A 57,671-nucleotide genomic window follows, 5' to 3' on the forward strand; every position below is an offset into this window, starting at 1 on the left:
TACTCCTACACGCTATAAAGTTAAAAAATATTATCGGGATTTCCAACACTTAACGATAATTGTAGATAAGTTATTAATAAGTTATAGATAAGTTATTAATAAGTAAGGGGGTGGGAATACCGTTGGACGTGGCAAGCGCGCGGTGGTAATTCGTTGATTATTATCGTGTATTGTTAATTCTTTCGTCGGGAGCCGCGGGATGCCCCGGTTATTGTTAAAAAATACAAAACATTAACATCCGGTGTCTTTTTCGCCGGGTATTAATGTCGTAACTTGTGTTGGAGAAACCTACCTTGTTGGCAGGCGTTTGAATATTATTAACGAAAAAGAAGGATTATGAAAGAGAAATTTTACGGTTGTGCCTCCATGCGAGGCACGCACGGGGACAAGGTGTACTACCCCCACCAGTTCGAGGTGCGGACCATCGTGTCGCGCTCGCTCTCCGATAAAAAGAAGAAACTGGACGAGAACGTGGCGATGAACGACGTCGCTTTCGGTGGCCTGGGAAGCGAGGGCGGCTACCTGTTGCCCGCCACGCGGCTGGGATTTCCCCCCACGGGGAAGGCGGAAGCCTTCGGGCATTCCCGCTTCGTGGGGGTCAACGCCCTTGCCAAGGTGGCCACGGCGGTGAAGATCGACCCGACGAAGACGTACGATCCCAAGGTGAAACTCGAGTTGCAGTTCACGTGCCTGATCGATTACCCGAGCTTGATCCTCGCCCAAGGCAAAGTGCCGGCTATCCCGGTGACCGCCACGCTGAACGAGGAGACGCGCAAGGTGATTTGCGAGCAGGAGGGGGAGGAGCTGACCGGCTCGGACCGCCTCGCGGATGATTACGCGCAGGCAGTGGTGTATGACCCCATGAGTAAAACGTGTATCGTGACGCGGCTGCGCGACCGCTCGGAATCCGGCTCGACCTCCATCGCGCTGCCCGCGGGTGTGGACCTCGGCGCGGTGGTCGTTTACGCGTTCACGTGCCGTGCTGGCGGTAAGCCGACTTCCAACTCGGCGTGCTTGCTACACGACCCCACGAATAAAGTGGCCGTCGCCCGTATCGCCAAGGACATGGAGCTGGAGGTCGATCTCGACAAGTCGGTTGACAAATTCAATATCCTCGTCGACAAGGAAATCGGGCGGAGGAATGCCGCGTGGGAGAAGAAGCAACAAGAGGAGCTGGAAGCCCGGCAGAAAATGTTGGCGGAGAATCCAGCCGCGGAAGATGATGCCGATGACGAGGAAAAATTACTCGACGAGTTGTTCGCCGATTCCGTCGAAACGGCTTCTGCCCGGGAAGCCCGTGCCGCCATGTTCGCCGAGCGCATGGAAATCCTCGGGAAGAAAATCCACGCCCTCAAGCGGCGCCACGACAAGCGGAAGGAAGAAACGAAAAAGAAAAAGTAAAAGTAAAGCGGATGAAAAGAGATTGATGATTCAATCTCTTTTTAATTTTAAATCACAGGAACAGCCGGCACCATTCATCGAAACGGTCGGCGGAGTCCTTGCCGTGGAAGAGCATTTCCGCCCGGATCTTGCTGATTTTCTTTTCCCGGGTGAGATTGCTTTTCGAGTAGAATTTATCGGCAAAGGCAATTAATTTCTCTTCCAGCGTGACGGGTTGCATATCCCGGAGGGGCAGGGGCAGGTGTTTCTCTTCGATCATATCAATGGTAAGACCGGTGCCCGTGTGGCGTTCGCACACGAGGGCATGGCGGGGCAAGCCTTTCTCCCGGAGCAGGTCGGCACCGAGGTAGCCGTGGCAGATATAGGGATGTTCGCCAAAGCACCCGATGTCGGGAGCATTCGTGAGAAATATCCCGATGTCATGCAGCATGGCGGCTTCCTTGATAAAGGTGATGTCCAAGTCCATTTCCGGGTGGCGTATGGCAATGGCGAGCGCCTTATCCCTGACGAGTTGGCTGTGTATCAGAAGGCTTTGACCCGCTAGGGAGTTTAAAGTGTAATATTCGCGTATAATGTCTAACGGTTGTATCATTTGTTCATTTTTTTAAGGGGACAAATATAGATGTTTATAAGATTCATTCAGTTGGTAAAGTTCATAAAGTTTCTTTACTTTATAAACTGATCCTTTTATTTTGTTTTCTTTTAGAGTCATGTACGAATAAAAGTTCTTTTTGGTTGTGTAATAGTCGGTGAACTTTTATAACTTTGTCTGTTTTTTGACGCGGGAGCGTGCGGGGGGGGAGAATGTTGAATTTCCAAGTGAACAAGATATGATCAGAATTAATGTTAATCTATTGGTTGATGCCGGGGTACGTGCCGAGGTCACGAGTTTATTGACCGAGATGGCGGAGCTTTCAAGGGGAGAGCGAGGCTGTATCGGGTACGAGATATTGCAAAATTGCCGTCTGGACGACACGTTGATGATCGTGGAAACGTGGGAGAACGAGGCGGTGCTGGCGGTGCACAAGGAGAGCGCGCATTTCACGCGGATTATCCCCCGGGTGCGGGAACTGGCAAGGGAGATGACGAGCCGGAAGTTCACGACGATGGCTGCCGTGGACGAGGCGGTGACGGGACGCCGCACGGCACGGGAGTACACGCCGGACAAGGTGTGCACGGAAGTGGTCGAGCGGGTCGCGAGAGCCGGGATGTACGCGCCCTCGGTGAAGGATCGCCGCCCGTGGGAATTTTTCGTGATGGAGGACGGGAAGCACTTGCACGAGCTGGCGGAGATGTTGCCGGGAGCCGGGGCGTTGCGGACCGCGCCGGTGGCGATACTCGTCTGTTGCAACACCCGGTTGGCGGGGTTGGACGGCGGCAACTGGCCACAGGAGCTGGGGGCTTGCGTGCAGAATATGCTGTTGCAGGCTTACGGCGAGGGGTTGGGCACGACGTGGATCGGGGTGTACCCGAGGATGCATCTCGTGCACGAGGTGAAGAAAGCATTGCACTTGTCGTCGGAGTTCGTGCCTTTTGCCGTGGTGGCACTCGGGAAAGCAGCCGGGGAAACGGATTCTGTCGCGGAGCGTTATGACCCGTTGAAAATACATTTTATAAGTCGTTAAAATTATTCTTGAAAATAACAGAAAAAGGCAAACTTTTTGTAGTTTCTATCCGTTAAAAGGGTATATATATTAAAAATTAGACGAACATGAAACACGAAACTACAAATTTACTGCTGGGTCTGGGTATAGGCGCCGTAGTTGGAGTGGCTGTCGGGTACCTGATGGTTGCCGACAACCGGAAGAAATTGGCTGAAGAGTTTGATCACGCCGTTTCCAAAGTGAAGGACGAGGTGAAGAGTGCTTATTCAAAAGCAAAATCAAAAGCGGAGGAAGCACGTGAACACGTGACTGAAAATGTACACGAGGTGGCTGAAAAAGTAGCGGGGAAGGCTGAAAGAGCGGCTGCCGAAACGAAGTAAGGCGTATGGAGAACTTTGCCGAGAAGACTTTCTCCGGGTTGAAAAACGATGTTTCAACTTACGTGGAAACGAGGCTTGAGCTACTAAAACTGAACACGTACGAGAGGGTTGCCAAGACTGTGGCGGTCTTCTCGTACGGTATTGTTTTGGTGTTGCTGGGTTTCTTCGCTATTCTTTTCTTGTTCCTCGCCCTTGGATTTTTCCTCGGTGAGATGTTAAACAGTATGGCGCTTGGATTTTTACTGGTGGTGGGGATGTACCTGTTGTTGTTTTGTGCCATCCTGTGGTTCCGGGAGAAGATCAGCGCGAAGGTGATGAACGAGATTATAACCGCAATGATGAGTAAAGATGAAAAAGAGGACGAACAAACCGCCGACCCCACTGGAGATGCTGAAGGCGGAACAGAAACGGGTGCGTGAGAGTTGCCGTTTGCAGGAAGAACGACTGAACGAGGATTTTCGGTTTATCCACCGCCATTCCGGGAAATTACTATTTTCCGGTATATCATCATTGTTTTTTTCCAACAAGAAGGACGATACCCCGAACGAGGACACGGAAGGGCGCGGGGCACCCATGCTGGGTGCCATGTTCAAAGACCTTTCGCCCATATTGATGGAAGTGGCTGTGCCCATCGTGTTGCGCTGGGGCGTGGGGCGGATCGGCAGGTTATTTGGAAAGCGGGGGTAGTTTCAGCCTGAATATATCGGAAACCTGCCGGAACCCGTGGTGCTCGAAGAAGCGATGGGCGGAATGGTTGTTGACGCCCGATTCGAGGTAACAATCCCGGATGCCTTTTGCCTTGAAGCTTTCGGTGGCTTGTTGCAGGAGTTGTTGCCCGATACGTTTGCCCCGGTAGGCGGGATCGACGCTGAGGTCGAAGATCACGCCGTAGGGGAGAGCCCCGTCGTCCGTGATGCCGAACAGGACGAAACCGACGATGTCGTCGCCCTCGAGGTAAAGTAGCAGGGTGTTGTTCGGGTCTGCCACTTGGCGGTCGAGGTATTGCAACCACATTTCCTTGTAGTTCGGGGCTAGTTCATCGCTGTCGAGGGCAATGCCCATTTGTAGCTCCCCGTGCGAGATGTAAGCCTTGTGGCTCTCGATGACGCGGGAGAAAAACTCGCAAAGGAGTGTTCTATACTCTGTTGTGTATGTTTTTATCATATTGGGTTTATTAAATTACACGTGATTTTTTTCTTGTACGTTTTTTCTTCAAATAATGTATGATTACCCGGAAGAGTACTTTCATGCTGAAATAGATGCCGACGGAGGTGATGATAACGAGCAGGACGGCGGTGAACACGCCTAATTCCCTGGAGATCATCGAAAAGACGGGCGCTTCCCCGTTGCCTTCCAGCAGTACCCCGAAGAGGGAGGCGATGGAGATGAACAGAAGAATGTTCTTCGTGCTGTTCGCTTCTTTCAGGTCGGCGATGTTGTTGGCATTGGTAAGGGATTTGTCCACCCGTTCGGTGATTTCCTTCAATTGCCGTTCGTCGTCCTCGATGCGCAGGCGGCGGCTGGTTTCGTGGTACATGTGTTTGTGCGACATATACCGGAGGTAGCGTACCGAATCGAGTTGCAGGATAATGTCCGAGAGGGCGATGCTCAACCGGGCGTTCTGCTCGATCATATCCAGTATCTTGTCGTTTATGATGGTGAAACCGGGTTGCCCGTCCCTCGAGTCCGCTTTGCTGTTTTCCTTGATCGCCCGGCGGGAGTTGAAGATATATTTGTTGAGCACGTAGTTGATGGTGTGCTTTTTCGCCAGCAGGATTTCGACTAGCACGAGGTATTCAGGCCAGCTGACGTGGTAGCGGTCCCGGCGCGCGAGGTGCTTTTTCCAGTCGGTGGGAGCTTCTTTGCCCCGGTTGCCGTAGGTGCCGACCACGAGGCTCATGTTCTCGTTCGCCAGCACGAGGTCGTCCGTGTCGATGGCGATGTTCTTGCCGCAGATGTCCTCGAAGCTGGAATCCATGCGGTAAGGCCATTCCTCGGGGTAGAGCGTCATCAGCCCCACGAGTTCTGCCTTGTGGCATTGCTCGATGTGCTCGATCACCTTGTCCTCGCTCAGTTCGTCGAAACGGACACGACCGGCATGACTGACCGATTCCCAGATGTCGAGGAAGATGTAATTGTGGTCGCCGTATTCAAATTCTTTCTCTTCTTGTGGTTTCGGGTAATCCCGGAGGGGCTGCCTGTCGAAGAAGTAACGGTAGCGTTTCTGCACTTCCTCGAAGGTGATGCCTTTGGTTTTTACCTCGGTGGGGTGGAACGTGGATCGCTCGTCAAGGTGCAGGTCGCCGATGGTGACTATTTTCAGGGAACCGTCTATCTCTTGTCCTTTCAGTTTCCTGTTGTACACCCAATGCTCCACGTGCTGCACGATGCCTGCCACGGCAATCAGTTGATCCGTGTTGAAGGGAACATCCGTCTGGCAGAACCGGGTGTTGTTGATCTTGCCTGTTTTTGTCACGATGATACGGTAGGATATTTCTACCGTTTTGTTGAAAAAGACGGTAGCCCGCACGTGTACCCGCCCCCACAGGCGGGCAGGGGTTAGTCCCCCGATGTCGATGCAGATGTCAAAACCTTTCAGGCGGTAGCGTTCAATGCGGGGACCCGTGTGGGGTTCCTTGCGCTCGTGCTTGTGCCGGAAAGCCGACTCGTCCCAAGGATGTTCGGGGCAAGTGTTGGTAAACAGTTGATCGTCGAAGTTCCCGTCACAATCCCTCTTGATGAAGGGCTTGAATTCAGGCTTCTCCAAGTCGGGAATCTCTATCCCGGGGGAGGTAAAAGTCTGTATCAATATAATGGAAAATTCATTGTATACCAGACCACATTCACACTGGTTATAGTTTTTCATAGGCTACAGGTTTCGTGCAAATGTAACGATTTTCTATTAAAAAATACAACTTTGTACCAGTTCCTTCACGAACGGGGTTGCCGGGGAATTCCGGATACGGTCGGGTGTGTCGAGTTGTTCGACGTGCCCTTTGTTCATGACCATAACCCGTGTCCCGAGTTTTAGCGCTTCTTTGATGTCATGGGTGATAAACACGATGGTTACCTCCAGTTGCTCGTGTATGCGGATGATCTCGTTTTGCAGCATCTTGCGGGTGATTTCATCGACGGCGCCAAAAGGTTCGTCCATTAGCAGGATGTCCGGGTTGGCGGCAAGGGCTCGGGCGATGCCTATGCGTTGGCGTTGCCCGCCGGAGAGTTCCGCCGGATAACGGTCGAGCATATCGGGTTCAAGTCCCACGACCCCGATCAGGCGCTCCACGGCGCGGCGGGTTCTTTCCTTATCCCGGTGGTTGAGCAGGCTGGGGACGTAGGCAATATTCTTGCGGACGGTCATGTGGGGGAAAAGCCCGATGCCTTGTATGACGTAACCGATGTTGCGGCGCAGCAGGGTTTGGTTCTCTCTCGAGATGTCTTTCCCGTCCACGTATATCATCCCGAAAGTGGGGGCGATGAGCCCGTTGATAAGTTTCAGTACCGTGGTCTTGCCGGAACCGGAACTCCCGATGATGGTGAGGAACTCGCCCCGGCGGATTTCAAGATTGAAGTCATTGAGTATTTCCCGTTCGCCGTACGATTTCGTGACGTGTTCAAAACGGATAGCTATATCATTTCCCATGGTCGTATTCTTGTTTTAAAAGACCTTTCTTTTGCAGGAATTCGGCAGCCACTTCACGCTCGAGGCGGTGTTTCACGTCCACCTCGTGGTTGAGGTTTACCATTTCCGAGTCGGTCAATATACCTTGCATCTTCGCGAGTATCGCTTCCAGTTCGGGGTGTGCCGCGAGGGTTTCTTCCCGCACCACCGTGGCACAGTAGTAGGAGGGGAAGAAGTGTTTGTCGTCGTCGAGCACGGTGAGGTCAGCTCCACTGAGTTGACCGTCGGTCGTGAAGATGTTCATCACGTCGATGTTGCCCGACTTGATCGCCTCGTATTTCAAGCCGATGTCCATGTCTAGGTTTTTCTTGAACTTGAAGTCATAGAACGCGCAGAGGTCGGAGTAACCGTCGTTGATCTCGTAGAAGTCGTATTCTGCACCGAAAATAAACCGGTCGGGATAGCGTGCCAGATCGGAGAAGGTCTTCAAGTGATATTTCTCCGCCGCGGCGTTGCTGACCGCGAGGCTGTAAGCGTTGTTGAAACCGTAGGGAGCCACCCACTTGAGCCCGTACTCCCGAGAGTATTCTTTTTGCAGTTCGGCGTAAAGCTCGTCGGGCGGTAGTAAGGTGTCTTTTTTCAAGATCACGAGCCAGCCCGTGCCCGTGTATTCCGGGTAGAGGTCGAAGTCGCCCTTGACCATTGCCGGGTGTATGTTGCTCGTGCCTCCACCCACGCCCTTGGTGATCTTCACGTGGAGGTCGGAGTTCTCTTCGATGAGCAAGGAGAGCATTTCTCCTAGAATAAATTGTTCGGTCATGGGCTTGGTGGCGATATGGATGGTGTCCTTTCCGGAATTGCACCCCCACAGCAACACGAGCCCGATGAGCGCTGTAAGTGAATAATATTTCATGCATTTTCTCATATTAGTTTACGTTTTCTTTTTATGTATTTCTCGTAGCGTCCCACGCCCCAGTCCGCCAGTAAGGCGAGCACGGCGATGAGCAAGCTGCCGGCAATGGTCATTGCCGAATTGTTGGTGGTGATTCCCCGGTAGATGGCAACACCCAGTCCTCCCGCGCCGATAAAGGCGGCGATACCGGTGAGGGCAATGGTCATGACTACCATGTTGCGGATGCCCGACAGGATCACCGGAAATGCCAGCGGTATTTGTATCTTGTAAAGGATCTGGAAGGTGGTGCTTCCCATGCCTCGTGCCGCCTCGATGATCTCCCGGTCGATACCCGCGATGCCCGTGTAGGTGTTGTGCACCATGGGCAGGAGGGCGTATATCGAGAGGGCAATGATGGCGGTCGTGTTGCCGATGCCCGAGAAGGGGATCAGGAAGCCGAAGAGGGCGATGGACGGTATCGTGTAGATAAAGTTCGTGAGCCCGAGCACCGTGGAGGAGCTTTTCCGGTAGAGGCTGATCAGGATACCTAATCCCAAACCGATAACGGCGGCAACCACGATGGATATTAACGATATCTGGAGATGTTCCCCCGTGAGGTTCAGGAAGAAACTCCAGCGATCGACGTATAGCGAGTAAATTTCTTTTATCATCTTGTACGGTTTTAGTTAAAAATAATAACCCACGTTCACGTTAAAACGGGCGTGCCATGAATTGCTCTCGCCACCGGTACCGAAGCCGTTCCAGTCGGGACCCAGCCAACCGTGGTTTTTCCCCATGGCATAGTCGACGTACACGAGGACGGGACTGCAATCGAGCATACAGCCGGTGACGTTTTGGTAGCTGTTCTTGAAGTCGTTGTTTTGCTTGTCAAGGCACCCGAAGTCATTGTACACTTGTACGCTCTTTAGTAACTTGCGGTTCACGGGGAAAGTATACCCGGCACTCAGCATATAGAGATTCGCCTTGGCTGACACGAGATAGGGGGCTCCCTAGGCGGTCATGGACACCACCTCGTCGTCATCATCCGCGGCATTTTTAGGATGCATGGCATAGGTGGCTGCCTGTGCTTTCAGGCTCACGCGGTTCCACAGGAGTTCGTAGTGCAGGGCAAAGGCGTAACGCGTGCCGTTATTCCGGGTATCGAGGTTGTAGAGTTGCCCGAACTCTGCCGAGGCTCCCAACCGTTGCCGGGAGCGTTCACCGAACTTATAGAAAGCCTGCCCGTTGAATTGGTTGATTTCCTTGTTGCGCCCGGCAACGTCGTAACCATAACGGTCATCGGAAGTTTCGTCGTCCGACCCGAAGAGTAACTCGTCCGCGTTCTTGAAGAAGGCGAAGGCGTAATCCCAGCGGTCACCCGTGTGGAGGTACTTGATTCCCATGTCGGAGTCGTCTTCCAAGCCGACGTAATAGGCTATCTGTAAAAAGAAATTGTGAGAAGCCACGGGTTGTATCCCGAAAGGTACGCCTGTCAGACCGACTTGCAGTTGGTTTTTCTCGTTGAACTGGTAGCCTATCCACCCGTATTTCAGCATGGGACCGCCGAAGTCCTTGCTATAAAAACGATAGTCCGCGCTCAATATGATGTTGCGGTATGATCCCGTCAGTTTGAAATACAAGACGTCGAACCCGAAGTCACCGCCCCGGTCACGATGTCCCGCTTTCCAGTCACAGAAGTTATAATTGAAACGAAGCGCTCCGCCTAGCCTGAATTTCGGGAGTTCCCTCTCTCTTTCCTGAGCGGGAAGGGATGCCGTGATAAATAGCATCCATATGGCTAATAATAGTTGTTTATTTTTCATACACCAATCTTTTGTTTTCTATGTATAACGGAAGTTAAGAGATTTGGGTTTGCCTAAAATTATATTTTGTTTGCAGAATCCGTGTGGATATAACTAAATAGCTAAAAAGTAAAACTATTTTAAGGGTCTTCCCGTTAAAGGAATAACACGAGGAGAGATTTTTCACTCGTGACATGAATTTGAAATAGGATATTATGGATAAGAAATTTTTGAACTATACGGATTGGCAACAGACTGCCGACACGATGCATATGTATTTGCAGATGCTGGGGAAGGTGAAGCTCGTGCGTTGCCACCAGCGTCCGGAGTGGGCGCATGTGCGTTTGTACCTCACGATAGAAGGGCTTTCCACGGGTATCATTCCCGGTGACGATTCGCCTTTCGAGATACAGGCTAATTTTATGAAACACATGATTATCTTCCGCAACGGCAACGGGAAAGAGGTGAGTTTTGCACTGCATGACGGGCTTTCCGTGGCAGAGTTTTACGGGCACTTTATGAAGTCGCTGGAAGAGATCGGTTCCCCGACCACCATTAACGTGAGGGCGCAGGAGTTCTACGACCCGATAGATTTCGACAAGGACACGAAGCATCGTCATTACGATAAGGAGGCGGTGCAGTTGTGGCACCGGAACCACCTTTTCGCTCACGAGGCTTTACGGGGATTCCTTTCCCGCTTCCGGGGGAAAGTGGATGGTCCGGCATATTATTTCGGGACGATGGATCTCACGGGTATCGTGTACAGCGGAGAATCTGCACCTTTCGGGATGAAAAAGGCGATTTCCGATCCCGCTTTCGACGAGCGTTATTTCGAGTGCGGCTTTTGGCCTGGTGACCCGAATTATCCCCGTCCCGCTTTTTACGGTTTACCTTACCCGTTTATCAGTGACCTGAAAGGTAATGACCATTTGATTCGTCCGACCATGGCAATATTCAAGCCGGAAAAGAAGGAATTCTTCCTGACGCTTGAAGATGCCTTTGCTTATGACGATCCTTTTGATGCCGTCCGGCAATTCCTGCAATCGAGTTTCGATATTATGCAGAAAGTGCGCCCGTGGCAGCATTTGGACTGGATAACTACACCACTAACATACGCTAATTAGCAAACGAGGAGAGGCTGCTTTAGGGCAGCCTTTCTATTTTATGATTTTAGTATAGGATGAAATTATTTTTCTTCAGCATCTCGATTGCCTGTTTCTCGTGGGCGAGGAGAGGGGCTAACTCCGACGGGGTCAAGCTTGATTTGGCAGGCACGAAAACGGTAGAAGGGTATTTCATAATGATGTCGTGCAACACCTTCGCCCGCCTCATGTGGAAGTCGGAAGTCACTACCAACAAGATGTCTGGTTGTTCCCTCTCGATTATCGCTTTCGATATCCTGAAGTCCTCTACCGTGTTGGTAGATAACGTGAATTGCAGGAAGTCTTCTTCTTTCACGCCTCTTTGCATGAGGTATTGTTTCGCGTAATAGGCGTGCGGGTGAGGGGTTCGGTTAAAACTGTCCCCGAAACCACCCGTGCAGAGGATGCGGGTGTTGTTATTGTTCGTGTAGAGGGAATAGGTACATTCCAGGCGGTCTAAAGCAATTCGGCTTAAATGTCCCCGGTCATCGTTCGGTCCCCCGAGTGTCATTATTATGTGGTTCATCGTTTTATCATTTAAAGTTCAAAAATAGTTCTTTTCCCGTGGGAATTGTTTCTTGTAACGAGAAAAGATAGATTTTGTTTGTTCCGGATTAAAAGTTTACCTTTGCGGAAAAGGTACGTTTATGATAGATCAATCCGTGATATGTGCAATCGCAACCGCTCCCGGCATGGGGGCATTAGCCGTGATCCGGCTCTCCGGGAAAGGCTGTGTCGAACTTTGTGACCGGCTGTTTGTTTCTCCCTCGGGAAAACGATTGGCAACGGTGTGCCCGAACACGGTGCATTTCGGAAAGATCATGGACGGGGAGGAGATGGTTGACGAAGTACTGGTGACCGTTTTCCACGCCCCGCACTCTTTCACGGGAGAGGACTCTGTCGAGGTGTCCTGCCACGGTTCCGTCTATATCCAGCAACGTTTGTTGCAATTATTGATTGCTTCCGGTGCCCGTTTGGCTACCCCTGGGGAATTCACGCAACGGGCTTTCCTGAACGGCAAAATGGATCTTTCTCAGGCGGAAGCCGTTGCCGACCTGATTGCCTCATCCTCATCTGCTGCCCATAAAATGGCATTGAGCCAAATGCGGGGAGGTTTCTCCGAGGAGTTGATGAAGTTGCGCATGGAACTTTTGCGTATCACCTCGTTACTCGAGTTGGAACTCGATTTCTCGGAAGAGGATGTCGAGTTTGCCGATCGTTCCGAACTGCGTTCCATTGCCGTGGGGATTGATACCCTGATCTCCCGGTTGTGTGATTCTTTTTCTTTGGGCAACGTGATTAAAAACGGTCTCCCGGTTGCTATTGTCGGGAATACTAACGTGGGAAAAAGTACCCTGCTGAACGCTCTTCTCCGGGAAGACCGTGCTATCGTTTCCGACATAGAGGGTACTACCCGTGACGTCATCGAGGATACCATCAACCTGCAAGGCATCACCTTCCGCTTTATTGACACCGCCGGCATCCGCCACACCGATGACAAAGTGGAAAGCATGGGAATCGAACGTACTTTCTCCAAGATCGAACAAGCCCGTATCGTCTTGCTCTTGGTCGATACAACCAGAGATATTTCAAACTTTACCCCATACTATACCCGTGTCAAAGAACGCCTAGCCCCGGATGCCCGCCTGATTATCCTGCCCAACAAGATCGATCAATCCGAAAGCCCGGACTCCCTTGTTTCAGAAATTGCCACTCTCTCCCTCGGTGAAATTATCCTCCCGATCTCCGCGAAGACGGGGCATAACATCCCTAACCTAGTGGAGCATCTCATCTCCACCGTCAACCTTTCCGCCCTTTCTTCCAGTGACGTCATCGTCAGCAACGCCCGCCACTACGAAGCCTTATCCCACGCCCGCTCTGCCATCGAACGTGTCATCTCCGGTCTGGACACCCACCTCAGCGGTGAATTCATCTCCCAGGATATCCGCGAATGCCTCCACTATCTTGGCGAAATCACCGGGCAGATCACTACGGATGAAGTACTGGGGAATATATTCAAGAATTTTTGCATCGGGAAATGATATATCGCAATTAACCGCAACGAATTAGAACCAATTATAATGAAGTCGCTGAAATTCAGCGGCTTTTTTATTTATTCCAAATCCAGTTCATAGCGATTGGATAGTGTTGTTCACCATATTTTTCTACCGTATTTCTACCGCGAAACAAATCGGGGTTTGTCCCCGATGTCACAGTGACGCATTTGGCGACATGGGTGAACAATGGTTTACGTAGAGAGACAAAAAGGGAAATTAAATCTTTATGGTTTCACTAAAAATATGGAGAAAACAACATGGAAGTAAAAAGAATTTGTCAATGGTGTGGTAAACCTTTTATAGCTCAGAAAACCACCACCAATTATTGTAGTCCCCAATGTTCTAAACGAGGCTACAAACATCGAATGAAAGAGCGAAGAATGGAGCTCATTCAGAGTCAAGAACTGTTGGAGGTAAAGAAGATGCTGGAAAATCAAGAGTACTTTACCTTTTCACAAGCAGCTAAATTGATGGGAGTTTCTCGTCAGTACATCTACAAATTAGTCAAAGAGAATAAGTTGAGAGCAAGTCGGATTAGTTCACGAATGTCTTTTATTCGAAGAGCTGATATAGAACTTTTGCTTAAATCCAAACCTTATGAACGTGTGATGTCAAAAGTCGAATTTGATATTGCTGAATATTACACTGCTGAAGAAATTGCCAAAAAATACAAGGTCAACACCAAATGGGTATGGACTTATACACGGGAGCATAATGTGCCAAAAGTAAAAATCCGTCAGTTCAACTATTACAGCAAAAAGCATATTGATGCTGCTTTTGCCAAATACAAGACAGATAATGATCTGACCGCATGGTACACTCCCGAAGAGATAGAACAAAAGTATGGTATGAGTCGGGTTGCCATCCGCTCCCATGTCTATCGCAACAACATCCCGTCCAAGAAAGAACACGGTCAGATATTCTACTCGAAGCTACATTTTGACCTATCCAAGCAGACTGCCGAAGATAATGCTTCGGAGTACTACACCGTGCAGGAAGCCATGAAGAAATACAATCTCACACGGGATTCTGTCTATGGCATTCTGCAGTTCCACGAAATCAAACGTGAGAAGAAAGGTCGTTTCGTGAGATTCCTGAAAGTGGAATTTGATCATGTAATGGGTGTCAGAAAATAAGCCTAAGTCTGAATTTAGGCAGACCAGAAAATGATTCTAAAAATGAGCATTGTCTGTGTCAAGCCATTACGGACATTTGCAGCAAATCAAGTATAAACTAATAATAATTGTAACTATGTTAGAATGTAAAACAGTAACATTGAGAACACGTCCTTTGAAACATGGGATGCTTTCTTTCTATCTGGATTATTATCCGGGGTATCGTGACCAGGAAACAATGAAAACCATCCGTCACGAAGGATTGAACATTTATATTTATGCCAATCCTAAGAATGAACGTGAACGCAACTTCAATGCAACTATGTCGGAAAAGGCGGAAGCCATCCGATGCCGACGCTTTGAATCTATCGTTAATGACAGGTATGATTTCTTTGACAGGCACAAACTCAAAGCGGATTTTCTCGAATACTACCGCAAGCAGCTTCGCAAGCATGACCAAAAGTGGGAATTTGTGTACCACCATTTCTACAACTTCGTTCATGGCAAATGTACTTTTGAAGAAATTGACATTGACCTTTGTAATAAGTTTCGTGAGTATCTGCTAAATGCCAAGCAACTCAGGCGTGACGGTCGCATTTCAAAGAACTCTGCTTCCGGCTATTGGTCAACATTCAGGGGACTTTTGAAAATCCTTTATCGCAATCAGCTAATCAAGACCAACATCAATGACTTTTTGGATAAAATCGAAACGGAAGATACTCCAAAAGACTATCTAAGTGTGGAAGAACTTTACAAATTGGCTGAGACACCTTGCAAAAAGCCGATTCTGAAGACAGCGGCATTGTTTTCATGTCTGACTAGTCTTAGAATCAGCGACATACTATCGTTGCAATGGCATGAAATTGTTGACTTTGCAGCCGGAGGAAAATGTGTCCATACAATTACCCAAAAGACCAAGACGGAGGACATCATTCCAATCAGTGACGAAGCCCTGCAATTGATCGGCTATTCTCCGGAAAAAAACGGATTAGTATTTAAAGGATTGAAACGAAGTTGGACACAGCAACCCATGAAAGAGTGGATTCGCAAAGCCGGTATTACCAAAAATATCACTTTCCACTCCTACCGAAGAACATACGCAACACTTCAAGGAGCAGCCGGCACAGACATACGTACCATTCAAAGTAATATGGCACATAAAAGTATCACCACGACACAACGGTACATGAAAGTCGTAGACAGTAACAAGCGTGAAGCCAGCAACAGAATCTCTTTAATCCGCAAGTAAGAATTAAGGTTCAAATAATCCCGTTTTTATAGCTCAGAGTATGATATTTTGCATCAAATCATACTCTGAGCGTATTTTTTCTTAAATCCTGAACGATTATCTATTACAAACAGCAACTATTTGGAAATCTGCATATACATTTGTCTTATTGTAAAACTCAAACAGTATCAGTTTATGACGAATAGTATTAAAATCTCTCCTCAAAGAACCAGTTTCATACTTTCAGTAAGTGTCATCCTTTACTGGGCAACAGACTCCTATTTATATCTCAGTTGCCATATCAACCTGATGGAATATTCCACTCCAGTTATTTTATATATCACGGCAATGATACTTGTCTGTGGAGTACTTCAGCGTTTCTTTTTCCGATTCATTACAAAGAATGAATTGAGTTTGTCTTTTGGCAAGCAAGTAAGACCTCTACCCGAACAAATTAAGGAGATTGATCCGGAGTGCCCAAAGGACAAGGATATAAATCCGGAAAACTTAGTTGTAAAACATGATTATATGGATAATTATGAAGTGCGTGTAGCCGAAATTGAACGTGAAAAAGCAGAAAGGCAGGCAGACATTAAGCGTGTCATTCATGAATATACCACATTTGTAATGACGGAATTTCTTTCAAAAGAAGATCTTGAAATTCTACATGAAAACATAGAGTATTTTGTGCACGGACAGTCTGATTTATACAAGCCAATCCGTTCAAAAGTAGATAATTCCCTCCGTTCTATTGATCTGATGCATTTCGTATGGAACATCGGGGAGAGATTGGGCATTTCTCTTATAGATAGAGCAACATTCATACATACTATATTCCCACATGAACTAAAAGATGCTTCGATTAAATATCTGGCTAAAAATCTCCGAACATGCGGAGTTTGCAAAATAGCCCTTGATATTCCTAAAGCCGGAGATTATCACTTCAAGTGTATGAAAGAAGCCCAAGAATAAAAAGCAAATTCAACCGATTAGGGTTATTCAACACAGACTGAAATATTATTGCCTTCTGATAGTTGTCAGCATTACATCATTGTGTTGGTTTGCAGCATGTTTAACAAAAACAATGTTATATATGCAAAAAGACAAACTGACCTTCAATGACCTGCCTGAAGTGGTAGGCGAACTCTGCGAGAGAATCTCAAGTATGGAAAATCTGTTGACAGAAAAACTTCATCAGCAGCATAACGAGGTAAAAAAAGACACCCATGTTCCAATGACCGTTGATGAAGTCTGCGAATATTTAGGTATCTCGAAATCATCCTTTTATTACAAAGCCAAGCATGGTGGTATTCCAATCATCAAACAAGGAAAACACTTGTTTGTCTATCGTGATGAATTGGACAAATGGTTGGAAAGCGGCAGAAAAGGAGAATCGCCTATAAACATAGAGGAAGAACACGCTCGAATGCTTGCAGCTACACGTCACAAAGCCAACCCTAAAGACTGGTAGGCTATGGGAACGCCAACATCCATTGAGAATCTTGCTCAGGTCGCTACAAGATGGCAAGATACCATGCTCAGTTTGGGAAAAGAGTACGAGCAGGAGCCGGAAGTTCTGAAAATAGGCGGAGTACCTATCGGGACATTGGGAAATTTCAGTGCATCCATAGGCAAGGCTAAAAGCAAAAAGACTTTCAATGTGTCAGCTATGGTGGCAGCAGCTTTGTCAGGGAAGGAAGTTCTTAACTACACAACGGACTTCCCTGAAGGAAAGAACCGCATCCTTTACATCGACACAGAACAAAGTCAAAACCATTGTATGATTGTGATGCATCGTATCATGAAACTGGCAGAGTTGCCGGCTAATGAGGATTGCGACCGTTTCTATTTTCTCGCACTACGCAAGTTCAACCCCAAGGAGCGTTTGGCTATCATAGATGATGCAATCAGTCAGATTGAAGGTCTCGGTTTCGTGGTGATTGACGGAATCCGCGACTTGGTCTATGACATTAATTCTCCGAGCGAAGCCACATGCGTAATCTCCAAACTCATGCAGTGGACTGACGAATACCAGATTCATCTTCACACCATCCTTCATCAGAACAAAAGCGATGAAAATGCCCGTGGACACATTGGCACGGAAATCAACAACAAGGCTGAGACTGTCATCCAAATCGAAAAAGACAAGGACGACAACAACATCAGCAAAGTGGAAAGTGTGCATACCCGTTCCAAAGACTTTCTGCCATTTGCCTTCTGCATCAATGACCAATCACTTCCCGAACTTCTGCCAGACTATGTGCCGACAAAAAAGAGCGTAGGTCGTCCCAAACAGGAACCCTTCTCCCCTTATAGGGACATCCACGAAACAATCCATCGCAAGGCTCTCGAACTGGCTTTTGAGGGAAGAGAAACTATTTCGGGATATAAGGCTTTGGAAGAAGAACTGACCATTGCCTACGAACTGGCAGGAACGAAATTTAATCACAACAAGATTGTGAAGATAATTCAGTTTCTCACGAACAAACGGATGGTGGTTCAGGAAAGCCGTGGCATTTATCGGTTCATGCCGGATTATCACTATTGACTCTCCACTTGACTTTATTCTAAAAGTGTCCATTCGTATATAAGTCAAAGTCTAAGTGCAACGACTGGTTTCATGATAATCCACGGAACTGGTCGCTGCCATTGATTGGGCTTGCCCGTTATACAAACATTATCTTGTATGGGGAGCCTAATACCCCAAGCGACCAATAGGTCGTTTGAGAGTGCCAAATCTCTCAGCAAGCTGATTGGTGAGAAAAAGGCGTTATTTGAGCCTTTTATCTTTTCGCCAGCCATCGGTATGCCTTTCTCGACAAAAACGAAATTTGTATACTTAATTGCTCACAGGGCTTGCCCATTATACAAACCTTATTGAGTTAGGGTAACTCAATACCCCAAGCGATAAATCGCTCGTGAGACTTTGCCAATCCTCTGCAAGCTGAATTTGGCATTATTGCGGTTTTGGAGTGTATTTCAGTTGTGCTTTTATGAACCTACTGGTTCTTTTATGAACTCTTATGTGAACTCTTTTCTTGCTTTTAAGTGGTATACTGGAGTAACATCGGTCACCATAAATGCAGATACTAGATGATGAACACAGAACTATTGTCCGAACACTTGCCAATTTAACGACATGAATCTGCCATATCCCAAAGGCGATTTTGCCAACCTCAAAATGACATTATAATTATTCAATATCCAATACAGGAGGACTATTATCTTCAAATCTATCAAAGTCAGATTGAAAAAGACGGTCTTGAATGATCCTGTACTTTTCAAACTCTGATTCAGCAAACTCTTTGGCATATTCGGTAGAAACCTTTCCGCTATCCTGTAATATCGGACTCTCAAATAAATTAATGAATTTGTCTATTCGCTTTGCCCAATCTTCCATTGTCATAGGTATATGACGCATAGCCATACTTTCTGCCATATCAAGGGACGCATTGACTATCCTACCCATTTCTTCTAATTCTTTTTCTCGCAAATAGTTCTTTGCTACAGACACATCTGTTTTGACAATTTTTCCATTCGGAGCGTTTTCCCAAGTGGTCAATCCCATGTGTTCCTTATTCGCATCGGCTCGTTCGACTATCAACTCCGCAGCAGTATGCCCATGCACAGCATAGTGCATTTTGTTCTGTATCTTTTTGAAGAAAAGACGAGTTGTCGGAGCATCTTTGTTATAGTCTATAGCCGTAGCATAAATATCGGTCAGTTTCTGATAAAAACGACGCTCACTCAGCCTTATCTCCCTTATTTCGGCAAGCAAATGTTCAAAGTAATCTACACCTAAGAAAGCCCCGTTCTCCATTCGCTTATGATCAAGCACATATCCACGGATGGCAAACTGACGAAGTACAAACGTACACCACTGGCGGAACTGAGTTGCTCGAACAGAATTAACTCTATATCCAACACTGATAATGGCATCAAGATTATAGAACATTGTTTGATAATTCTTCCCGTCTGCGGCAGTTGCCGAGTTTTTCTCGGTAACTGAATCTTTGACAAGTTCCCCAGATGCAAATATATTTTTTAAGTGCAGTCCAATATTGTCAGTTGAGCAATCAAAAAGTTGCGCCATAGCCTTTTGTGTTGCCCAAATGCTCTCTTCCTTATACATCACCTGAATCCCATCCTCTTTGCCTTCAAGCATGAAGATGAGAAACTCTGCTGTACTATTTCGTATCACTATATTTTGCGCCATATATAATAGTCTATAAGTCCTATTTTAACAGTTGTTCGGAAATCCCGAACAACTTCTTTTTGTGGTTCTCTCTTCAAATATACGTTTCAAATACCTGCTAATACATATTTAGCATGATAAGAATCATGCTTTTGCAACCAAATCCAAGAAATCGCCTTTGGCTTTATTAAAACTACGCCAATCTGGTGTTATTTCATAAAACTCACACAATTCTTGATACAATTCATCTAATTTATTTCCGTCAGTAATAGACGCACCCTGTTTAACAACATTAAGAAATCCCATTTGCTCAAAAGTTATTTTGGGAAGAGTAAAAGGTAAAATCCTCTTGTTTTCCAAAGCCCAGGCAGCTCCCATTTCATTTTTACAAACATCACTCTGATTATAGTTTTCAGAAATGAAAAGAAAAATAAAATCACAATCTCTCATGTTCTCAATAATCTTTTCACGGAAATCATCTCCTGTTCTAATAGTAGAAGTATCCAAAGTACAGAATAAATCACTATCCTTAAAGCCACAACCAACTTTCAATATTTCTTTGACAAAGCCATCGACAATTGTTTTATCAGAATGAGAGTGACTGATAAAGATTTTTCTTTTACCCTTTTTAGCATCAATATACTTATTCTTTAATATGTTTGTTATAGCATTTATCGCTCCAAATTGATAGGGCTGAACACATTGATTATAAGGGCTCTTTATATTTTGCAACTCCAACATTAAACGTTGAAAGCATTCTGGTTCCGTATCTTTAATCTCTACCATTAATTGATTTATAGTATTTATTAAAGCATCTCTTCCCGGACAACAAGGATTACAAGGTCTTCCTGGCTGCATTCCATTTATGGCTATAGCAACATTGTCACATGCTATAGCCGCATTTTCTATTATTTTTTTATTCATATTGGCCTCTTTTAATGTTATGTTGTATTATAATATAAATTGAATATCGCCAGAGATAATTTTAGGAAATATTGTTAACCAAAAACTCTTTATCTGATTCTTGCAACTCAGATTCTGAAATTAGCTCTAACTTAAACTTTAAAATTCTTCTCAGCTTAGTCTTGCCTCCTCCAGATAAAGCAAAATAATGACTAGAATAATTAACATCCCTAATCTTGTTGATGTATGAATCATATGATTCTTGGATACCATCCACTTCAAGAATATTTTTCAATATATCAAATAAGACAGATATTCCTATAGTTTTCAAAATTACACTATCATTTGTTGCATTATCCCATAAAATAGTTTTAACAGAACAAAAATATTTCTCTAATATTGAATACAACTCATCGTCCTTTGAGCCTAAATATAAGTACCTAAGTACTGGTTTCCCATTATTAGTAAGCACACTACGTGTTTTATCGCTCCATATACTAGTTTTCTTCATTGCTAACATATCACGATCTTTCTGAGGATTGCTAGATATTAAGCTCATAATGCCATCAACCATAGCAGCCGTTGAAAGTAGCCACTTATCCTTATTTACCAAATCTTCTAACTCAGAGAATAATGGAGCTAACTTAATCTTTTGATATAATGGAGACCCTTTAGTAAAATTAAATTTTCGTGTGAAATATACCGCCAATTTTTCTGGCGACCAAGTATTTTGAGGCTCATTTTCCACATCAAATCCAAATAGTTCTAGTGCCAAACTTTTATCTACACGCTTTTGATTACCATTAATTGTGGCAAATAAATATGCTTGATAAGGATTAGGCAAGTCAATAAAGATAGAACAAACAAGTTCTATATCTTTACAACTTTCCTCTGCAAAATTGAAAGCATTCAAACGATGTTGACCATCAATTACTAATGATGTGACTTTATCTGGTATGATAAGATTATAAATATCAGTGGAACCTGTTTGCTTAACATCCCATCTGTCCTCTATATCTTCAATAATTTTCCCGTCTCTATCAATATTTGCAGCTATCAATATTGATGTTGGAAAACTCATTTCATCAGACATTATAAAATTAGCAATTGCTTTTAACCGCTTTGGGTCTAGAGGTCTTTGATTCCCTTTTAAATTGCCATCTTTATCATATCTAGCAACAGATGATGTTGAAATTTTCAACAATTCCCTAGCTTTTATTTTTGCTATATAAAACTCCCCTAATGGTTGAACCACTTTTATTGCTTTTACTTCCATAGCTCTAATTACTTAAATTGTTCTATCCCTCCACCAAGTGCATTTGAACTATTGTCAAAAGTCTTATTATCACGGTTCTGATACCACCATAGTCTACAATATAATAAATAAGTTATACTTGCTAAAATAGCAGAAGCAACTATGCATTTCTCAAGAAGACCTATTACAATGCATGAGATAATAATGGGAACTGAAACAGCTATTAGCTCAACAATATCTTCATTATTTTCTATTCTTTTCGTCCTCATAAATGTCAAAATTCGCTCTGCTGAAGTATATACAGCCGCAATCGAAATCGTCAAAATTCCAACGACAATATCCTTGCAATCTATGTCCAAAAACAAAGCAGACATCCATATACTACTTGTACCAAACCCCATGAAAAAGACAACGAAAAATATCAATTTTCTCATATGGCATTTTAACCAATTTATTATCATATTCATCTCATAAATATTTCTTGTTTGACCCATTCCAAATCATTTGCTATTGATTGGTCTTGCATCATTTTCATTATGTAATAGAAACCTCCATTAGCATACTCATTTATCAAGTCTATTGCTTTTGTTGGTTCTTTCATAATGTCAAGAGAACCGACCTTAGCGATACACATACACAATAACGCTTCAGCATCTTTTTCGCCTCCACCATTACACATTGTATTCAAACTAAATGGCCTATCAGCTATTGGCGATTGTAAAGGTCTACGTTCGTTGTGTATAAAGCCAACAACGGCAGCCCAAACAAAACATTGCCAATGATAAGAAAATACATTGTAAGCACCGCCTTGTTTATTGGAAAATTTAAGGATTACATTATCCTTAACATTTTGCTCAAATGAAAACTTAATTTCAAATATATTTTCCATATAAGCTTTATTTTAAGATTGTTATTTGCGTTGAGACCTCGTGCTGACCACGATTAGAATCTCCACTATATATTTTACTCTCTAAATTGTAAATTCTTGACACGTTTCTTTGGCTTCGTAAATCAAGGTATTTATCGCTTTCCAAATCAACATCTTTGGTCAATATTATAGACTGTCCAAATATATCCTTGATACCAAGTAAATACTTATGAGTAGTTTCTAAGTCAAAACTTGATGTTGGAGCATCACTTATAAATGGATAATAGATACCCATTGCCTCTTGATTCAAAGATAATAATGCATTTATAATGCTCATCTTTTTTCTATCCTCATGGCTAGTGTTAAGACCAGCATCAAATTCAATAGAATAATCCTCACCAATCCTTACATTACCTTTATAACCATTATCATGTTCTGTAAACTTTGCATAAAAGATATTTGCCCTTTCTTCAATTTTATGAAGCAAATCTTTTCTAGCACTTTCCTGAACTCTCTTACATATATCTTCAAGGAATGTTGAAATATGTTTCCATTCTGTCTCTGGAACTTTTGCAACAGTTGTATCTTTTATACCTAACTTTTCCAGTTCTCGTTCTGCAACGCGCAATTCGCTCCGATAATTATTAAGAGTCTGCTTGGAAACTTCTAATTTCTTCTGTTGAGTTTCTAGGTTACTTCTACTTGCTCGTATTGTAGAGTTGATAATTCCAGCTGTTTCTGCTTGGGTTACTGGATCCACTCCATGCTTCTTCTTTATCTCTTCTATTTGCTCGTCTAACTTGCGTTTCTCCTCTTGCTTTCTTCTTCGTTGAGCCATAAATTTTTCCAGTTCATCTTCACTGTCTTTCCATTGCTTATCAATTTTTGATAAGGATATTAGTAAGGAATCTGGATAATCCTGAATCTTACCAACAAACATATTAAACTGTTTAGACAGTTGCATATTGCTGGTATATTCTTCCATCTCCTTTAAATACTCTTCTTGCAACCTTAATCTTTCTGTTATATAATGATATGGAGCATCTACTTCTGTAAATTCAGTACCACACACAAAACATTTTTTATCCTTAAGTATCTCTTCTAACTTTGAGCGACTAGGATTATCTAAATACTTCTTTTCGGGTACAGTGTATTCTTCCTCTTTATGCTTCTCAATAATGTCTTTACATTGTTGAATCATCGGTTCTATCCCACGAAGGATCCACAAAGATGGAAGCTTTTCTCTCTGAAATTCATCAATACGAGTCGTTTCTGACAAGTATTTGCTTATTTCATTTTCGCAATCCTTATACTTCTTTACCAACATCGAATAGCTCGCTAATCCTGAAATTTTTGTTTCTCCATCAGCTAAAGCTATTTTGATAGTTTCAATATTAGCCTCAAGTTGCTTCTTATTTTCTTCTTCTTTAGCAATCTTGTAGTTCAAAGTATCAATGGTAGACAATAATTCTCTAACACTTGAATTATGCTTGTTTACTTCTTTCAATTTGCGGCTTTCAATTCCAGTAATCTTCAATTTGGACTTGCTGATTATTTCTGAAAGTTTCTCATAGTAAGGAAAATAAGAAATATGTTTTACGGCTGCTTTTAATGTCTCTTTATTTCTAAAATTAATAAGGCTCTCAAGTGATTCACCCTGAAACCAAATGTAGTTTCTTATACCATCAGGGAATAATTCGTTAATTTTATCCTCTGCAATCATATCGTTAAGTACCTTTGTCCCTGTATTGGAATCAAAAGATACTTTCAACATATTAGGTCTTACTTGCCATGCATTATCAGAATCCCACTCATTTTCATCAAGTCTTAATGCACTGACAGAACGTTCTATTATATAATTTACACCTCTATCATCTTCAATCTCTATCTGTACAGATGCAATAATTTCATCATTTATTTGTGCTTTAAATAAAGCTCTTTTATTGATGAACTCATAACGCTGCATTGCAAATTTTGCTGATTGTGGCAGACTGTCAGTTGTACACCAACCAATCCCAGTGATATATATCTTACCGAATAACACCCAATAAAAGGCATTAAATAATTTGGATTTTCCTTTTCCACCATTACCTATAATAAGATTCAAACCATTAGAAAAATCCATAGTCTGACTTTCATGGTAAGATTGGAAATTTTCGATAGTAATATTTTTGATAATCATAATTTTACGTATTATGAGTTACATATATTTTTAATATTGGCAATATACTGATTGGTTAATGCATCTGCATCTCCAACACTAGTTGATAGATCTGTCAGCATTTTGGCAACCTCTTTTGCTTTTTCAAAGTTCACAGAAACTTTCTCAGTACCCGATTCAACTGTCTGATCAATTTCCTTCTCAATTGCCTTATACATTTCGTCTTGTATAGCCATAGTATCATTATTTATAGTTATTATTTTCTTCTTCAAGCATTGCAAACAAGTCAATTCTCAACATTTCACAATACGCTTTTAATTCTCCATATAATATATCTATTTGATTATCCGCCAATGCAGCAAAATTCACAATACGCTTAACTTCACTTATAAACATATTGCGTTCTATCCCTTCTGCATCTTCAACCACATTAGGGGGAGTGACTATCAAATCCCAAATTTTTGCTTTCTCCTTATCTTTACTTTTTCTCAAAACACGTCCACGCCTTTGAACAAATTGACGAGGATTACCAGTACTTGAACAAAAGATTGCATGTTCTGCACGTGGTATATCAACACCTTCATCCAAGCATTTCATTGAAAGTAAAATCTGAATATCTCCATTTGCAAAACTTTTCAATATATTGGGAGCATCATCAAGTCCACTAATGTATTTATGATAACTATATCCTTGATTCTTGAACATTTGAGCATACTCATCTATGATATGAACATCCTCTTGGTCTATATCGTAATAATCTCTTTCTGAATAATCAGGTTCATATCCTTCTGGGACAAAGACAAAAGTATAATCTAACTTACGCCTCTGCTTTAGGTTTTCCAACAAGTTTAAGATAGCCTCTTTTTTGTTTTCTGCCTTATGGATAATCCTTTTACGCTTCAATAATAATTTTTCAGCCTCAGGTTTATATTTCCCAGTATCAGAATCTATAAATTTCCGAAGTTGAGATGATACCTTTTCATACTCCTCCATCTCTGAACTTGTCAATTCAACGAAAATAGGAAAATAATCATAATGGCATAAGACTTCTGAATCAATTGCTTGTTTCATTGTATAACGAAACGTATATTCAGGAGGTCTTGAATTAAAGAACTCATATAGCTTTTCAGAACCTAACTCATCATATACCCTCTCTGGGGTCGCGGATAAACCTATACGCCATTTAATCGCTTCTGGTAAATGCTTAAGTGAACTTGTTGAACCAATATTATGTGCTTCATCTGCAATATAGACAAATGTTTCTATTCCCTTTGTTTTATCAAGGAAAATCTGAATATCTTTGCGATTAAACGTTGCGTACGTGGTAATTATAATTATACTCTTGGTCTGATCTAACAAACTTCTAGTTGTATAACGACTCAATGTATTCTTCCAATCCTTATCCGCATATGTTGAAACTATATTCTGGAAATTAAATGATTCAGCTTCTTGTTTCCATTGGACAGCCAAAGCTTGTGTCGGCACTACAATAATTGCTTTATAAAATCCATTCTCCTTATATTGCTTTCTCAAACAGTTTAAAGCCGTCACTGTTTTTCCAGATCCTGTAGCCATAGCAAATACACCATTTCTACCATTACAAAGCCATGCATTATATGCTTCTTTTTGTATTTCTCTTTCTTCTGGAAATGGGAATCGAGGTTCCTGCTCTTTCAATTCTATTTTGTCAAGAACTCTTTGAGACAAGGGCTTACAAAAATCATTAATAGTTTTATCCTCTCTTAAATCTATGCTATTATCAAGCAACTGTTTTAATGATTCTTTGTGAAAATTCTCACTAATATAAGTTTTAACCTCATCTATGGGTAGATGAATCAAATGGGGTGTATCATTTTCCCAGGATTTATCAAACAAGGTTTGGTATTCTGATATTCTTTTATTATCAGCTGGCGATGTAAATACAGTAATAGTTTCACCATTAAACTCCAATGCTGAACGAGAAAAGTTTGCAGAACCTATAAACGCAACTTTATTCCCTTCTTCGTCAGTAAAGATGCCATATTTATCATGACCAAGCCCACCTTTAGTTGAAATAGTCGCAATAAATTCAATTCTATTGATTGAAATTAGATATGACAAACAATGAAAAAAGTGGTCATCCTCTTTAGAAAGTGTTTTTGCTAATTTTTTAATATCTGACAATATACGATTTTCAAAATCTTCAACCAAATGCTTTTGACCATTTTCTATTGCCTCTTTATCTTCTTTACTAAGAAGATGATTCATAACAACACGCATTTTGCCTCCATTCGCAATGAATAAGGCAAAACCATATGCTAAACTTCTTATTCCACTTGATGAAAAGAATCCCAAGCCCAAATCGAAAGTAGAACTTTCAATCAGTGCTTCAGTAAAAAAATCCTTAGGTTCATCATATCCTGAAGAATAACTATGTTTGAATTGCACATCTCTTAACATATTATGAATTCCAATCCATTAGTAATTTTATCTATAAGATAATCGTAACCATTTAAATTCGGATTATCTTGTAACTCCTTATTCATCAGTTGCAATCCGTCATCAATATGCAGTTTAATGTATTTAGGGATATCTTTATCTGTTTTATAAAGTCCATATTTTACACAAATAAGTCCGATATAATATGGCAAATTATTTCCGAATAAAACATTCTTACTATACTCCTTACCCTGAGAATCTGCAATATCAGTCAAAGACAACAAACGATCTTTAGAGAGAGAATATGTTAATGCTATTCTAGCAATTATATTCTCAGCTCCCAGATTAAACTTTCGACTTAGGTCTGTAACAATATCTTTGTTCGCCCTTGATGTTTTTATTGATGTAAACATAGCTATAACAATGTTTCAAATAATTTATTAGGAACAATCTTCTTAAACGAAGAACAGCCATCCTCATTCTCTATAACATAAACTCTATTAACATTTGGTAGCAATGCATTGTATTCATCTTCCGATAGCTCTTTGCCGAGCAACGGAAAAATGACTACTTGCTTCGATACACTAGGATAGAATTTTGTTATAATATTGCGAGAGTGAATGCTGTCAAACTTCTGCAAGGGACTATCGATAAATACAGGGAACTCTATACCCGATTCCTCAACAAGTGCATTAAGAATCGCAGTTGCGTATAATTGCTGCTCTCCCTTTGATAGCTTTTCTTTGCTAAGAAGTTCTCCTGTCTTATCTAATAGTTCAATTTCAATAATATCATCCTGCAAATCAATCCGCACATTATGTATAAAATCAACTTTATGCATCAACACATCAATACCTGCCATTATCTTCTTTTCCAGTGATAATTTGCGTTTTGTTCGCAATTCAAATAAAAAAGTAGTCAATTCACCAATGAGTCGTTCTGCAATAATATCTTTCTCTTTATCAGATTTATCAACTCTAACATTTTTCGCAACCTCGGATAATTGTTTCTTTAGTACTTTAATATCTTTATTGAGTGTTCCAATCTGTTCAGACATTTGGCGTGTTTGAATTTCTAGCTGTGCCAACAATTCATCAACCTCAGCCTTACGCATTCTTATCTCTTTGACATTTGCATTACCGTCATCATATTCCGCCTCCACAATCTTACGCTGTGTCTTGGCTAGGAATAATGCATTATTTTTAATATCCTTTACTAATTGCTTGAATATGGCACTGAAAGAGTATCTAATGTTGTCAAATAATGCTTGGAACTCATTTACTTCATTATCAGTGTAATCAACTAGTATCTTAACATCATCAATAGTAGCATCACTTATGTCAAGAATATTTTTAGCAAATACCTCGGCTATTATATGTTCAACTGCTTGCTTTTGTGAAGTGGAAAATTTTAAAGTGGCTACAGCATCTGTAATTTGAGTATGGATAGATTGCAACGCTGAATTGATTGCCTCACAACTTGCCGCAGACGTTTTGACATCTTTTTCGGCAGCAACTTGCCCCATCAAATTGGCAAATAATTTTCCTGATATAGCAAAAGGTGCTATATCCAACATATCACGTAATTGGTTTTTCAGTTTCGTATCCTTGTCTTTTAGAGCAACAAGCAACTCTTTCTGTTTTTTCAGTTCTTCGACACTTATTGCATTACCTTCTCGAATCAATCGTTCCTGCAATTGAATAGACTCAGTTCTGTATTGTTGGATTTGACTATCTATATTTTCGCGTTCCGCTTCTTTGACTTTAATTTTAACCTCAATATCAGTCACACTGCTAGTAAGCTTATCTAACTTAGCCTTGCTTGCTGTTGAGCCGGCATTTCGCCTAAATTTAAGACGAAGATTTTCAAGATTTCGTTTAATATCCTCATATTTCTTAATACCCAAAACCTCACTATATGCAGTACTCAAGCGACGCTTTTCATCAATAGACTTTACTTCAGCAAGATTAACAATCTTTTCGGCATCAAAGAAGAAGAATTTTGCGATATCTTTTGACAGAATAAAGTCGTTAATAAAGATATCATAACCGACCTCTTTGGCCAATTCATTAGCCTGACCGTCAATCAAAACCTCAACAGACTCTATGTCAAGGAAATAATCATAGGTTCTACGAATGGTTATAGTTCGGCAAGGTATAGATGGAATAAATACATCCGTTAGACCGATTTCTACATAGTACTGAGAATCTTCTTTTATGTATTCGTTCTCTGAAGAATAGCCGTGCTTTACAATTTGCTTTCGCTCTTCTAAACTAACTTCATATGCGTTAACAGCATTTGCAAGCTCCTTATGTAGGCTCTGACGAGCATAATTCTTATATCCTTGAGCATCGTTGATGTCTCTTCTAAACTTGTCATCAACATCTGCCATTAGTTTACCGTATAGGCACCATACAAGTGATGTAAGGAATGTCGTCTTACCAAAACCATTATTGCCAGCCACAAGAAATATATTTTTTGTATCTGGCTTAAAAGAGGTTTTGTTATGCCCCCTATACGCTCTGTAATTATGTAATATTATAGACTCGATAAACATATCTTATTGTTGATTGAGGTAGTTATCTAATCGCTTCTCAATATCGCCTTGAAGCCCATTGTTGTTCATCAAAATAGTCTTACTTTTTTGAAGCGACACCAGATCATTAATCAAATGATAATCTTCAGGATGTTCTACACAAACCTTTTCAAGAATCAGGCGCTCTTGATATTGCATATTCTCAAGAGGCATATTTCGATTGTATACCTCATTGTAAATGTCTGTTACTTTAGGTGAGAAGAAACCATCTCGATACCAATTGATTTGAATTGCGACTAATTCTTGGTTTGAAATCAACTCCATATGTGGTTTAACCTGCTGCATATTTCGCTGTAGTTCCAATAATTTACGAAGCATTTCGCAACGATACTCAAAGGTATAATTACCTTGATTATGTCCATCTGCATCTTGTGCGGCTTGTCCATTTCGCCGTGTGGCATATCGATTTTCCGATATGTTACGACCTGCCACCATCTCATCTCGATACTTTAATAGAGGAGCCATCCACTGGTTACCATTGTTAATAAGGGCTTTCATTGATTTATCTTCTTTCACAACAGTACATACCCAACAACCAAATCGACTCTGACCACAAGACGGTTGAGTTTTGTCAGTTATCACAGTTGGACACTCATAATCATCAGCTGTTGCATCAGCATAAATTTGGAATAATTTTTTATTATCATATCCCCAAGGCGAAGGCTCGTTATTAAGAATATACCAAACCTCTTCTAAATATAAGTCCTTAATTGGCGGATATGTATATGTATTGGGATTCAATGGATGCTTGGTCAATCTTTTACCTTTAATTTCATGACGACGGATTGACTTTGCCCGGGTTGCACTCTCTGTTAACCTAGTACCAATAAGTACTATAGCCTCTCCCATAATATCTACCTTATCAAGAATAAATTGAGTTGTAGGCTTAATCTTTAATCTATCAGTACACCATCTGAAAGTGTTATTAGGTACAGGGTAACCTTTACCTAAGAAACTAATCCAAAAACTATCCTCTAATTTCGGAACTGTTGTTTGAACATTGATTGGTAATTTCTGGTCGATAGCGGCTGATTGAATTTTATCCATCACCTCGACAATATAATCTGTGATGATAGGATTCTCAACAAGTGTATCATTGTTTACAACATATACTTGTCGAGTAAGGGCAATGTTTCCTAACTCCTTTCGTATAGCAAGCAACGCTCTCCATACTAAAGTTAGGACAACCGTGCTATCCTTACCTCCGCTAAATCCGATAATCCAAGGTATATTATTATCATTTTCAAGATACTGCTCCTTGATATCATCTATTATATAATCAATACGTTTTGACATTATAAATTATCTTTCTGCGATTTTAATAATACACGAACATCAACATCTAACAAGTTTGCAATCTCTTGTAGTTGGGCAATAGACGGCTGCGACTTATTGGAACACCATCTTGAAATTGTATTCTCAGACTTACCCATTTGCTCTGCCAACCATCTATTCGTTCTTTGCTTTTCTGCAAGTACCGCCTTAATTCTATTCATTACTATTTGTTGATTATTCGACATTAGTATTCAATTTATACTCGTTATATTGCAAACAAAGATACATCTAATTTCCTATATAGCCAAGTAGATAAGCAACAAAAACATCGTTTAAAGGAATGACTACAGTTGGCATAAAGATATGCAAAAGAATACATGTATCGTTTTTATCTATTCCATCAATGAATTTCACCTTTCAAAAAATTATGCTGCACAAACATTATGTTCGCACAGCATAATATAAAATTCAATCACATCCTATCGCTCAACCACATACAAATCAACCCTCTACCTCGTATCGCTTGGCAAATGGGCACACTATAATAGTTATTCCGCCTTGTATCGCCCATCCAACACTCCGGCAAACACATCCATCTCTCTCTTGGAAATTCCTAATCGTGTTGCCAATTCGCGCCATCCTTTTACAGCTTCAATCACCTCCGAAAGAATCTTTTCTGCTGTTTTACGGTTTAGCATGTAGCCTTCGCAAGCATCCAGCAAAATACTCAGCTCTGCTTTATTAGAGGTTGATGAAACCAGCAGACTTTGATACTCATTCAAAGTGGGGTTCATGTCGTATGCAGGAGAAAGTGTCCAACCTTTTGCAGTCAAAAGGAAACCATGATTGCGGAAATGGTCGTCACTATTGCCTATGCATATATTGAAAGCCACACGACGGTATAGTTCCTGTAGGTTTCGTTCCACATCGGTACAGCTCTGAATAATAAAGTCGACTATATCCAGATAGCCATGCCCGGTAGTTGCATTGTCACCATCACTCAGCCCCAATAAGGTCATGGCAGATGCAAAATGAATGCGTTTTCCTTCTTGGGTTCTATCGAAGCGTTGTGACAGCAATGTATGATATTTCTCTCCAGTTGCCAACACTTTTGTTTTTGCAGCGTTTATCCCTGCTTTTGTGGCAAGCAAATGACTGAAATGCTCCCAAAGTCCAACATCATAGTCATCCTTGCGCGATGGAAACTTGGCCACATAAAGAACTTTATCTGTATCTACAACATTGGCTTTAGGCCTTGCACCTCCTAATGACGTTCCCGGTTGCACAAGTTGTGCAATCCATTTCCTATCAGGGAGCATATTGTTTTCCTCACATTTCTCTATCTCGGCACTGGCTGCAATCAGTTCCCGAATATCCGTCAAAGGTGGAATTTTCAATGATTCACTCACATTGATAAATTCGCCATCGAGGTCTTCCTTAAAACGGAATCCACCCATTCGGGAGAAATCATCGATACCAGTCAAGAAATCGAAGGATGACAATCTCCGTACTGGTCGTTTTTCTTCTGCAGCTGCAATTTGCTCACGACGCAACAACAAAGTACGCCCCCAACGATCCGGCAAAGCATCAGAAAAGCATCCAAATATATCCTTGTCCGGTTGTGTATATTGTTGTCCCGGGTAATTATTCAGGTCGTCACTCAAAAACAGATCGCTGTGCTGCCTTAACCATTCATTATTGAACGTAAAACTATAGCTGTCCGCACCACGAAGAGACTCATAGCCTAGTTCGCCAATGAGTTCCATTTCTTTGAGCCAATCGAAATCGGCATATACATACAACTTTTTCATAGATTATTCTTTTTTGGATGCACGTTCTCTTGTTTTCAAACTCAAATCTTGCAAAGCTTTTCCCATTTTATCTTCTTTGGCAAGCAATAGAATATCATCGTCAAGTTGCAATGCGTACAAAACACGTAGATAGATCCCTATTGCAACAGTAGGAATCCCTTTTTCTATTCGGGACACAGTAAGCGGTGAACAGGTGGCACGTTCAGCAACCTGAGCCACACTCAGATTCCTACGTAAACGAGCTAGCTTAATCTGCTCGCCTACAATCTGCATCTTTTGCTCCAATTTTCGGGGCAACTTTGTACCCATTGTATTCTTTGCCATATTTTCTTATTTAAGGTGCAAAGCGACTATGTCGATGACTTCTCCATAGTCAACCTATCATATAATATGCAAAGGTAATACTTTTTATTTATTTAATGATGTGTTGTATATAGAAAATGCACATCATTGAATAATTAACCATGCACATATCCCTTTTTGAGCAGAAACTCCAAAAACTAAATATCATAATTTTGTTTGTAAGTGCTATATACACCTATCTACAAATAATATATTATTCGTAATATAGATGCAAATTATTACCCATACACTCATCATATCAAAGAACTATTTTGCTTGCCAAAAGAAAAAGATATTACTCCACTCTCAACTTGACTTTAATGACCGTTATTATATACACGGGCAATAAAGTCAAGTCAAACAGAGGGGAAAAATGGAAAAAGACTTCGACTGATTTTTTCTCTTTTGGTCAGCAAACAATATCCATGAAAATCTATTGCATTTAGTTGACATTATCGGTGAAAACATCACGGAATTTTGTACCTTTGTAGTCGGATAGAAGATAGGTGAACTTCATCGAGGATACAATATTTCCTCATGGTTCTGATTCATTGAGAAAAGAGTGTAAAACAGCCTCAAAAACAAGTCTCAGAGGTCTCAAAAACAACTTTTCTACCGATTAAATTGCAACAATTTATCATTCAAGCAGCTATGTATGCTGCATCGGGAAGTAAATCCATTCTATCAACGATTACCATAAATATTATAGTTATGAAAAAATGTAGAATCACCGTTATGAGGATAGCTTGTTATCCAGATTTGATGGCGAAGTATGAGAATCCCATGGAACACGCTTGTGATATGAAAGAAGGCCAAATTTTTATAGCTAATGGGTGGAAGAAACCTGAAAGTATGTGCGATAGTGCTTGGGAGAGTATGTCTTCCTTTGTAATGGCTTTAGCGCATGGTGGTGGTAATTTTTATAATGGGTGGATGAAAAATGAGAAGTCTGCCATGATATCGTGCAATGACGGTTTTCGTCCTGTTAGTTTTTTTATTGAGGCATTGGAGGAAGAGGCTGATTGAGTTTTTTCCTGTAAAAATATTTATAAATGGATTTTGAAACAAAACTGTCCCAACGCATCGGTATGGACGATATTCATGAAATAGTCCTGCTTGTCGAGCATGATGATCGTCAAAAGCAAAGGCTATATGATTTGGTTATCGGGGATGACGAGACAATAGGCTATCATGCGGCTTGGATTTTTACTCATGTTTCCTCAAAAGGTAACGAGTGGTTGTATGTCAAGCAGGATGAACTGATAGATGAAGTGCTGAGCTGCAAGCACGGGGGAAAGCGGAGGGTAATTCTTAATTTGCTTTATAAACAGCCGCAGGCTAATCCGCCAAGGGTTGATTTTCTTGATTTTTGTTTGGAAAAGATGATATCTCGTCAAGAATTGCCGGGCGTGAGGTCTCTTTGCTTGAAATTAGCTTATGAATTATGCCGTCCTATTCCTGAATTGATGCAAGAGTTGAAAATGGTGCTTGAAATAATGGAACTAGATTGCGAGCCATCTATGAGAACTGTCCGAAAGAATATTCTGAAAGCTATAAGTAAAGAGAAAAAATTATAAACGAGTGTTTCTTGTCGAGGATTCAGATTGCGGGAGATTATATATTAATATCTTATTCTCTAAATAAACCTACTATAAGGGGAGGTGGACAGTTGTGTCTGTTGTAAGTCGATTAAAAAGAGTTATATTTGTGAATATCAAATTAAAAGTTTTGCCATGTTAAATTTTGATTTTCATAATTTGTTGGATTGGAAGCAGTTTCAACGTCTGATTTGTGATGTCCTTGAAATTCGAGAGAAAGGATTAACGTTTACAACCTATGGACCAGGTAAAGATGGGGGGATCGATATTAGATGTACGAATTCCGATTTGAACATTATAGGGCAAACTAAACTTTTAGATCCTCGTAATTATAATAGGCTAAAAACAGAATTAAAAAAGGAGGTTGTTAAATGTAAACAACGTAATCCGGATCGATACATTTTGGCAATCAGTATGAGTTTGAGTCCTGATAAAGCTACAGAGATATTAGATATGTTTGGCGGGTATATTAAGAATGAAGAAGATATTATTGACAGAGAAAAATTGAATAAATATCTTGATAAACCTGAATATGCTAGGCTAAAAAGAACTTATTCTAGCTTGTTAGTTCCTGATCTAACTTACGTGGAAAATATTATTGAAAATATTATAAATCGAAGATTTTATAATAAAACAAAAGAAGAGTTGGATTTTATCAAGGATTATCGTAGTCTTTACTATAATACAGGGCAGTATTGTCAGGCTCTAAAAAAAGTTAAAGAGGAGAGAATTGTCATATTAACAGGTAATCCGGGAGTGGGTAAATCGACGACAGCTAGGATGATAATACAACAGCTGTTGCCAGAAAAATGGGATAATATATTTGCTTTATATCATGCATTTGATATTGATGAAGTGATGGATTGTAATAAGAAACAATTATTCTTTATTGATGATTTTTGGGGATCTCAATTTGATAAACAAATTTGGAATCGTGATGATTTGAAACGTTTCGTACGAATTATAGAAAGGATACGGAAAAGTCCCAATCATTATTTGATCTTAACCTCTCGGACATATATCATTGATTCGATATTGAATAAGGCGGAGATTGACCTTAAAGAACTTTTAAGGTTGAGAAATTATACATTATCAATAGAGGAATATAGTTTGGAGGATAGGGCAAAGATATTTTTGAATCATTTGTTGTTTTATAATTGTGGACGTGAATACCTTGAATATCTGCGGTATAATGATTTGTTAAATAGATTATTAAGTCATCCCAATTATTCTCCAAGGCATATCGAATATTTTATGAATTACGTGTATAATATAAAAGTTGATAGTTGTTATGCGTTTTACAAGGAATTTCAACATTATTTGGACAAACCTTATGATTATTGGGAAGAAATATTTCGTCTTCAAACTAGTGATGCACGGTTAATATTATTGTTAATGCTTATTTCTAGTGATCCGATCGAAATAGGAGATTTAAGAAAAGCTTTTAAAAGAACAGAGAAATTAACTCGTTCGGAACTTAATTTAAATACAGAACTTTTAGAATTCGATGAACAGATAAAGGTTTTGGAAGAATTATTTATTATAACTAATCAAGATCCTTATACAGGAGAAATTTGGTTGTCATTCCGAAGTCCAGGAATCAAGGATTACTTGTTAGAATACCTGAGAAAAAATATAGAATCTTGGGGTGAAGTTCTAATAAAGGGGGCGGAATTTTTTAATCAGTTGTATTATGTGTTTAGTACCTACGAGGATAACATTGATGATACCTCGGCAGATATATGTTTATTTGGGGAAAAAATTATTTTGCCAACTGATTTGCAGAAGATCTTAAAAAATAAAATATTGTCAGAATTTGACCATCTTAATTTTAGTACAAATGATTTCAGTGAAGTGGCAGATACGTTTACACGTGCTCATAATAGTGCAGAAACAGAATACATGAAATATTTGATCTTGATGAGGTTGTTTGATATAGAAGAGGTGGATAATAATGAGGTGCTGGATTTCGTTTTGGAACGGGTACGTAAAGATATCATAGGTTTTGATGGAACGCAAAAAGTTGTGTGTAAAGATTCGATGTTGCGTTTCCCTTGTGTTATTAAAGATTTAAAACCTTTTCTGAAGTTAAATCCATACGATGTTCTTGCGATATATCATCATAGTATTACTTTTGCGATGGAGTACAATTATTTTTACGAGTTTAGAGATATTTTTCCGGAAGAGTTTGAGCACTATTACCATGAACATATTAAGATGATTAGAAAGCATCTCCGGGTACTAATTCTAGATGATATAGAATATTATTATGATGACGAGGGTATAGGAGAAGAATTGGATGATTTATTATATTGCATAGATGGATTCAAGAAGCAGTATGGAATTAGATTGAACAGTGAATTTATTCAGAAAATGGAAGAGGCATTGGAAATGCCTGGTTATTTTGATGAACGCAAAGAAAAAAGAGGAAGGTATAAATCTCGCAAACAAAATATAAAACAAGAAAGATATGTTCCTTCATTTTCGGATAAAATGATTTCTACTTACTTGGGAGATAAATATGAATCAGGCGTGTCGCCTGAAAAATTGATTAAAACTTATTGTCAGAATAAACAGATAAAGAATAGATTACTTCTGGAAATAAAAAAGGAGGATTCATTTATATCTAGTTTTGTTGATAATACTCCTTCAATGATTGAGATGATCGATTTTGTTTGTAATGCAAATGTAGAGTTTGAGAACATTTCGAGATATACTTTTTTCGAGCGTTTTGTTGAATATTGTAGTGAAAAATACAATATTGATTGGAGAACGATTCAAAAAGTACTTCCGAGAATGCTATTAGAGTGTTATTATGAAAATATACATTCTCGTGAAAATATGTATTATACAGATATTCAGATTAAAGAGCGTTTAAAGCGTTTTGGTATGGAGGTACCTGATCCAGATATACTTTATCCATTGATTATTCCTGAAAAAAGTTGGTACACTTTTTTGAATTTTGATTTAATCATTTATTTTCTTTCACTTGCCTTAAAGCAGGAGAAAGACGAAAGCGAGTATAAAGAAACCATTGTAGATATTTGTTCTAATGGAGAACGACTTTTGGGGACCTTTATTCAAGAAGCAGATGCAGACCGTTTTCGAGAGAAAATATTAAAACCTGAAATGGAGCGTTTTTTTAATGCCCTGAATTTGAAATCTCCACGTGCTTTGGTTCTGTCTTTTTTGCGTTTCTTTAATCCGTCTATAGATTTTGTTTGGAAGAAAAAGCAAAAGTCGTTTGAGCAAGAGGGAGGTGCTAGTAAAGAGTGTTTTATACAAGAATTATTTTGTCTGTTAGGGATTATCTCTGAAGCATGTGAATGGGAGGTGGATTCTTTTTTCTATGGAGAAATTTATTGGAATCCAGATTCAGAAAAATGCAAAATGTATAAGAATGGATACCCGGAACTGTATCAAAAACTTTTGCAGACGTTAGGTTTGTTGAATGATAAAGGTATACCTGTAAAGAGTACGGATAAAATTTTCAAGTTGAATATCTATAAATTTGCTAATGAAAAAGGAAATTACCGCTTATTACAAAATGTGGGGATGGAAGATTTTATTTTAAATTTGTATGCTCGTATAAAGCAAAAATTTAATGCTTTTTTAGATGCAAACGATCATAAAGATCTCTTGTAGATGGTGATTTTGAATCAATAGACTTAATTATGTGGGTAATAGTATGATTTTTTTTCATGAATAGATAAAGACCACCTTAATTTCCTAGTAATCCCAAAGTAATACTATCTCTTGTCGCTTACAACCTACTTACACGACCGCTACAGCAAGGTTGGGAATGGGGGAGGTAAGTGGGTTGATTCTGGGGTATAATTGTCATGAGGTAGTTTTACCGTGGGATTACTTTGGGATGATGGTAGTTTTCCTCTTTTAAAGAAGTTTTGTCGGGATACAAATATCAACGATGTGTTTCTTTGGGGGGAGAAGCGTTTGGTAGGGTTCATGAGTACACCCGTTTCCCTGCTGGTAACCGCTTTCGGTGAACCTGTGGCACATGGTGTGCCATGCCTTCAGGAATTTATCTGTTCTTGCTAATTTTATCTGTATGGAATCCTACTTGTACGGAGAATTTTATTAACTTGCGACGTTTTAGTGAAATGATGTTATTTCTCGTGCTTATGAGTAAACGTATTGTTCAATTCGGTAGTAAGTTGCACTTTTCTCGTTGGAACAGAAAGGGGTATGCTATTTTTGCCTCGCTGGGACGGGAGGTGCGGATCGGTACGTTGGCAATTCATATTTGCGAGATGTCATTGCAGAAATCATCGAGGAAGGGCGTGATCGTGAACTTGTCGGAAGTGTTCGAGCGGCTTGTCAGGTTGTTCGAGGGATACGAGGAGAAAGTGGTACAGGCGTGTCGCGTGTCGTCGCCGAGTCGGGTGGATGCAGGTTGCATAAACAGGTATTTGAATATTAATATATAGGAAAGGTATGTCCGTTTTTTGAATGGAGATACCTTTTTTAATTGAAATGGAGAATTGAAAATGACGGGATTGATCGAGGAATTGAAACGAAAGGTTTTCGAGGGAGGACAGATCACGAGGGAAGAGGCAATGGCTTTGGCGAACGTGGCGGATAAGCAGGCGTTGTACGGGGCTGCGGGGGAGATTCGGGATCGTTTTGCGGGACAGTATTTTGACACGTGTTCGATCGTGAATGCACGGTCGGGACGGTGTTCGGAGAATTGTAAATGGTGTGCGCAGTCGGCGGTGTTTAAAACACACGTGCAGGAGTACGAGTTGATTGATGAGGAGAGTTGCGTGGAGCTTGCCCGGTTGAACGCGAAGTACAAGGTGAACAAGTTCTCGTTCGTGACGAGCGGGCGTTCGTTGTCGGATAAGAATATCGATCGTTTGTGCGGGTACGCGAGGAGAATCAAGGGGGAGATGGAGATTAACTTGTGTGCCTCCATGGGGTTGTTGAATAAAGAACAATTGCGTAAGTTAAAAGAAGCAGGTATAACACGCTACCATTGTAATTTGGAGTCATCCCGCAGATTCTTTGCCACGTTGTGTTCGTCACACACGATAGACGAAAAGATTCAGACGATCCGTTACGCGCAAGAGCTCGGGATGGAAGTTTGCTCCGGGGGAATTATCGGTATGGGCGAAACGATGGAAGACCGGGTGGACCTTGCTTTGGCGGTACGTGAATTAGGCGTGAAGTCGATACCGATGAACGTGTTGAACCCGATACCGGGTACGCCTCTCGAGAGTACGGCTCCACTGGCAGATGAAGAAGTATTGACAACGGTTGCGGTCTTCCGTTTTATTAATCCTGATGCCTTTTTGCGGTTTGCCGGGGGACGTGTACTGATCGCCCATATCGAGGAAGAGGCTATACGAGCCGGGATAAATTCAGCGATACTGGGTGATATGCTGACCACGGTGGGCTCAAAAGTGATGGAGGATATGGAGAAGGTGAAGAGAATGGGATTTACAATTGAGAAATAAACTTTTAATTTTATAAAGGTGAATACGGCAGAATTATTGGAATTTGACAAGGAGCATTTGTGGCATCCTTACACTTCGACGGTAAACCCGCTTCCGGTGTATCCGGTGAAAAGGGCGGAAGGTGTCTATATCGAGCTGGAGGACGGTACACGGCTGATTGACGGGATGTCGTCATGGTGGTGTGCCGTACACGGGTATAATCATCCGGCATTGAACGCGGCTATGGAGGGACAGTTGAAGAATATGTCTCACGTGATGTTCGGGGGATTGACGCATCGTCCGGCGGTGGAGTTGGCGGAGAAGCTGGTGAAAATGACTCCGGCGGGGATCGACAAAATATTCTATTGTGATTCCGGTTCAGTTGCCGTGGAGGTTGCCATGAAAATGGCTTTGCAATACTGGTATGCTGCCGGGAGAGAGGAGAAGCGTAACTTTCTGACGATCATGAAGGGATATCACGGTGACACGTGGAATGCCATGTCCGTGTGCGACCCGGTGACGGGGATGCATAGTATTTTCCGGGGTACATTGCCCATGCAGTATTTTGTACATCGCCCGGAAGTGCGTTACGGGGAGGTGTGTTTGCCGGAACATATAGAGGAATTCAAGCAATGCCTTCGTAATAATCATAACCGTATTGCAGCCGTGATACTGGAACCGGTTGTACAGGGTGCCGGGGGAATGTGGTTCTACTCGGCGGATTATCTGCGTCAGGTGCGGGAGTTGTGTAATGATTATGATGTGTTGCTCGTCTGTGATGAGATTGCGACCGGTTTTGGGCGGACGGGAAAGATGTGGGGGGTAGACCATGCGGGGATTGTGCCGGACATCATGTGTGTCGGTAAGGCGATCACGGGTGGGTACATGAGTTTTGCCGCCACGATGACGACGGAAAAAGTTGCGACTCAAATATGCTCGAAAGACCCGGGCGTGTTCATGCACGGTCCCACGTTCATGGGTAACCCGATGGCGTGTGCCGTGGCGAATGCTTCGTTGGATTTGATCCGGGGGTACGATCTTGCCGGGATGATCGGGCGGATCGAGAGTCAATTACGGCAGGAATTATTGCCTGCACTGGAATTTGCGAACGTGGCGGATGTACGTGTACTTGGGGCTATTGGAGTTGTTGAGTTAAAGGAACCCGTGAACATGGGAGTGATGCAGGCGGCTTTCGTGAGAGAGGGGGTATGGATTCGTCCTTTCGGACGGTTGGTGTACGTGATGCCACCGTTTATAATCCGGGAGGAGGAGTTGACGAAGTTGACGTCTGCATTGCTGCACGTGATTTCTTACTTCAAGTAATTTACAATTGAAAATGAATTTCTCCGTCAACTTTGCTGATACCTCCTCTATAAACAGAGGAGATACAGAAGACTCTTGCCAAAGGTGGTGAGTATTTTAGCTTGGTAATTTTGCTAAAGGCGAAAAACATGAATAGAGAACGATATAGTAATAAGTTAGATAAAATCAAGGAATTTGGGAATTACCGGATGTTGCGGGAGGTGCAGCATAACGGTTTTCTGATTCATTATAACGATCGGGAGATGTTGAATCTTTCGTCGAATGATTACCTGGGATTGTCTTCCAATCCGACATTATACGAGGAATTCCGGAAGGAAACGGATATGAAATTATTAAGTTTCAGTGCCGTGTCTTCCCGGTTGTTGTCGGGAAATCACGAGTATTACACGCTGTTGGAGGATGATTTGAAGGATTTGTACGGAAAGGAGGCAGCGTTAGTGCTCAATTCGGGGTATCATGCGAATATCGGGATACTGCCGGCGTTGGCAGGGAAGCGGGATTTGATCGTGGCGGATAAATTGGTGCATGCGAGTATTATCGACGGTTTGCGTTTGAGTGAGGCAGAGATGTTGCGTTACCGCCACTTGGATTACGATCACTTGCGGGAGATTCTGTTCAATCATCGGGAAGAATACGAGAACGTGTTTATCGTGACGGAATCGATATTCAGCATGGATGGAGACGTGGCGGATTTGCAGGATTTGTGCGACTTGAAGAAGGAGTACGATGCTTTCCTGTATGTCGACGAGGCTCATGCCGTGGGAGTGCGGGGCACGAATGGATTGGGGTGTTGCGAGGAACAAGGATGTGTTGATGATATTGATTTTATCGTGGGTACTTTCGGGAAAGCGTTCGCCTCTTATGGAGCTTTCGTGGTTTGTGACGAACTTTTCCGGGATTACCTGGTCAACACGCAGCGGAGTTTGATTTTCACAACGGCATTGCCCCCGGTGAATGTGGCATGGACACGTTTTGTGCTGAACCGGATGCCGGACTTTTTCCCTTTCCGTTTGAAATTGACTGAAATTGCAGAGCGTTTGCGGGCTACATTGAAGGAACGGGGATTCGAAACACGGGGAAACTCGCATATAGTGCCTTTCCTGTGCGGGTCGAACGAGAATAGTGTTTATATGTCTGAATTGTTTCAGGATAACGGTTTCTTTGTACTTCCCGTGAGATACCCGACGGTGCCCAAGAACGAGGCGCGTATCCGTTTCTCGTTAAATGCCGCAATACCGGAAGAAGATTACGATTGTTTGATGGAGTTGATAGAAGTGAGTTTATAAATTTGCTAAAGGCAAAAATTATGCGAAGAGAGTGGATTGCCAAAGAAGGGGGACGGTGCTTGACTTTATTTTTCAACGGGTGGGGTATGGACGAACGTGCCGTGCAACATTTGGCAGGAACGGGTGACGTGTTGATGTTCTATGATTATCGGGATATAGCGGGGGAAGAAGCTCCACGAACAGAGGGATACGAGGAAGTGCGGGTGGTGGCATGGTCTATGGGAGTATGGGCGGCATCGGTGTTATTGAGCCGTTGGGCGCTTCACGTGGATTACCGGGTAGCGATTAATGGAACGGAACGTCCCGTGGACGAGTGTTACGGGATTCAACCGAAGGTTTATCTACTGACGGAACGGGGTATGGATGAGCGGGGAAGGAATAAGTTTTTTGCACGGATGCTTGCCGGGAAAGAAGAAATGGTGAAATTCGAGGCAAATAAGCCTCGTAGAGAGTTGAACGAGCAGGTGGAGGAGTTACGGGCTATCCGGGAACAATCGGGGCTTATAAGACCGGAAATACGGTGGAATAAAGCTTACGTGTTTGCCGGGGATGTCATTTTTCCGGCGGAAAACCAACGAAACTGGTGGAATGGAAGATGTGAGGTGGTGAATCTGGAAGGGGGGCATTATCCGTTTTACGTGTTGGATAACTGGGAGATAATATAGAATTATGGAGATAAACAAGGAGAAAGTACGGAAGCATTTCCGGCGGAGCATGGGGAGTTATGATGAGAATGCCCGGGTACAGAAGGTTGTTGTCGAGCGATTGTGCCCTATGGCGACGAAGGCGTTGAGGCATAAGCCCCGGAAGATTTTAGAAGTGGGATGCGGAACGGGATTGTTGACTGCGTTGTTGAGGAAGGCTTTCCCGGATAGTGAGTTGCACGTGAATGATTTGGTGGAGGATTTGTGTTATAGGGCGGCTGTTGCCAACGGGATTCCGAAGGAATGTTGTTTCGCGGGCGATATAGAACGGGTTGAACTTCCCGGGAGATATGATCTTGTGGTTTCGGCTTCAACCTTCCAGTGGTTTACTGATCCGGTTGCAACTTTTAGAAAGTTCGCGGATAGCTTGAATGAAGATGGTTGCATGGTATTTAGTTCTTTTGGGAAGCATAATTTGCGTGAAATTCGAGAAACTACTGGTGGCGGTTTGGCGTATCGCACGAAAGAGAAGTTGCGGGAGTTGTTGAGTTCTTGTTTTGATGTGGAGTGGATGGAAGAAGAATTCCACGTGTTGGAATTTGATAATCCTTTGTTGGTGTTGCAGCACTTGAAGAGAACGGGCGTGAATGTGTCGGCAGATCATTCCGTGTGGACGAAAGGACGGGTAAATGCTTTTATTGGCGACTATAATGCCCGTTTTGCAACAGGAGGTAAAGTACCTTTAACGTATCATCCGCTTTATTTCGTGTGCAGGAGGAAACAATTGAAAATAAAAGAAGCATTGGCAAGTGGGGAGAAATCTAAAATTGAAATCTAAAATTAGAATGGTTTATTTTGTTAGTGGAATAGATACAGATGCCGGGAAGTCGGTGGTAACCGGGTTACTGGCTCGCTCTTTGAAGCGGAAAGGGGTAAACGTGATTACCCAAAAGTTTATTCAGACTGGATGCCGGGGTATATCGGAAGATATATTGAAACATCGGGAGATCATGGGGATCGAGCTGCGGGTGGTAGACGAGGACGGGACGACTTGTCCTTACGTGATGACTTATCCGGCTTCTCCGCATTTGGCGGCAGAGATTGATAAGGTGACACTCGATATGAGGCGGATCACAGGAGCCTCTAGGAAGTTGGAAATGATGTATGATGTCGTGTTGTTGGAGGGTGCTGGGGGATTGTACGTACCCGTGACCCGTGACTATTTCACGATAGATTACGTGTGTGAACAAAAACTTCCGTTGATATTGGTAACTTCTTCTAAATTAGGGAGTATTAATCATACATTGATGAGTCTTGAATTGTGTCGGGCACGGGGAATCGAGTTGGCTTGTCTGGTGTACAATCGTTTCCCGAATGACAGCGAATGGATCACGAATGATTCGATCACGATATTCAGGCAATATTTGAAAGAGCATTTTCCGACGACGGCGTTGATTGAAGTTCCCGTGGTACATGGGACGGATTATCCGGACGTGGATGTTAGTGTCTTGGAGGGACGAAAATGAGGAAATTGGAACTACTTTCTCCGGCGAAAAATGCCGATGTGGCGATAGCCGCAATCAATAATGGGGCGGATGCCGTGTATATCGGCGGACCTGCTTTTGGAGCACGGCAAGCGGTTGGCAATTCTTTGGAAGAGATAGAACGGGTGGTATGGTACGCTCATCGTTTCTATTGCAGGGTGTTCGTGACGTTGAACACGATACTCTATGATAACGAGCTGGCGGAAGTGGAACGTTTGATTCGTGATCTGTACCGGATAGAGGTGGATGCTATCATCGTGCAAGATCCGGCAATACTGAAACTGGATATACCGCCTATTGCCTTGCACGCCAGCACGCAAATGCATAATTACGATTTGGAAAGAATCAAGTTTCTCGATCGGTTGGGATTCCAGCGTATCGTGTTGGCAAGGGAGCTTTCGTTGGAACAGTTGAAAACGATTCGGCGAGAGGTGAAGGCGGAGTTGGAATATTTTGTGCATGGCGCTTTGTGTGTTAGTTTAAGCGGACAATGTTATATGTCTTGTTATCTGACAGGAAGGTCTGCTAACCGGGGCGAGTGTGCCCAAGCTTGCCGGATGCGGTGGACGGTGGAAGACAGTGATGGGAAAGTGTTGGTGAAGGATAAGTATGTGCTTTCATTGAAAGATTTAAATTTATCCGCTTATTTGGGTGATTTAGTGGATATTGGAATCGATTCGTTTAAGATAGAGGGGCGCTTGAAAGAGGCGGATTATGTGGCGAATGTCACGAATTATTATTCTTCTCGTTTGGACGAGATTGTTGCCCGTCGGGAGGGGATGTCCCGTGTGGGTAACGGGTATTCGAGAGTGGGATTTGAGGCTGACCCGGAAAGGAGTTTCAACCGGGGGTACACGGATTATTTTGTCAAAGGGCGGAAGGCCGGAATGGTGAACATGGATAGCCCGAAATCCATGGGGAAAAAGGTAGCCGTGGTGAAACAAGTTCGGGGGAATGTGCTATCGGTAGAACCTTTGGAAACGATACACAACGCTGACGGGTTGTGTTATTTTGATGGGAGAGAATTGCGGGGAATAAAGGTGAACACGGCGGAAGGTGGTCGGTTGACGTGTAATGAAAAGGTGAATGTCGCACCGGGTACTATCTTGTACAGGAATTACGATCACGAGTTTGTAACTCGTTTGTCTAAAGCTGTTTCTGCCCGTAATATTAAAGTGAAAATTGATGTATACACGGAGAATAATCATCTTGTATTTGTGGCGACAGACGAGGCGGGTATTTCCGTGACACTGAAAAGTGAGGAGTCGTTCGAGGAAGCGACCAACCCGAATCAAGCGGAACGCGTTGTCGGGCAATTAGGCAAGAGCGGGAATACGCATTATGATTGTTGCCCGGTAGAATATCTCGGGGATACGATACTTTTTGTCCCGTCCTCAGTAGTAAACACGTATCGGGGGCGTTTGTTGGATTTACTGACCGAAGAACGGGAGAAGCAGCGGGAACGCTGGGTGCAATCTCCTTTGAACGGGGACGCTTTGTACGTCGGACAACCGGATTGGCGATTGAACGTGGTCAACCAACTTTCCTCGGAATTTTACCGGGAGCATGGGACTGACACGCCGGAGGATGGTTTTGAGGTAGGGAAAAACCGTTCGGGCAAAGAGGTGATGACGACACGCTACTGCTTGTTGTTCGAGTTGGGAATGTGCCGCAAGTCGGGTAAGGATAAGGCTTTGAGGTTTCCCCTGTACCTCTCCAACAACTTGGGCAGATTCCGGCTCGAGTTTGATTGTGAACGTTGTTTTATGAAGGTGATCTCGTTGTAACGGGTTTAGTGTACTAATTTCAAGCCCACGACACCCGTGAGGATTAACGTGACGAACAGAAGGCGCAGGATACTTGCAGAGTCGTGGAAAAATAATATCCCGAGTAATACGGTACCCACGGCTCCGATGCCTGTCCAGACCACGTATGCCGTGCCTATGGGGATACTTTTTTGAGCCAGGTACAACAGGTATCCGCTGAATCCCATGGAAACCACGGCAAGCGCTATGAACAAGTAAAAGTGTTTCTCGTAAACACCCGCTAATTTAAAACCGAGAGGCCAGCCTATTTCCAATAGCCCGGCACAAACTAATAAAATCCAAGGCATAATCGTTGTTGTTAGTGTTATTGGAACAAAGGTACGGTGGGGGAAGGCGTTTATAGTTGATATTTATCAATTAATGAGGTCGTATCGATTCATTCGTGTATCTTTGTGGAAACGATAAAACAAGTAAGCGTGATGACAGGAATTGAACATTTTCTCCCGGGGAATATCCTCAAACAGTTGCTGCCTCTCGTGACAGAGGTGCGTTACCCTAGGGGGCATATATTGTTTAACCGGGATAAACCGGAAAGGAATATTTATATCCTCGGTCAAGGCATTGCACGTGCTTACACGGAGGGGGATGGAAATGACGTGACGATTTGGTTCGGGCAGGAAGGCGATGTTATTATTTCCGCCCGGGGGTATGTTTACGGGGAAAAGGGCTATGAGACGATGGAATTGTTGGAAGATTCCGTGTTGTACCGGATGGAATGGCAGGGGCTCTTTGAACTTTACCGCCATGATATAGAGATATGTAATTGGGCTAGGCAGTTGTTGGAACGGGAGTTCGTGCGAACAGAACAACGGTTGATTTCCCATTTGTCCGAGACTGCCACGGAACGCTATTTGCACTTGATGCAAGAGAAACCCGGTATCATCCAACGGGTGCAGTTGCAGTATATCGCTTCTTATCTTGGGATTACCTCCGAGCATTTAAGTCGGATCAGGGGAAAAATGTTTTTGTGATTTTCTATAAATGAAACAATCGGAGTCATGGCGTGTATATTATTGCAACTGTAACAATAAGGTGGTTTTAAGCGTATGTTTTTTGATAGAATTTTAGTATCTTGCGATACTTTATGAATAAGGTTAATTTGTAATGACAATGAAAAACAGTCGTATTTTATATATATTGTGTTTTGTATTCTTTTTCATGGTGTCTTGTGAGAAAGATGAAGTGGAGTCGGAGAAGGAGAGAACGTTGATGGTTTACCTTGTGGGACAGGGGGATGGCAATATATCCAGCTATCTGAAAAATAATATCCGGGATATGGCTGGGGGGTGGAAAAAAGGTTATGATGGTAATATTGTTATTTTTTATGATGCTAACAATGCCGCTCCTCAATTACTGACGTTTAAAGTGAAGAATGGGGTGGCGGAGCAAGAAGTGCTTAAAACATATGATGATGATTTGAATTCAGCATCCCCGGAAACATTGAAGCAGGTGGTGCAAGAAATGCAGGCGTTGTTTCCGGCACGCTCTTACGGGATGATTTTCGGGGGGCACGCTTCGGGGTGGATTCCTCCGGTTTTGTCGGGACGGGCGGCAAGGTCCCCCTCTTTTTGGGAAAATTCAATTAGCAGAAGTTTTGCGGATGCCTCTACTTCGAGCATGGATATACGTGATATGGCGAAGGCATTGCCTTCCGGGTTAGATTTTATCTTGTTCGATGCCTGCCTGATGTCCTCTGTCGAGGCATTATACGAGTTCCGGGATAAAGTGAAGTATATTATTGCCTCCCCGACGGAAACGCCGATAGTCGGGTATCCTTATGGTGATATAATGTCTTATTTCTGGGGAAATGAAATGCAATTGGAGGGAGAGTTGGAAAATATATGTAAGATCTATTACGAGTTTTATAATACATATAGTTCGGCAAATCGTTTTGGTTCGGTTGCCTTGATTAATATGGCAGAGTTGGAAAATCTATATGATCTGACACGGGAAGTATTAAGCGGGAAGGCTTCAGATGCAGCCAAAATAGAGGCTTCGGTGGTATATAATTACCCGAAAGTGGGATATTCCAAGTATGATCGTTTTTTTGATTTAAGGGAGTATATCAAATATATGACTCAAGATAGACCTTCTCTATATACGGCTTACAAGAAACAGTTAGAAAAGGTCGTTTTGTATAAAGCCGTGACGAATCCTTTTTACTATATAACCATTCCGGAAGAAAAATTCAGTGGTATAGCTACCTATATCCCCCGGAATTTTTGGCACAGCGAAACCACTGCTTACTGGGATTTCCCGTGGGCGGGAGTTTACGAGCGGGATGCCACGGAGTAGAATATTTTTGCTCCGGTTTCGATAAGTTCATCCGGGAAATCGTATTGCGGGGAGTGAAGCGGGGCACAATTTTCCCCAGCACCCAGACCGAACATGGCTCCCTTGTATTGTTGGGTGAACAGCCCGAAGTCTTCGCCCCAGCTAAAGGGGGTTTCTATTTCCACGTAATCAAAACCTTCGCGAAGGGCAATATTTTTAATCATACCGACCGTCTGCTCGTCATTTTCATTGGCGAAGAAAGGTTCCAGCCACGTGATCTTGTGTTGTAAGCCCGGGGTGTTTTCACTTGCGGAGGCAATCAGTTTTTTTAATTTTTCAGCGTACTCGTGCAACTGATGATTGGTCTTAGCCCGTAGTGTTGCCCGGATGACACCTTTTCCGGCAGATACGCCATAGGCTTCTTCTCCCGCGTGAATCTCCACGATAGTCGCAAGAAAATAGTCATCGGATTGAATATCCGTGTTGTTCCATTGCAGGAGTTCCTCTACGATGCGTAAAGTGGCGGGAATGGGGCTGATCCCTTTTTGGGGTTCTGCGGCGTGTGAGGTTTTGCCCGTGAGGGCGATCGACACGCTAATGACGGCACACGTGAAACTGCCTTTCTTGCAGAGTATAGCGGAGGATTTAAAGCCGGGAATATTATGCAAGGCGAAAACTCTGTCTATCGTGTAGTAATCAAGTACGTGGGTATCCAGTACGGCTTTTGAACCGCTTCCGTTTTCTTCTGCCGGTTGGAAAAGTAACAGTACCCTTCCTTGTTTTAGCGGTTGTTCATGCAGCATTTGGGCGAAACGCAAGAGTATGGTCGTGTGCCCGTCGTGTCCGCACTTGTGGGCTACTCCCGGGTTCTGTGAATGGTAGGGAAGATCGTTTGGCTCCTGTACTGCCACGGCATCCATATCCGCCCGAAAAAGTAGGGTAGGACCTTCTTCCGAGAAGAAATATTCAGCCAGCAGACCGTGTCCGCCCACGTGGCGGATGATTTTAGTCGGGGCGAACGCCTGTAATTGTTCTTCCACGAAACGAGCCGTGTTGCTCTCCTGTCCGGATAATTCAGGGTGTTGGTGCAATTTCCTGCGTGTGCGGTAAAAAGTATCTTCTTGCATAATCGTTCTTTTGTCCCGCGAAGTTAAAAGATAAATGTTTTCCTTGTACTGCTAATATTAGTATCTTTACCCAAAAATCTAAAATAGGATGGCAATGAAGTTGAATAAAACCCAAGGGAACTTTTTGCGAGGTGTGATCGAGCGGTGGGAGGCGGAGGGGACAGTCACAACGGATACGGCTAATCGGTTGAAAACAAGTTACACGGTGCGTTCTTTCGAGTGGAAAGAGTTGGCAAAATACTCGTTCTGGATAGCGATTGTTTGTGCGGTAGTGGCGGTAGGGTCGGTGCTTGCCGATCGCCTTATCATGGAATTTCTGCAAAAATTGTTTCTTTCTTCTTACAGTTTGGCTAGCGGGTTTTTTGCCTTGTTGGCGGCGTTGACCTACTACTGGGGATGGAGGAGAAGGCAGAGGCTGCCGTACAAGATATTCAGTAACGAAACGATTCTTTTTCTGGGTGTGGTGTTGACCGCAGTGTCTATCGGTTACTTGGGAGCCGCTATTGACACCGGGAGCGGGCATTATTCCCTGTTGCTTTTGCTGGCGACATTCGTGTACGGTTTTCTGGGGCTTCGGTTCTCGTCTTCCATGGTGTGGGTGTTTGCCCTACTCTCTTTTGGCGGATGGTTTGGTGCGGAAACGGGGTATCTGACGGATTGGGGACGTTATTTCTTGGGAATGAATTATCCGGTTCGCTTCGTGGTGTTCGGTGTGGCAATCCTGTTGTGCCGCTTCCTGTTACGGGAGAAACGCTGGTTCGCGGAGGTGAGTTCCGCTACTTATGTGGTCGGGATGCTTTACTTCTTTATAGCCTTGTGGCTGCTTTCCATATTCGGGGATTCAAGCAGTTTTTCCAGCTGGTATAGTACGAGGCAGATCGAACTCTGGTACTGGAATACCTTGATACTGGTGGCATCTGTCGCGGCGGTTTATGCGGGGTTGAGGTGGGACGATGTTGTGGCTCGGGGATTCGGGATTTCTTTTTTCTTGCTCGGGATATATACTTTGTATTTCTCGCTGTTGTGGGACGTGATGCACGTGGGGTTGTTCTTTTTTATCCTGGCTGTATCTTTCTGGTTACTGGGACGTAAAGCAGAGAAAATATGGAGTCTTGAGTTTTTTGCCCGGGACGGTCGTAAAATAGAAAAAGACACGAATTGAATCGTATATGGATACACTGGTAAGCTTGGGATATTTGGGACTTTTTATCGGCTCGTTTCTAGCCTCGACGGTTATCCCGATGAGTGCCGACGTGTTGTTGGTCGGGGTGTTGGCTTTGGGGGGCAACGTGTGGGGCTGTTTGGCTATCGCTACCATTGGCAATTGGCTGGGAGGGCTTACCTCGTATTGGATCGGTTGGCTGGGACGCTGGGACTGGCTGGAACGGTGGTTCAAGGTGAAACGGGAACAATTGGAAAAGCAGAAAGGACATATCGACCGCTATGGCGTGTGGCTGGCATTGTTCACGTGGTTGCCCTTGGTGGGGGATTTGTTTGCCATCGCCTTGGGATTCTATCGTGTCCGTCCCAAGATGTCTGCCTTTTATATGTTGGTCGGACGATTTGCCCGTTTCGTGGTGTGGGTGATCCTTTATTTGAAATACGCGGATCGTTTTATCGAGTGGATTAGTTGAAATTAGTAGAGAAATCTTACATTTGTCACGTCGGAAAATAAAAAAAACGTGTAGATGACTGCCTCAAATTCGGATATTCTGGAAAGTAAGTTCAAAGAGTTGTACAGACCCTTGTGCCTGTTTGCCTTGAATTACACGGGCAAGTACGAGGATGCCGAGGATATCGTGCAACAGCTTTTCGCGGAACTTTGGGAACGGGAAACGGCGGGGAAACTGGAGGTTGTCAACGTGAAGTCTTATCTTCACACGGCGGTGAAGAACCGGGGATTGAAGTTTATCCAGCGGGCACGAGCCGTGCAGCCGATAGAGGACGTCGGGGAAGTTGCGGCAGATGATAACAGCGATGAAGAGGTGCTTCACACGGAACGGGAAGCCCGTTTGTGGAACTGGATAGACGAATTGCCGACGGAACGGCGGAATATCTTCCTGATGGCTAAACAGCGGGGAATGAAGTACAAGGAGATTGCCGGGGAATTGGGTATTTCCGTGAAGACGGTGGAGAACCAGATGGGGAAGGCGTTGCAGTCCCTGCGAGCGAAGGTAATTAAAATTTATTTGTTCTTTTTTGGACGATTGGGGTAGGGGTTTTTGGTGTATTTTGACTCATATTGAAAAAGGAAGTTATGGACAATCGAATACTTGCGAAATATATATTTGACGAGGCGAATGAGGAAGAAAGGGCTGCTGTCGAGCAATGGCTTTCCGAGAATCCCGAACGGGGTGAGGAGTTGAAGCAATTGACCGAGCGGCTTGATCTGGCGGCACGGCGCTATCGTCCCGATACCTTTGTCCCTGACACGAGGATATTTCATCGTAAGTCACGCCGTGTGCAACGCCTGATACGTTACGTTGCTGTTGCCGTCGTCGTGCTTGTTACCGGGCTTTGGCTGCTTCTGCACGAGGCTCCGGGAAAAGACGTGATGTTGGTATGCCGGGCAGACGAAACCCGGGAGTTCTATCTTCCGGATAGTTCTGTCGTGACGCTTTCCGGAGCTTCCAAATTGGTGTACACGCCTCGCTATGGCAAGCGTTTCCGGAAAGTATCGCTGAAAGGAAAAGCATTCTTTTCCGTGCGTAAGGATTTGGAAAAGTCGTTTATCGTGCAGACTTCCACGATAAACGTGAAAGTACTGGGAACCGCCTTCCAAGTGCAGGCAGATGCTTCCGCAGCCGAGGTGATGGTGGAATGCGGACGAGTGAAGGTAACCACTACCCGGGGAAAACAGGAATGTATCTTGCAGAAAGGAATGTCTGCTTCGTACAAAACGAGTGAACCGGAATTAAAGGTTTCTCCGGAATTTGATGCCAACCGAATCGGGTGGAAGACGGGTGTATTCCGATTTAAGGATACCCCTCTGGCGGAAGTAATCCGTGAATTGAACCTATATTATCAGGTAAAGATGGCTTTACCTGATGAATATGATTCGTCGCGAATAACGGTTTCTTTTGATAAACTTCCTTTGAAGGAAGCGTTGGAGATTATCAACCAGACGCTGGATATAGAACTTGTCTTACCAGCTGCCACTGGAACCTCCTCCGCCGAATGACCCGCCACCAAAGCCGCCAAAGGAGCCTCCGCCGCTGCTAAAGCCACCGAAGCCACCACTGCTGCTGCCTCCGCCAAAGCCGCCCATGGGGAAGATGAAGAATCCTCCTCCGGAAGTGTGTCCGGGGGAATATCCTCCGCCACCCCTGCGCCGGAAGATCAGGGATAGCAATATCGCGAAGATGATGATACCGATAATGATGTCAAATACCCCGCCGCCTTCGCTTTTCTTCTTGTACTCGTCAGCCGTGTATTCGCCTTTCGAGAGGTCGGTTAGCACGGTGAGGGCTTTGTCCACGCCCTTGTAGTAGTTCCCTTGCTGGAAAGCGGGAATGATCTCGTTGCGAATGATGCGGGAAGCGATCACGTCCGGGATCACGCCTTCCAACCCGTAGCCGACGGATATCGCCACTTGTCCGGATTCCCGGTTGTTCTTGGGTTTTATAAGCAGGACGATACCGTTGTCTTTTCCTTTTTGCCCCACGCCCCATTTCTCGCCGAGCCGGGCAGCATAGTCATTGATGTCATACCCGCCTAGCGAGGGAACCGTGACTACCGCTATCTGCGTGGACGTGCTGTCGTTGAAGTCCCTTAATTTTCTTTCCAGAGCCGCTTGTTCTTGCTTGCTGAACAGACCCGTGAAGTCGTTGACAATACGCCGAGGTTTCATGGGTTCCGGTATGTCCTGTGCCCGCAAGGATAGACCGATGCCTGCTACAAGGGTAAGGAATAGGATGAATCTTTTTATCATTGTCATTTTAGTTACTGAATGAAATATCGTCGGGGAGTTCGTTCACGTCGTCTTCCTGGTAGGGGAAATAAGCCTTTAGCTGTTCTCCTGCCGCCAGTACTGCCTCGCAGATGCCTTCCGTGATTAATCCTTGTTTGAATTTCTCTACCATATTTGTTTTTATCGAGTCCCAGAAGCCGGCGGGTACCTTGGTATTTATCCCGGCATCGCCGAGGATAGCCAGCTGGTGGTCGAGTAGTGCCACGTATATCAACACCCCGTTGCGAAGTGCCGTCTTGTGCATTTTCAATTCGGCGAACACGTCCGCCGCCCGGTCAAGTACCTTTATTTTACTGCGATTCTCGATATGCACCCGGATTTCCCCGGATGTATCTTTCTCCGCCTGTTGTATGGCGGCTACCATCGCCTCTTTTTGTTCTTTGGTGAATGATTTCTCGGGAGACATTTTTATTTTAGATTAGAATTTCACTTCCGGTGCTTTTTCCGCTCCCGCGGCAGCTTCGAAATAAGGTTTCACGGTAAAGCCGAACATATTGGCGATGATGTTCTTCGGGAACGAACGGATGTAAGCGTTATAGGTTTTCACGTCCTCGTTGAACTTTCTTCTTTCCACGGCGATACGGTTTTCCGTACCTTCCAGTTGTGCCTGCAAATCACGGAAGTTCTCGTTAGCCTTCAGGTTCGGGTATTGCTCCGAAATTGCCATCAGGCGGGAGAGGGCAGAGGAGAGTTCACCCTGCATGCTGTTGAATTGTTGGATGGTTTTCTCGTCGAGTTGATCGAAATTAATTCTCATCTGGGTGGCTTTTGCCCGGGCTTCCACGACTTGTGTCAGCGTGTTCTGCTCGTGCTCGGCGTATCCCTTGACGGTGTTCACGAGGTTCGGGATCAAGTCGAGACGACGTTGATATTGGTTCTCCACGTTAGACCATTGCGAGGAAACTCCTTCACTACGACTCACCATTTGATTGTAACTTCCTTTAAACCACGTGAAGATACCGATTAGGATAATGACAATTATTCCAATTACAATATAACTCTTTTTCATTTTTTGCTTCTATTTTTAGTGATACAATAAACTTGTTTGTGTTTGTCAATTAACGCAAAGATACGAATTATTTGCAAGAATGTTATGCTTTTCCCCGTATTACCCGATCGTAAATATAGAGCAATACCGTAGTCGCCAGCCCGATAGCCAGAATAACCATCCAGATATTTGAGGGAGAGTATTGCAGCCAGAGTAGATCGGTGAGTTCCTTGTGGTTCAGGTGAAGTTGTAGCGCCACGTTGTCGAAGTAGGCGTTATTGGACAGTCCCTCGGGTATCGCGAGTCCTTTCGTTTCGGCGAATTGACGGGTGATAACCACTTTGTCGGACATATCTTGATACACCACGCCGGAGATAATCCCGGCGAATACGTTGCCGATAAAAACGGGAATAAAGGAATATCCCATGTACAGGGCTTTTTTATCGTGAGGAGCGATACGCCCGATGTATTCCGTGATCTTGGGCGAGCCTGCCATTTCCCCGATCGAGAAAACGAGTATTGCCACTAGCGTGAATAACACGTTCTGCGAGAATAGCGTCAATGCCATTCCGATGGAACACACGAGAAAACCGGACATCATGGATTTCAGCGGTTTCAGGCGCATAACGATGCTCGATACGGCAATTTGAAAGATAATAATATATAAGGCGTCAAAGTTCGTGACGAACTCTGCATCCAGTACTCCCGGGGCGGGACTGTAATTATTGCTTATGAAAGGGATGTACTCGTGGAAAAAGTTGTAGAGCACGCTGGTATCTACCCATTGGGAGATAAACACGGGCAGGGTGAAAAACAGTTGGTTGTACATTGTCCAGAATCCCGCCACGATAAGAAGGAATACCAAAAACTTGAGATCCCGCACGATGCTGAACATATTGCGGAATATGCCACTGAGCGTCTTTGCCAAGGATGTCTGTTCCGCCTTTTCCCGGTTAGGTTCCTTGTAGAACACGAGAAGGATAAAATTCAACACGATCATTCCTGCCGAAACGTAGAACACGAGGTGCGATGATCCCTTGAACAGCAATGTCACCATGGGACCAAAGAATGCCCCGATATTTACCATCATGTAGTAGATGCCGAACCCGATGGAGGCGGTCTTGTCTGTAGTGGTCTTTGCGATGGTTGCTGATATTACCGGCTTGAATAAAGCCGCACCGATAGCAAGGTATAGATACATGAGGAATACCCCCGTGAAGGTGGAGAATAAAGGTAACAGGATAAATGCCGAAGTGTAGATCACGAAAGCAAGTGCCAGTATTTTTTTGTACCCGTAGCGGTCAGCGATAGCCCCGGTCAACACGGGCAAGAAATAAAGTATTCCCGTTCCCACGCCCATGAGTATTCCTTTTTGGCTTTGCGTGAATTCAAGACCGCCGACATCGGACGACCCTGTCAGGTAATTGGCAAATAACATGAAAAATCCATACCATGCCCAACGTTCAAATAACTCAATCGTGTTTGCCACCCAAAAGGTGCGGGGGAATTTGCTAAAAATACTCATTTCATAAAAAGTTACAGGTTTACAACTTGCGTCTTGTCTTGCACGCTTGTGGCTGGCAAGTTACAAATATTAAAGATAAAAACTAAAAATTGGAAGCCCAAAAATTACGCCTTGACTTTACTATTAGCAAGTCAAGGCGTAACCTGTATAATGATTGAAAGTTATTAATTACTTGATTAAATTCATCGTGTCCGTGGCAATAACCAGTTCCTCGTCGGTCGTGATGCTCATCACGATCACTTTGGAGTCGGACATGGATAATATTTTGTCTTTTCCGCGAGTGCCTTTGTTCGCCGCGGTGTCGAAATGAATGCCCATGTATTCCATGTTGCGGCATACTTGCTCGCGCACCTCGTCGTCGTTCTCGCCGATTCCGCCCGTGAAGACGATCAGGTCTACACCGTTCAATACGGCAGCATAGCTACCCACGTATTTTTTCACGTCGTAAGCAAGAATATCGAGAGCCAAGCGTGCTTTCTCGTTACCTGCGGCAGCAGCAGCCTGCAAGTCGCGGCAATCGGATGACACGTCCGATACTCCTTGCAAGCCGGATTTTTTGTTTACGAGGTCGTTAGCCTGCGCATTGTTTAGTCCTTCCTTGTCACAGATGAACAATAGTGCACCTAAATCGAGATCTCCGGTACGAGTGCCCATGATAACTCCGGCGTTGGGAGTGAAGCCCATGGACGTGTCAACGGATTTCCCTTTGTTGATAGCGGTAATGGACGAACCGTTGCCGAGGTGGCAAGTGATGATCTTTTTATTCTCGATGTTCCAGCCTAGGATGTTACAAGCCTTTTGAGCCACGAATTTGTGTGATGTCCCGTGGAATCCGTAACGGCGTACGCGATATTGCTCGTAGTACTTGTAGGGTAGACCGTAGATATATGCTTCCTTCGGCAGTGTCTGGTGGAATGAAGTGTCGAACACGGCTACTTGCGGTACTCCTGGCAGTAGTTTTTCCATCGTTTCAATTCCCGTCAAGTTAGCGGGATTGTGCAACGGTGCCAATTCGCAGCAAGCGGCAATTTTTTGTTTGGCAT

Annotated in this window: 59 protein-coding genes (1 of these 59 only partly in view); 29 read left to right on the top strand and 30 right to left on the bottom strand. The window is 43.3% G+C overall.

Annotated features, from left to right (window positions below):
* Positions 1–336 precede the first annotated feature (336 nt).
* Positions 337–1,401: a hypothetical protein gene (locus tag BN8899_RS16110; RefSeq protein ID WP_065220165.1), complete on the top strand. Its 1,065-nt coding sequence runs from the start codon at positions 337–339 to the stop codon at positions 1,399–1,401.
* 52 nt (positions 1,402–1,453) lie between these two features.
* On the opposite strand, the gene BN8899_RS16115 is transcribed toward BN8899_RS16110, so the two are convergent.
* Entirely contained in the window at positions 1,454–1,990 is a 537-nt protein-coding gene (locus BN8899_RS16115; protein WP_026207266.1) for an HD domain-containing protein, read from the bottom strand.
* Positions 1,991–2,231: 241 nt separating this feature from the next.
* Between BN8899_RS16115 and BN8899_RS20485 the strand changes: the two genes are divergently transcribed.
* The 4 genes from BN8899_RS20485 (at position 2,232) to BN8899_RS16135 (ending at position 4,072) form a co-directional block, all read left to right on the top strand.
* Positions 2,232–3,026, top strand: a complete 795-nt coding sequence (locus BN8899_RS20485) for a nitroreductase family protein (RefSeq protein ID WP_148375487.1) — start codon at positions 2,232–2,234, stop codon at positions 3,024–3,026.
* Positions 3,027–3,112: 86 nt separating this feature from the next.
* Entirely contained in the window at positions 3,113–3,385 is a 273-nt protein-coding gene (locus BN8899_RS16125) for a YtxH domain-containing protein (RefSeq protein WP_018336520.1), read from the top strand.
* Positions 3,386–3,390: 5 nt separating this feature from the next.
* Complete coding sequence (locus BN8899_RS16130; protein WP_018336519.1) at positions 3,391–3,804, top strand: phage holin family protein; 414 nt, start codon at positions 3,391–3,393, stop codon at positions 3,802–3,804.
* Positions 3,773–4,072 carry a hypothetical protein gene (locus tag BN8899_RS16135; protein WP_065220166.1) on the top strand — a complete coding sequence of 100 codons (300 nt, stop codon included), beginning with the start codon at positions 3,773–3,775 and terminating at the stop codon, positions 4,070–4,072. The genes BN8899_RS16130 and BN8899_RS16135 overlap by 32 nt, the downstream gene beginning before the upstream one ends.
* Here the strand turns inward: BN8899_RS16135 and BN8899_RS16140 are convergent.
* The 7 genes from BN8899_RS16140 to BN8899_RS16165 are packed head-to-tail and all read right to left on the bottom strand — an operon-like array spanning position 4,052 to position 9,722.
* A complete protein-coding gene (locus tag BN8899_RS16140; RefSeq protein ID WP_018336517.1) occupies positions 4,052–4,549 on the bottom strand; it encodes a GNAT family N-acetyltransferase in 498 nt (165 codons plus the stop codon). The genes BN8899_RS16135 and BN8899_RS16140 overlap by 21 nt on opposite strands.
* Before the next feature lie 10 nt (positions 4,550–4,559).
* On the bottom strand, positions 4,560–6,251 hold the full coding sequence (locus BN8899_RS16145) for a hypothetical protein (protein WP_065220167.1): 1,692 nt from the start codon (positions 6,249–6,251) through the stop codon (positions 4,560–4,562).
* 36 nt (positions 6,252–6,287) lie between these two features.
* On the bottom strand, positions 6,288–7,028 hold the full coding sequence (locus BN8899_RS16150) for an ATP-binding cassette domain-containing protein (protein WP_065220168.1): 741 nt from the start codon (positions 7,026–7,028) through the stop codon (positions 6,288–6,290).
* Positions 7,018–7,932 carry a glycine betaine ABC transporter substrate-binding protein gene (locus BN8899_RS16155; protein ID WP_231932403.1) on the bottom strand — a complete coding sequence of 305 codons (915 nt, stop codon included), beginning with the start codon at positions 7,930–7,932 and terminating at the stop codon, positions 7,018–7,020. The genes BN8899_RS16150 and BN8899_RS16155 overlap by 11 nt, the downstream gene beginning before the upstream one ends.
* Positions 7,929–8,570: an ABC transporter permease gene (locus BN8899_RS16160; protein ID WP_082987099.1), complete on the bottom strand. Its 642-nt coding sequence runs from the start codon at positions 8,568–8,570 to the stop codon at positions 7,929–7,931. The genes BN8899_RS16155 and BN8899_RS16160 overlap by 4 nt, the downstream gene beginning before the upstream one ends.
* 15 nt (positions 8,571–8,585) lie before the next feature.
* Positions 8,586–8,870, bottom strand: a complete 285-nt coding sequence (locus tag BN8899_RS21220; protein WP_231932404.1) for a hypothetical protein — start codon at positions 8,868–8,870, stop codon at positions 8,586–8,588.
* A gap of 39 nt (positions 8,871–8,909) precedes the next feature.
* Positions 8,910–9,722 (bottom strand): hypothetical protein, encoded by an 813-nt coding sequence (locus tag BN8899_RS16165; protein WP_231932405.1) that lies wholly within the window; start codon positions 9,720–9,722, stop codon positions 8,910–8,912.
* 194 nt (positions 9,723–9,916) lie between these two features.
* Here BN8899_RS16165 and BN8899_RS16170 point away from each other — a divergent pair, with 194 nt between their 5' ends.
* Positions 9,917–10,825, top strand: a complete 909-nt coding sequence (locus BN8899_RS16170) for a DUF5996 family protein (RefSeq protein ID WP_065220169.1) — start codon at positions 9,917–9,919, stop codon at positions 10,823–10,825.
* A 46-nt stretch (positions 10,826–10,871) separates the two neighbouring features.
* On the opposite strand, the gene BN8899_RS16175 is transcribed toward BN8899_RS16170, so the two are convergent.
* A complete protein-coding gene (locus BN8899_RS16175) occupies positions 10,872–11,369 on the bottom strand; it encodes a YdcF family protein (RefSeq protein WP_065220170.1) in 498 nt (165 codons plus the stop codon).
* Positions 11,370–11,490: 121 nt separating this feature from the next.
* Between BN8899_RS16175 and mnmE the strand changes: the two genes are divergently transcribed.
* From mnmE to BN8899_RS16205, 6 genes are all read left to right on the top strand, one after another.
* Positions 11,491–12,885: a tRNA uridine-5-carboxymethylaminomethyl(34) synthesis GTPase MnmE gene (gene mnmE / locus BN8899_RS16180; protein ID WP_065220171.1), complete on the top strand. Its 1,395-nt coding sequence runs from the start codon at positions 11,491–11,493 to the stop codon at positions 12,883–12,885.
* A gap of 272 nt (positions 12,886–13,157) precedes the next feature.
* A complete protein-coding gene (locus BN8899_RS16185) occupies positions 13,158–14,036 on the top strand; it encodes a helix-turn-helix domain-containing protein (protein ID WP_065220172.1) in 879 nt (292 codons plus the stop codon).
* Positions 14,037–14,151: 115 nt separating this feature from the next.
* Complete coding sequence (locus BN8899_RS16190; protein ID WP_065220782.1) at positions 14,152–15,264, top strand: tyrosine-type recombinase/integrase; 1,113 nt, start codon at positions 14,152–14,154, stop codon at positions 15,262–15,264.
* 174 nt (positions 15,265–15,438) lie between these two features.
* On the top strand, positions 15,439–16,215 hold the full coding sequence (locus tag BN8899_RS16195; RefSeq protein WP_065220173.1) for a hypothetical protein: 777 nt from the start codon (positions 15,439–15,441) through the stop codon (positions 16,213–16,215).
* A 121-nt stretch (positions 16,216–16,336) separates the two neighbouring features.
* Positions 16,337–16,714 (top strand): helix-turn-helix domain-containing protein, encoded by a 378-nt coding sequence (locus BN8899_RS16200; protein WP_065220174.1) that lies wholly within the window; start codon positions 16,337–16,339, stop codon positions 16,712–16,714.
* A gap of 3 nt (positions 16,715–16,717) precedes the next feature.
* The gene (locus BN8899_RS16205) at positions 16,718–17,791 is read left to right on the top strand and encodes an AAA family ATPase (protein ID WP_065220175.1); all 1,074 of its coding nucleotides are present in this window, start codon (positions 16,718–16,720) and stop codon (positions 17,789–17,791) included.
* A gap of 645 nt (positions 17,792–18,436) precedes the next feature.
* Here BN8899_RS16205 and BN8899_RS16215 read toward each other — a convergent pair.
* The 14 genes from BN8899_RS16215 to BN8899_RS16280 all read right to left on the bottom strand — a co-directional run bounded on the left by BN8899_RS16215 (position 18,437) and on the right by BN8899_RS16280 (position 33,049).
* Positions 18,437–19,459: a virulence RhuM family protein gene (locus BN8899_RS16215; RefSeq protein WP_065220177.1), complete on the bottom strand. Its 1,023-nt coding sequence runs from the start codon at positions 19,457–19,459 to the stop codon at positions 18,437–18,439.
* 123 nt (positions 19,460–19,582) lie between these two features.
* Positions 19,583–20,362 carry a toll/interleukin-1 receptor domain-containing protein gene (locus tag BN8899_RS16220; protein ID WP_065220178.1) on the bottom strand — a complete coding sequence of 260 codons (780 nt, stop codon included), beginning with the start codon at positions 20,360–20,362 and terminating at the stop codon, positions 19,583–19,585.
* Positions 20,363–20,423: 61 nt separating this feature from the next.
* A complete protein-coding gene (locus BN8899_RS16225; RefSeq protein WP_065220179.1) occupies positions 20,424–21,617 on the bottom strand; it encodes a DNA phosphorothioation-associated DGQHR protein 1 in 1,194 nt (397 codons plus the stop codon).
* Between the two features lie 8 nt (positions 21,618–21,625).
* A complete protein-coding gene (locus tag BN8899_RS16230) occupies positions 21,626–22,030 on the bottom strand; it encodes a hypothetical protein (RefSeq protein WP_148375490.1) in 405 nt (134 codons plus the stop codon).
* A gap of 29 nt (positions 22,031–22,059) precedes the next feature.
* A complete protein-coding gene (locus BN8899_RS16235) occupies positions 22,060–22,485 on the bottom strand; it encodes a hypothetical protein (RefSeq protein ID WP_065220180.1) in 426 nt (141 codons plus the stop codon).
* A gap of 7 nt (positions 22,486–22,492) precedes the next feature.
* Positions 22,493–24,646 carry an AAA family ATPase gene (locus tag BN8899_RS16240; protein WP_065220181.1) on the bottom strand — a complete coding sequence of 718 codons (2,154 nt, stop codon included), beginning with the start codon at positions 24,644–24,646 and terminating at the stop codon, positions 22,493–22,495.
* An 11-nt stretch (positions 24,647–24,657) separates the two neighbouring features.
* Entirely contained in the window at positions 24,658–24,861 is a 204-nt protein-coding gene (locus tag BN8899_RS16245; RefSeq protein ID WP_055256826.1) for a hypothetical protein, read from the bottom strand.
* Positions 24,862–24,868: 7 nt separating this feature from the next.
* Entirely contained in the window at positions 24,869–27,064 is a 2,196-nt protein-coding gene (locus tag BN8899_RS16250; protein WP_065220182.1) for a DEAD/DEAH box helicase family protein, read from the bottom strand.
* A complete protein-coding gene (locus BN8899_RS16255; protein ID WP_065220183.1) occupies positions 27,058–27,456 on the bottom strand; it encodes a DndE family protein in 399 nt (132 codons plus the stop codon). The genes BN8899_RS16250 and BN8899_RS16255 overlap by 7 nt, the downstream gene beginning before the upstream one ends.
* Before the next feature lie 2 nt (positions 27,457–27,458).
* Positions 27,459–29,600, bottom strand: a complete 2,142-nt coding sequence (locus tag BN8899_RS16260) for an AAA family ATPase (protein ID WP_065220184.1) — start codon at positions 29,598–29,600, stop codon at positions 27,459–27,461.
* A 3-nt stretch (positions 29,601–29,603) separates the two neighbouring features.
* Entirely contained in the window at positions 29,604–30,935 is a 1,332-nt protein-coding gene (gene dndC, locus BN8899_RS16265) for a DNA phosphorothioation system sulfurtransferase DndC (RefSeq protein ID WP_065220185.1), read from the bottom strand.
* A complete protein-coding gene (locus BN8899_RS16270) occupies positions 30,935–31,159 on the bottom strand; it encodes a helix-turn-helix domain-containing protein (RefSeq protein ID WP_055256792.1) in 225 nt (74 codons plus the stop codon). The genes dndC and BN8899_RS16270 overlap by 1 nt, the downstream gene beginning before the upstream one ends.
* Positions 31,160–31,462: 303 nt before the next feature.
* Positions 31,463–32,725 carry a type II toxin-antitoxin system HipA family toxin gene (locus BN8899_RS16275; protein ID WP_065220186.1) on the bottom strand — a complete coding sequence of 421 codons (1,263 nt, stop codon included), beginning with the start codon at positions 32,723–32,725 and terminating at the stop codon, positions 31,463–31,465.
* Positions 32,726–32,728: 3 nt separating this feature from the next.
* Positions 32,729–33,049: a helix-turn-helix domain-containing protein gene (locus tag BN8899_RS16280; protein ID WP_009036646.1), complete on the bottom strand. Its 321-nt coding sequence runs from the start codon at positions 33,047–33,049 to the stop codon at positions 32,729–32,731.
* A 729-nt stretch (positions 33,050–33,778) separates the two neighbouring features.
* On the opposite strand from BN8899_RS16280, the gene BN8899_RS16285 reads away from it, so the two are divergent.
* From BN8899_RS16285 to BN8899_RS16335, 11 genes are all read left to right on the top strand, one after another.
* Complete coding sequence (locus tag BN8899_RS16285; protein ID WP_026207255.1) at positions 33,779–34,093, top strand: TIGR04076 family protein; 315 nt, start codon at positions 33,779–33,781, stop codon at positions 34,091–34,093.
* A 26-nt stretch (positions 34,094–34,119) separates the two neighbouring features.
* Positions 34,120–34,644: a hypothetical protein gene (locus BN8899_RS16290; protein ID WP_065220187.1), complete on the top strand. Its 525-nt coding sequence runs from the start codon at positions 34,120–34,122 to the stop codon at positions 34,642–34,644.
* A gap of 156 nt (positions 34,645–34,800) precedes the next feature.
* Positions 34,801–38,310, top strand: coding sequence for an nSTAND3 domain-containing NTPase (locus BN8899_RS16295; RefSeq protein WP_065220188.1), 3,510 nt, complete (start codon positions 34,801–34,803; stop codon positions 38,308–38,310).
* A 497-nt stretch (positions 38,311–38,807) separates the two neighbouring features.
* Entirely contained in the window at positions 38,808–39,113 is a 306-nt protein-coding gene (locus BN8899_RS16300) for a hypothetical protein (RefSeq protein ID WP_148375492.1), read from the top strand.
* A 60-nt stretch (positions 39,114–39,173) separates the two neighbouring features.
* A complete protein-coding gene (gene bioB / locus BN8899_RS16305; protein WP_065220190.1) occupies positions 39,174–40,142 on the top strand; it encodes a biotin synthase BioB in 969 nt (322 codons plus the stop codon).
* Positions 40,143–40,160: 18 nt separating this feature from the next.
* On the top strand, positions 40,161–41,444 hold the full coding sequence (gene bioA / locus BN8899_RS16310; RefSeq protein ID WP_065220191.1) for an adenosylmethionine--8-amino-7-oxononanoate transaminase: 1,284 nt from the start codon (positions 40,161–40,163) through the stop codon (positions 41,442–41,444).
* 128 nt (positions 41,445–41,572) lie between these two features.
* Entirely contained in the window at positions 41,573–42,730 is a 1,158-nt protein-coding gene (locus BN8899_RS16315) for an aminotransferase class I/II-fold pyridoxal phosphate-dependent enzyme (RefSeq protein WP_065220192.1), read from the top strand.
* Positions 42,731–42,750: 20 nt separating this feature from the next.
* Entirely contained in the window at positions 42,751–43,395 is a 645-nt protein-coding gene (locus tag BN8899_RS16320; protein WP_065220193.1) for a DUF452 family protein, read from the top strand.
* 4 nt (positions 43,396–43,399) lie between these two features.
* Positions 43,400–44,212: a malonyl-ACP O-methyltransferase BioC gene (bioC, locus tag BN8899_RS16325; protein WP_082987102.1), complete on the top strand. Its 813-nt coding sequence runs from the start codon at positions 43,400–43,402 to the stop codon at positions 44,210–44,212.
* A 7-nt stretch (positions 44,213–44,219) separates the two neighbouring features.
* Complete coding sequence (bioD, locus tag BN8899_RS16330) at positions 44,220–44,900, top strand: dethiobiotin synthase (protein WP_082987103.1); 681 nt, start codon at positions 44,220–44,222, stop codon at positions 44,898–44,900.
* Positions 44,897–46,705: a peptidase U32 family protein gene (locus BN8899_RS16335; RefSeq protein ID WP_065220195.1), complete on the top strand. Its 1,809-nt coding sequence runs from the start codon at positions 44,897–44,899 to the stop codon at positions 46,703–46,705. The genes bioD and BN8899_RS16335 overlap by 4 nt, the downstream gene beginning before the upstream one ends.
* 5 nt (positions 46,706–46,710) lie before the next feature.
* On the opposite strand, the gene BN8899_RS16340 is transcribed toward BN8899_RS16335, so the two are convergent.
* Positions 46,711–47,031, bottom strand: coding sequence for a DMT family transporter (locus tag BN8899_RS16340; protein ID WP_018336475.1), 321 nt, complete (start codon positions 47,029–47,031; stop codon positions 46,711–46,713).
* A gap of 132 nt (positions 47,032–47,163) precedes the next feature.
* Here BN8899_RS16340 and BN8899_RS16345 point away from each other — a divergent pair, with 132 nt between their 5' ends.
* Both BN8899_RS16345 and BN8899_RS16350 read left to right on the top strand, forming a co-directional pair.
* Positions 47,164–47,715, top strand: a complete 552-nt coding sequence (locus BN8899_RS16345) for a Crp/Fnr family transcriptional regulator (RefSeq protein ID WP_065220196.1) — start codon at positions 47,164–47,166, stop codon at positions 47,713–47,715.
* Between the two features lie 139 nt (positions 47,716–47,854).
* On the top strand, positions 47,855–49,039 hold the full coding sequence (locus BN8899_RS16350; protein WP_065220197.1) for a clostripain-related cysteine peptidase: 1,185 nt from the start codon (positions 47,855–47,857) through the stop codon (positions 49,037–49,039).
* Here the strand turns inward: BN8899_RS16350 and BN8899_RS16355 are convergent.
* Entirely contained in the window at positions 49,015–50,145 is a 1,131-nt protein-coding gene (locus BN8899_RS16355; RefSeq protein ID WP_065220198.1) for a M20 metallopeptidase family protein, read from the bottom strand. The two genes, BN8899_RS16350 and BN8899_RS16355, sit on opposite strands and share 25 nt — an antisense overlap.
* A 94-nt stretch (positions 50,146–50,239) precedes the next feature.
* On the opposite strand from BN8899_RS16355, the gene BN8899_RS16360 reads away from it, so the two are divergent.
* From BN8899_RS16360 to BN8899_RS16375, 4 genes are read left to right on the top strand one after another with little or no spacing between them, the layout of a single operon-like run.
* A complete protein-coding gene (locus tag BN8899_RS16360; RefSeq protein WP_018336471.1) occupies positions 50,240–51,307 on the top strand; it encodes a hypothetical protein in 1,068 nt (355 codons plus the stop codon).
* Positions 51,308–51,314: 7 nt separating this feature from the next.
* Positions 51,315–51,779 (top strand): YqaA family protein, encoded by a 465-nt coding sequence (locus tag BN8899_RS16365; RefSeq protein WP_065220199.1) that lies wholly within the window; start codon positions 51,315–51,317, stop codon positions 51,777–51,779.
* 54 nt (positions 51,780–51,833) lie between these two features.
* Positions 51,834–52,361 (top strand): RNA polymerase sigma-70 factor, encoded by a 528-nt coding sequence (locus BN8899_RS16370; RefSeq protein WP_065220200.1) that lies wholly within the window; start codon positions 51,834–51,836, stop codon positions 52,359–52,361.
* A gap of 41 nt (positions 52,362–52,402) precedes the next feature.
* Complete coding sequence (locus tag BN8899_RS16375) at positions 52,403–53,326, top strand: FecR domain-containing protein (protein WP_065220201.1); 924 nt, start codon at positions 52,403–52,405, stop codon at positions 53,324–53,326.
* Here the strand turns inward: BN8899_RS16375 and BN8899_RS16380 are convergent.
* The 5 genes from BN8899_RS16380 to BN8899_RS16400 form a co-directional block, all read right to left on the bottom strand.
* Entirely contained in the window at positions 53,291–54,076 is a 786-nt protein-coding gene (locus BN8899_RS16380; protein ID WP_065220202.1) for a TPM domain-containing protein, read from the bottom strand. The two genes, BN8899_RS16375 and BN8899_RS16380, sit on opposite strands and share 36 nt — an antisense overlap.
* A 7-nt stretch (positions 54,077–54,083) precedes the next feature.
* Positions 54,084–54,521, bottom strand: a complete 438-nt coding sequence (locus BN8899_RS16385; RefSeq protein ID WP_065220203.1) for a TPM domain-containing protein — start codon at positions 54,519–54,521, stop codon at positions 54,084–54,086.
* Positions 54,522–54,533: 12 nt separating this feature from the next.
* Positions 54,534–55,124 (bottom strand): LemA family protein, encoded by a 591-nt coding sequence (locus BN8899_RS16390; RefSeq protein WP_018336465.1) that lies wholly within the window; start codon positions 55,122–55,124, stop codon positions 54,534–54,536.
* Between the two features lie 82 nt (positions 55,125–55,206).
* Positions 55,207–56,628, bottom strand: coding sequence for an MFS transporter (locus tag BN8899_RS16395; RefSeq protein ID WP_065220204.1), 1,422 nt, complete (start codon positions 56,626–56,628; stop codon positions 55,207–55,209).
* 168 nt (positions 56,629–56,796) lie between these two features.
* Positions 56,797–57,671, bottom strand: partial view of an acetate/propionate family kinase gene (locus BN8899_RS16400; RefSeq protein ID WP_065220205.1) — the 3' portion only. The gene runs 325 nt beyond the window's last position; only the last 875 of its 1,200 coding nucleotides appear in the window; the start codon falls outside the window, past its right edge; the stop codon is at positions 56,797–56,799.

The sequence above is a fragment of the Butyricimonas sp. Marseille-P2440 genome, assembly GCF_900091675.1.
GTDB classification, from domain to species: Bacteria; Bacteroidota; Bacteroidia; order Bacteroidales; family Marinifilaceae; genus Butyricimonas; species Butyricimonas synergistica.

Coding starts and splice junctions, on each gene's coding strand:
- BN8899_RS16285 (WP_026207255.1), top strand. CDS start 33,779: ATGAAAAAATGTAGAATCACCGTTATGAGGATAGCTTGTTATCCAGAT.
- bioC (WP_082987102.1), top strand. CDS start 43,400: ATGGAGATAAACAAGGAGAAAGTACGGAAGCATTTCCGGCGGAGCATG.
- BN8899_RS16230 (WP_148375490.1), bottom strand. CDS start 22,030: ATGAGAAAATTGATATTTTTCGTTGTCTTTTTCATGGGGTTTGGTACA.
- BN8899_RS16160 (WP_082987099.1), bottom strand. CDS start 8,570: ATGATAAAAGAAATTTACTCGCTATACGTCGATCGCTGGAGTTTCTTC.
- dndC (WP_065220185.1), bottom strand. CDS start 30,935: ATGTCAAAACGTATTGATTATATAATAGATGATATCAAGGAGCAGTAT.
- bioD (WP_082987103.1), top strand. CDS start 44,220: ATGGTTTATTTTGTTAGTGGAATAGATACAGATGCCGGGAAGTCGGTG.
- BN8899_RS16185 (WP_065220172.1), top strand. CDS start 13,158: ATGGAAGTAAAAAGAATTTGTCAATGGTGTGGTAAACCTTTTATAGCT.
- BN8899_RS20485 (WP_148375487.1), top strand. CDS start 2,232: ATGATCAGAATTAATGTTAATCTATTGGTTGATGCCGGGGTACGTGCC.
- BN8899_RS16385 (WP_065220203.1), bottom strand. CDS start 54,521: ATGTCTCCCGAGAAATCATTCACCAAAGAACAAAAAGAGGCGATGGTA.
- BN8899_RS16335 (WP_065220195.1), top strand. CDS start 44,897: ATGAGGAAATTGGAACTACTTTCTCCGGCGAAAAATGCCGATGTGGCG.
- BN8899_RS16295 (WP_065220188.1), top strand. CDS start 34,801: ATGTTAAATTTTGATTTTCATAATTTGTTGGATTGGAAGCAGTTTCAA.
- BN8899_RS16320 (WP_065220193.1), top strand. CDS start 42,751: ATGCGAAGAGAGTGGATTGCCAAAGAAGGGGGACGGTGCTTGACTTTA.
- BN8899_RS16245 (WP_055256826.1), bottom strand. CDS start 24,861: ATGGCTATACAAGACGAAATGTATAAGGCAATTGAGAAGGAAATTGAT.
- BN8899_RS16365 (WP_065220199.1), top strand. CDS start 51,315: ATGGATACACTGGTAAGCTTGGGATATTTGGGACTTTTTATCGGCTCG.
- BN8899_RS16280 (WP_009036646.1), bottom strand. CDS start 33,049: ATGGCAAAGAATACAATGGGTACAAAGTTGCCCCGAAAATTGGAGCAA.
- BN8899_RS16110 (WP_065220165.1), top strand. CDS start 337: ATGAAAGAGAAATTTTACGGTTGTGCCTCCATGCGAGGCACGCACGGG.
- BN8899_RS16165 (WP_231932405.1), bottom strand. CDS start 9,722: ATGAAAAATAAACAACTATTATTAGCCATATGGATGCTATTTATCACG.
- BN8899_RS16360 (WP_018336471.1), top strand. CDS start 50,240: ATGAAGTTGAATAAAACCCAAGGGAACTTTTTGCGAGGTGTGATCGAG.
- BN8899_RS16225 (WP_065220179.1), bottom strand. CDS start 21,617: ATGGAAGTAAAAGCAATAAAAGTGGTTCAACCATTAGGGGAGTTTTAT.
- BN8899_RS16260 (WP_065220184.1), bottom strand. CDS start 29,600: ATGTTTATCGAGTCTATAATATTACATAATTACAGAGCGTATAGGGGG.
- BN8899_RS16135 (WP_065220166.1), top strand. CDS start 3,773: ATGCTGAAGGCGGAACAGAAACGGGTGCGTGAGAGTTGCCGTTTGCAG.
- BN8899_RS16175 (WP_065220170.1), bottom strand. CDS start 11,369: ATGAACCACATAATAATGACACTCGGGGGACCGAACGATGACCGGGGA.
- BN8899_RS16380 (WP_065220202.1), bottom strand. CDS start 54,076: ATGATAAAAAGATTCATCCTATTCCTTACCCTTGTAGCAGGCATCGGT.
- BN8899_RS16275 (WP_065220186.1), bottom strand. CDS start 32,725: ATGAAAAAGTTGTATGTATATGCCGATTTCGATTGGCTCAAAGAAATG.
- BN8899_RS16390 (WP_018336465.1), bottom strand. CDS start 55,124: ATGAAAAAGAGTTATATTGTAATTGGAATAATTGTCATTATCCTAATC.
- BN8899_RS16190 (WP_065220782.1), top strand. CDS start 14,152: ATGTTAGAATGTAAAACAGTAACATTGAGAACACGTCCTTTGAAACAT.
- BN8899_RS16250 (WP_065220182.1), bottom strand. CDS start 27,064: ATGTTAAGAGATGTGCAATTCAAACATAGTTATTCTTCAGGATATGAT.
- BN8899_RS16155 (WP_231932403.1), bottom strand. CDS start 7,932: ATGAGAAAATGCATGAAATATTATTCACTTACAGCGCTCATCGGGCTC.
- BN8899_RS16355 (WP_065220198.1), bottom strand. CDS start 50,145: ATGCAAGAAGATACTTTTTACCGCACACGCAGGAAATTGCACCAACAC.
- BN8899_RS16170 (WP_065220169.1), top strand. CDS start 9,917: ATGGATAAGAAATTTTTGAACTATACGGATTGGCAACAGACTGCCGAC.
- bioB (WP_065220190.1), top strand. CDS start 39,174: ATGACGGGATTGATCGAGGAATTGAAACGAAAGGTTTTCGAGGGAGGA.
- BN8899_RS16235 (WP_065220180.1), bottom strand. CDS start 22,485: ATGGAAAATATATTTGAAATTAAGTTTTCATTTGAGCAAAATGTTAAG.
- BN8899_RS16195 (WP_065220173.1), top strand. CDS start 15,439: ATGACGAATAGTATTAAAATCTCTCCTCAAAGAACCAGTTTCATACTT.
- BN8899_RS16150 (WP_065220168.1), bottom strand. CDS start 7,028: ATGGGAAATGATATAGCTATCCGTTTTGAACACGTCACGAAATCGTAC.
- BN8899_RS16140 (WP_018336517.1), bottom strand. CDS start 4,549: ATGATAAAAACATACACAACAGAGTATAGAACACTCCTTTGCGAGTTT.
- BN8899_RS16315 (WP_065220192.1), top strand. CDS start 41,573: ATGAATAGAGAACGATATAGTAATAAGTTAGATAAAATCAAGGAATTT.
- BN8899_RS16215 (WP_065220177.1), bottom strand. CDS start 19,459: ATGGCGCAAAATATAGTGATACGAAATAGTACAGCAGAGTTTCTCATC.
- BN8899_RS16370 (WP_065220200.1), top strand. CDS start 51,834: ATGACTGCCTCAAATTCGGATATTCTGGAAAGTAAGTTCAAAGAGTTG.
- BN8899_RS16290 (WP_065220187.1), top strand. CDS start 34,120: ATGGATTTTGAAACAAAACTGTCCCAACGCATCGGTATGGACGATATT.
- BN8899_RS16300 (WP_148375492.1), top strand. CDS start 38,808: ATGAGTAAACGTATTGTTCAATTCGGTAGTAAGTTGCACTTTTCTCGT.
- BN8899_RS16125 (WP_018336520.1), top strand. CDS start 3,113: ATGAAACACGAAACTACAAATTTACTGCTGGGTCTGGGTATAGGCGCC.
- BN8899_RS16395 (WP_065220204.1), bottom strand. CDS start 56,628: ATGAGTATTTTTAGCAAATTCCCCCGCACCTTTTGGGTGGCAAACACG.
- BN8899_RS16270 (WP_055256792.1), bottom strand. CDS start 31,159: ATGTCGAATAATCAACAAATAGTAATGAATAGAATTAAGGCGGTACTT.
- BN8899_RS16350 (WP_065220197.1), top strand. CDS start 47,855: ATGAAAAACAGTCGTATTTTATATATATTGTGTTTTGTATTCTTTTTC.
- BN8899_RS16220 (WP_065220178.1), bottom strand. CDS start 20,362: ATGAATAAAAAAATAATAGAAAATGCGGCTATAGCATGTGACAATGTT.
- BN8899_RS16255 (WP_065220183.1), bottom strand. CDS start 27,456: ATGTTTACATCAATAAAAACATCAAGGGCGAACAAAGATATTGTTACA.
- BN8899_RS16345 (WP_065220196.1), top strand. CDS start 47,164: ATGACAGGAATTGAACATTTTCTCCCGGGGAATATCCTCAAACAGTTG.
- BN8899_RS16240 (WP_065220181.1), bottom strand. CDS start 24,646: ATGATTATCAAAAATATTACTATCGAAAATTTCCAATCTTACCATGAA.
- BN8899_RS21220 (WP_231932404.1), bottom strand. CDS start 8,870: ATGCTGAGTGCCGGGTATACTTTCCCCGTGAACCGCAAGTTACTAAAG.
- BN8899_RS16205 (WP_065220175.1), top strand. CDS start 16,718: ATGGGAACGCCAACATCCATTGAGAATCTTGCTCAGGTCGCTACAAGA.
- BN8899_RS16130 (WP_018336519.1), top strand. CDS start 3,391: ATGGAGAACTTTGCCGAGAAGACTTTCTCCGGGTTGAAAAACGATGTT.
- mnmE (WP_065220171.1), top strand. CDS start 11,491: ATGATAGATCAATCCGTGATATGTGCAATCGCAACCGCTCCCGGCATG.
- BN8899_RS16145 (WP_065220167.1), bottom strand. CDS start 6,251: ATGAAAAACTATAACCAGTGTGAATGTGGTCTGGTATACAATGAATTT.
- BN8899_RS16200 (WP_065220174.1), top strand. CDS start 16,337: ATGCAAAAAGACAAACTGACCTTCAATGACCTGCCTGAAGTGGTAGGC.
- BN8899_RS16375 (WP_065220201.1), top strand. CDS start 52,403: ATGGACAATCGAATACTTGCGAAATATATATTTGACGAGGCGAATGAG.
- BN8899_RS16340 (WP_018336475.1), bottom strand. CDS start 47,031: ATGCCTTGGATTTTATTAGTTTGTGCCGGGCTATTGGAAATAGGCTGG.